The sequence below is a fragment of the Streptomyces sp. NPDC101219 genome, assembly GCF_044767675.1.
GTDB lineage: Bacteria > Actinomycetota > Actinomycetes > Streptomycetales > Streptomycetaceae > Streptomyces.
In genome coordinates this window covers 57,358-112,431 of sequence record NZ_JBIWOK010000007.1, presented here as the reverse complement: position 1 = coordinate 112,431, position 55,074 = coordinate 57,358, and the positions used below count along the sequence as shown (strand labels likewise).

The window sequence follows — 55,074 nt, the reverse complement described above, 5'->3', positions numbered from 1 at the left end:
TCGACATCGTGGACGAGCACGACCGGGTGGTCGGCCGGGCCCCGCGCGGCGAGGTCTACGCCCGCGGCCTGCGCCACCGGTGTGTGTTCGTGCTGGCCAGGGACGCCGAGGACCGGGTGTTCGTGCACCGGCGCACGGCGGACAAGCTGGTCTACCCCTCGCTGCACGACATGTTCGTCGGCGGCGTCGTCGGCGCGGGCGAGAGCTACGACGACGCGGCCCTGCGGGAGGCCGAGGAGGAACTGGGCGTCAGCGGCCTGCCCCGGCCCGCGTTCCGTTTCTCCTTCCTCTACGACGACGGCGGGGCCCGCAGCTGGTGGTCGGCGGTCTACGAGGTGCGCTGCGAGCTGCCGGTCCGCCCGCAGGCCGAGGAGGTGGCCTGGTACGCCTTCCTGCCCGTGCCGGAGCTGCGGCGGCGCCTCGGCGAGTGGGAGTGGGTGCCGGACGGGCTCGCCGCCTGGCAGCGGCTGGAGGTGCACAGGCCCGCGGGGTGACCGGCCGCGACGGCGTCCCGGTAGGGTCACGGAGTGATCGAGTTCGTACGGAACGTCCGGTTGTGGTTCGCGCCGGAGGACGCACGCCAGGAGGGCGAGACCCCGGACTACCGGTTCTCCCTGGCGAACGAACGCACCTTCCTGGCCTGGCTGCGCACCGCGCTCGCCCTCGTCGGCGGCGGCTTCGCCGTCGACCAGTTCCTGCCCGACCTGCCCCGGCCCTGGCGCACGGGCCTCGCGCTCGCCCTGCTGGCGGCGGGCGCCCTGTGCGCGCTGCGGGCCGTGAACCACTGGGTGCGCTGCGAGCGGGCGATGCGCCGGGGCGAGGACCTTCCGGTCTCCCGCTTCCCGGCGCTGCTGAGCCTGCTGATCGCCGCGGTGGCCGTCGTGATGGTCGTCGTCGTGCTCGTCGGGCGGGAGGGATGACCGGGCCGTCGGCCGACGGCGGGCGCGATCCCGGACTGCAGCCCGAGCGCACCCGGCTCTCCTGGCGCCGCACCACGCTCTCCGCCACCGTGGCGGCCCTCCTGGCGGTGCGGGCCGTGGCGCAGGGCGGGGCGTCGACGGCGGCTGTCGTCGCGTGCGCCCTGTGCTGCCTGTGCTGGCTGGGCCTTCTCGGCATCGCGCACCGCCGCATCCGCGCGCTCACGGCCCCGGGCCCGCCCACGGCACCGGCCCCCCGGTACGCGGCGGCGGCGGTGCTGTGCACGGTGGCGATGGCGGTGTGCGGGGCGCTGCTGGTGCTCTAGGCCCTGTCGTTCATTCCCGTCTGCCGTGCGACGCCATGCACGCACTCTCGTCGCACGGCCCGCCCTGCGGGTGGACGACGGGAATGTGACGACAGGCCCTGGGGGATCGGCCGCCCGCGGGGGCCTCGCGGCTGCTGGGCCGCGAGGCCCTCAGCCCCTCAGGTCTCCTCCGGAGCCTCCTGGGCGACCGTGACGACGATCTTCCCCCGGGTCCGGCCCTCCTGGTTCAGCCGGTGCGCGTCGGCCGCGCGTTCCAGCGGGAACGTCTCGGAGACGTGGACCCGCAGCGCCCCCTGCTCGGCCAGCTCGGTCAGCCGGGTCAGGTCCTGCGGGTCGGGGCGGACGAAGTGGTAGCGGCCTCCGTAGGTCACGACCTCGGCGTCGGCGACGGACGCGAGCCGGCCCTCGGGGGCGAGGAGGTTCGCCGAGACCTTGAGGGCGTCACCGCCGACGGTGTCGAACACGGCGTCCACGCCCTCGGGCGCCAGCCCGCGCACCCGCTCGGCCAGGCCCTCGCCGTAGCTCACCGGCTCCCCGCCGAGGGAGCGGACGAAGTCGTGGTTGCGTTCGCTCGCCGTACCGATGACGCGGGCGCCGAGGTGGACGGCGATCTGGACGGCCAGCGAACCGACGCCGCCGGCCGCGGCGTGCACCAGGACGGTCTCGCCGCGCCCGACCCCCAGGATGTGGTGCAGCACCTGGTAGGCGGTGAGTCCGGCCAGGGGGATGCCGGCGGCCTCCTCGAAGGAGAGGTTGCGCGGCTTGCGGGCGAGGGCGCGCACCGGGGCGGCGACGTACTCGGCGAAGGTGCCCCGGGAGAGGAAGTCCTCGCGGACGTAGCCGATCACCTCGTCACCGGGCTCGAACTCCGGCACGGCCCCGCCGGTGCGGACGACCTCACCGGAGACGTCCCAGCCCGGGACCACCGGGAACACCGCCGGGAGCACCGGGTCGAGGTAGCCCTCGCGGCACTTCCAGTCGACCGGATTGACGGCCGCCGCCCGCACCCGGACGAGCACCGAGTCGGGGCCGACCTTCGGGTCGTCGACCTCTCCGAGGGTCAGTACCTCGGGGCCGCCGTACTGTGCGTAGCTGATCGCCTTCATGCCTCGACCCTCGGCTGCGGCCGCGCGCGACGCAAGCGGAACGGCGGGATCGGCGCCTATCGTGGGCCCGATCACGTTTGGTTCGCCCTCTGGACGACATACCGACCGGTCGGCATCATTGTGCGGGTACTGTTCGCCTGCCCACAGGAGCGACGATGAGCCCCGACCACCCGCCCGGACTCGATCTCGACCGGCTGCGCGGCCTGCTCGAACGGGAACGGCCCGGCCTGGTGAACGGCCCGCTCTCCGGCCGGCTGATCGAGGGCGGACGGTCGAACCTCACGTACCGGGTCTCCGACGGCACCTCGCGCTGGGTCGTCCGCCGCCCGCCGCTCGGCCACGTCCTCGCGACCGCGCACGACATGAAGCGCGAGCACCGGGTGATCGAGGCCCTGCACCCGACCTCCGTGCCGGTCCCCCGGCCCCTGCTGCTGTGCGAGGACGAGGAGGTGCTGGGCGCCCCGTTCTACGTCATGGAGTTCGTCGACGGCACCCCGTACCGCACCGCCGACCAGCTCGCCCCGCTCGGCCCGGAACGCACCCGGGGTGCCGTGCTGGACCTGGTGGACACCCTCGTCGAGCTGCACGCGGTGGACCCCGCCACGGTGGGCCTGGCCGACTTCGGCCGGCCCGAGGGGTTCCTGGACCGGCAGCTGCGGCGCTGGGGCAAGCAGCTGGACGCCTCCCGCAACCGCGAGCTGGCCGGGATCGACGAGCTGCAGGCCGCGCTCGGCCGGGACCTGCCTCGCTCGCCCGCCCCGACGGTGGTGCACGGCGACTACCGGCTGGACAACGTCCTGATCGGCGAGGACGACTCGATCCGGGCGATCCTCGACTGGGAGATGTCCACGCTCGGCGACCCGCTGACCGACCTCGGTCTGCTCGTCATGTACAGCACTCCGCTGGGCCTTCCCGGCTCGCCGGTCTCCACCACCGCCGAGGCACCCGGGCACCCGTCCCCCGCCGAACTGACCGAGCGGTACGCCGCGCGCTCGGGGCGCGACGTGGCGGGCGTCGCCTGGTACACGGCCTTCGCCTGGTTCAAGCTGGCCGTGATCCTCGAAGGCATCCACTACCGCTACACGCTGGGCCGGACGGTCGGCCCCGGGTTCGACCTCATCGGCGACCTGGTCCCCGTCTTCATCGAGCACGGCCTCACCACTCTGCAGGGCCTTCAGGAGGGCTGATCGTCATGGACTTCGCGTTCGACGCGCGTACCGAGGAACTGCGCACCCGGCTGCTCGCCTTCATGGACGAGCACGTCCACCCCGCCGAGCGGGTCGCGCACGAACAGCGCGCCGGGCTGGCCTCCCCCTGGGACACCGTCCCCGTCGTGGAGGAACTCAAGGCGGAGGCCCGCAGGCAGGGCCTGTGGAACCTCTTCCTGCCGGACTCCCCCTACGGTGCCGGGCTCAGCAACCTGCAGTACGCCCCGCTGGCGGAGATCATGGGGCGCTCCCCCCAGCTGGCGCCCACGGCCACCAACTGCGCCGCGCCCGACACCGGCAACATGGAGGTGCTGGCCCAGTTCGGCGACGAGCAGCAGAAGAAGCAGTGGCTGGAACCGCTGCTGGCGGGCGAGATCCGCTCGGCGTTCGCGATGACCGAGCCGGAGGTGGCCTCCTCGGACGCCACCAACATCACCACGCACATCCGGCGGGACGGCGACGAGTACGTCATCAGCGGCCGCAAGTGGTACATCTCCGGGGCGATGCACCCCGACTGCAAGATCTTCATCGTGATGGGCAAGACCGACCCGGACGGTGCGGACATCCGCCGCCAGCAGTCCATGGTGCTCGTCCCGCGCGACACCCCGGGCGTCACGATCCGGCGCGCGATGCAGGTCTTCGGCTACGAGGACGAGTACCACGGCGGTCACGCCGAGGTGGTGTTCGACGAGGCGCGCGTGCCGGTGGCGAACCTGATCGGCCAGGAGGGCGGCGGCTTCGCCATCGCCCAGGCCCGGCTCGGCCCGGGCCGCATCCACCACTGCATGCGGCTGATCGGCATGGCCGAGCGGGCGATCGAGCTGATGTGCCGCCGCGCCGTGTCCCGCGAGGCCTTCGGTAAGGCGTTGGCCCAGCAGGGCGTGGTGCAGAACTGGATCGCGGACGCCCGGGTCGCCGTCGAGCAGCTGCGGCTGCTGGTGCTGAAGACGGCCTGGATGATGGACACCGTCGGCAACCGGGGCGCCCACACCGAGATCCAGGCCATCAAGATCGCCACGCCGCGCACGGTCGTCGGCATCCTCGACCGGGCCATCCAGCTGTACGGCGCCGGCGGGGTCAGCCAGGACTTCCCGCTGGCGGAGCTCTACGCCGGGGCGCGCACGCTGATGATCGCCGACGGTCCGGACGAGGTGCACCAGCGGTCGCTGGCCCGTCGGGAGCTGAAGAAGTACCGCTAGGGGGCAGGCAGGGCCGTGGCCCCTCCCGGGAGGGGCCACGGCGCTGTGGGCTCTCCCGCCGTGCCGGGCGTCGCCGCCGCCGTCTATCGCGGCCTGCGCGGCCTCCGCGACCGGCGCGGTGGGCCGGGGACGCCGGGCCCCTGGCTGCCGGTGCCGCCGGACCGGGCACCGTCCGGCGCGCGGGTGCGCAGGCGGGCGTGCACGCGGGCGTGCAGGTCCAGGAGCCGGCGCGCCGGCAGGCGCAGCGCGGTGGGGGTGTCGGGCGAGTAGGCGGCGGTCCACACCGCGGCGGACAGCGCGGCCCGCAGGGTGGGGACGAGGCGCACGGGAACAGCATCGGGCGGGCCCCGGCGGCCGGTCCAACAGATGGTTTCGCTGGAACCCATCGCTACCGTGGATGGATGGAGATCCGGCAGCTGCGCCATTTCATGGCCGTCGTCACCGAGGGCGGCTTCACCGCCGCCGCGCGCGCCGAGCTGATCGCGCAGTCGGCACTGAGCACCTCGGTCCGCAAGCTGGAACGGGAGCTGGGGGCCGACCTGTTCGACCGCACGGGCCGCCGGGTCGTGCTGACGGAGGCGGGCCGCGCGCTGCTGCCGCAGGCCCGGGCGCTGCTGGCGGGGGCGGAGGCGGCGCGGCACGCGGTGGCCGAGGTCGCGGGACTGGCCCGGGGGCGGGTGGCCATCGGCACCATCCAGACGCTCACGTGTGTGGACCTTCCGGTGGAACTGGCCGCGTTCCACCGGGAGTTCCCCGGCGTACAGGTGTCCGTGCGGGACTCCGGGGTGGACGAACTGACCGAGGCGCTGCGCGCGGGCGAGCTGGACCTGGCGTATCTGGCGCCGGACGCGCGGGAGTTGCCCGAAGGACTGGCGGTGCACGCGACCTGGCACGAGGAGCTGGTGCTCATCACCGCGCCGGGCCATCCGCTGGGGGCGGCGGGAAAGGTGGAGGTGGGTGATCTCGCCGCGGAGCCGTTCGTGGACTTCCGCGCGGGCACCGGTCTGGAGACGGCCGTACGGCGGCTGGCCGCGGGGTGGGGGCTGCGGCGGCACATCACCTGTGACGTCACGCAGGCCGGGCTGCTGGTGGATCTGGTGCGGGCCGGGATCGGGGTGGCGTTCGTGCCGCGGCCGATCGGTGAGCGGGCCGGGCTGCCCTGTCTGGCGGTGCGGCAGCCGGACCCGGGGCGCACGGTCGTCCTGGCAGGGCGCGGGACACGCCCACGCAACCCGGCGGCGGCCGCGCTGCTCGACCACCTGACGGGCGCGGACCGACGGGACACGGCGGACGCCGGGCGGCGCCGCCCGGCTGACGGCGACGGGCACCGGGCGGACGACCCGGCCGACAAGCAGCCCCCTGCCGGCAGCGGCGCGAGCTGACAGGACACGCACAGCAGGTGCCGGGCGACGGCGCCCGGTTAAAGGCGACGGGCACCGCGTGGACGACCCGGCCGACAAGGAGCGCCCTGCCGGAGGCAGCGCGGACCGGCCGCACACGACAGCCGCCAGGCGGCGTCACCCGGCCGACGGCGACGGGCACCGGGCGGACGACCAGGCCGACAGGCAGCCCCCCGCCAGAAGCGGCGCGGGCTGACGGGACACGGCACGGGGGCGCCGGGTGATGGCGCCCGGTTGACGGCGACGGGCACCAGGCAGAGGACCCGGCCGACGGGGAGCGCCCTGCCGGAGGCGGCGGAAGATGACGGGGCCGGCCGGGCGACAGCCGATGGCGCCTGGCCGACGGCGACGGCGGGCGCCGAACTGATGCCCCGACGGCGAGGAGCGCCCTGCCGGAGGCAGCGCGGACCGGCCGCACACGACAGCCGCCAGGCGGCGCCACCCGACCGACGGCGACGGGCACCGGGCGGACGACCCGGCCGACAGGCAGCGCTCTGCCGGAGGCGGCGGCGCGGGCCGACGGGGCGGGCGGGAGCCCGGCCTGGACGCGCCGGGCAGGCCGGGCTCCCGGCCGGGCACGGACGCGCCAGGGCCCGTCATCGGGCAGTCGGCGCCGGGCCGGTCACGGATCCGCCGGGGCGGGCCGCCGGGCCCGTCAGGGACGCAGGGCCCGCAGGAGCAGGTCCGCGAGGTGGTCGGCGACCTCCTGCGGGCTGAGCGGGCCGTCGGGGCGGTACCAGGTCGACAGGTGGTGCACGGAGCCGAAGTGGTAGTCGACCACGAGGTCGGCCGGTGTCGCGCGGGAAAAGACGCCGGCCTCCTGGCCCTCCTCGATCAGCGCGCGGAAGCGTTCGTGGTAGCGGCGGCGGGCAGCGCGCACCTGCTTGTTCTTCTCCGGGCTCAGGTGGTGCATGGAGCGGAAGAAGATCGACGCGTCGTCGAGGTTCTCGATCGTCGTGACGACCACGTCGGCCGCCGCGCCACGCAGCCGCTTCTCGATCGGCTCGTCGGCGTCCGCGTAGGCGTCCAGGCGTTCCTGCTGGACGCGCAGCACGCGCGCGTAGACCTCGTGGAGGAGATCGTCCTTGGAGCCGAAGTAGTGGTAGAGCGCGCCCTTGGTGACGCCGGCCGCCTCGACGATCTCCTGCACCGAGGTGCGGTCGTAGCCCTGCTCGGCGAAGAGCCGCGTGGCGGCGGCCAGCAGCCGCTGTGGCACGGGGGTCCCGTCACCGTCCGTCGTCCTGGGCACTGCCGCCACCTGCTTTCCGTGTCGCTCTCATGGTCGTGCGCCGGGGAACGCCGCTCCCCGACGGAGGATCTTCCCACCGGCCGTGCCGGCCACGCGGGACGGGCCCGCCCGCGCGTGGGGGCAGGCGCACAGTCTCCCCCCGCGCCGCCCTGCGGTCACAGCCGGGTCCGGTCCGGCGCCCCGGCGGGGCGCGCGGAGGCCGGGGCGGGGCGGGCGGTCAGCGGGCGGCCTCCCACTGCTGCTGGAGGCGGTTCATGCCGCCCAGCCAGCGCTCGGGGTCCTCGGCGCGGGCCCGGTAGTACGCGGCGACCTCCGGGTGCGGCAGGATCAGGAAGCGGTCCTCCTCGATGCCCCGGAAGAGGGCGTCGGCCACGTCGTCCGGCTCGATCGCGGTCGGCTCCAGCACCAGCCGGCCCGCGCTGCCGCTGGCGGTGAGCATGTCGGTGCGCACGCCCTGCGGACAGATCGCGTGGACCTTCACCCCGCGGTGCCGGTACGTGAGCGAGAGCCACTCGGCGAAGGCGTAGGCGCCGTGCTTGGTGACGCTGTACGGCGCCGTGCCGAGCATGGTGAGCAGCCCGGCGGCCGACACGGTGGAGACGAAGCGGCCGGCGCCGCGCTCCAGCCAGTCGGGGAGCAGGGCGTGGGCCGCGCGCACGTGGGCCATCACGTTGACGTCCCAGGAGAGCGCCCAGCCCTGCTCGTCGAGGGGTTCGCCGGGCTCCCCGCCGTCGCGCCCGACGCCCGCGTTGGCGCAGTAGACGTCGACCCGGCCGCCGAGCGCGTCGCGCGCCTCGTCGACGGCGGAGGAGGCGTCGCCGGGGACGGCGATGCCGCCGATCTCCTCGGCGACGGCCTTCACCCGGTCGGCGTCGAGGTCGTTGACGACGACCTGTGCCCCCTGGGCGGCGAAGCGGCGGGCGAGTGCCGCCCCGATGCCGCCCGCGGCCCCCGTGACGACCACTTTCGCACCCTGTACGGCTTCCACCATGGTCTCCTTGACGCGGCTTGTCGATGGGTCGTGCGGCTCCCCCCGCCGCGCCCCGCGCGGGCGTCCGGCGGGGCGTGGAGCGGTCGCGGCGGGAACCGGCCGCGCCAGACTAACCGGTCGGTATGTCCGACGGAAGGGTCCGGGCGCACGCATGCGGTGCGGTGCGTTCCCCGCGGCGCCGCCGACAGCTAGCGTGCGTGTTCATGACACCCGTAGCGATCACGGAGGCCGCCCCATGAGGCTGTCCAGACGGACCCTGCTCGCCACCACCACCGCCGCCGCGATGGCGGCTTCCGCCGCCCCGGCGCAGGCGGCCGCCGCCCCGCCGGCGGCGGCGCCGGGCCGCGGCCGACGGCCCGCCACCGGCTTCGAACGCCTCGCGGCCGACGGGTACTCCCTGCTCGACAGGCAGCGGGTCGGCGTCGTCACCAACCCCACCGGCATCACCCGCGACGCGCGCCACATCGTCGACGTCATGCACGCCGACGACCGGGTGCGGCTGACCGCCGTCTTCGGCCCGGAGCACGGCTTCCGGGGCACCGCCCAGGCGGGCGGCTCCGAGGGCCGCCACGACGACCCCGCCACCGGCCTGCCGGTGTACGACACCTACCTCAAGAGCGGTCAGCCGCTCGCCGACATCTTCACCGCGTCGGGCGTGGACACGGTCGTCTTCGACATCCAGGACGTCGGGGCCCGCTTCTACACCTACATCTGGACCCTCTACGACTGCATGGAGGCCGCGCGGCTGGCCGGCAAGCGGTTCGTGGTCCTCGACCGGCCGAACCCGGTGACCGGCAGGGCGGCGCTGGGGCCGGTGCTGCACAAGGAGTTCGCGACGTTCGTGGGCCGGGAGCCGATCTCGCAGGCGCACGGCATGACGGTGGCGGAACTGGCGCTGCTGTTCAACGCCGAGTTCCTGACCGCACCGGTGCCGCTGGAGACGGTCCGGATGAAGGGCTGGAAACGGTCGGACTTCTACGACACCACCGGGCTGCCGTGGGTGCCGCCGAGCCCGAACATGCCGACCCCGGAGACGGCCCTCGTGTACTCCGGGACGTGCCTGTTCGAGGGCACCAACCTCTCCGAGGGCCGCGGCACCACCAGGCCGTTCGAGCTGCTGGGCGCCGAGGGCGTGGACGGCGGCTGGGCCGCGGCGGCCGACGGGCTGGGGCTGGCGGGGGTGCACTTCCGGGAGGCGTACTTCGCCCCGACGTTCTCCAAGTTCCAGGGGAAGACCGTCGGCGGTGTGCAACTGCACGTGCACGACCGTCAGGCGTTCGACCCGGTGCGCACCGGCATCGGGCTGCTGATCACCGCCAAACGGGTGTGGAGCGGGTTCGCCTGGCGGCCGGACCACTGGATCGACCGGCTCACCGGGTCCACCCGCGTGCGCACGATGATCGACGCGGGCGCGGACACCGACGAGGTGGTGGCCGGCTGGCAGCGGGAGCTCGCCGCGTTCCGGCGGACACGGCGGGAGTACCTGCTCTACCGCTGAGCGGTTTTCCGCCGAATGGGGCGGCGTCCGGGACGGTGCCGGACGCCGCCTCTTTGCGTCTGCCACCAGCACGGACGGGGCTGGGCGGGCCCCGTCGGTCCCGGACAGCGGCGCGCCCGGATCGCGATCGCCACGCATATCGGTCCGGTCTTCAGGAACCCGTGGCTCCTGCGGGGAGTTCTCAGTCCGGCGGGGAGCCGCCTCCCGGAGCGGCCGGGCCGAGCACGGACCGCCGTGGACGACCACAACTGAAGCGCGGGTCAGGGGAGTTGACCCACACGTCGACGCGGGGGACCCAGGGGTCACCGAAAAAGGATGGATCCGATTCGCGTGTCGACACGTCTACTCGACGACGTCCGTTCGACGACGCCGAAGTGACCGGATTACAGGTGCAGGTGTGACGGAGGTGCAGGAGGATGGCCGGTTTCCGAAGTCTGGCGAGACAGGTGCGTGATCCGCGGTGCGACCTGGCGCTGCGGCGCTACTCGCTGCGCAAGTGCCTGGAGCGGTTCGCTCCCTACGGGCACAGGGCGACATGGGACCACTTGTGCTCACGGGCCGGGTTCGACCCCGAGGACCGCTCCGTCGACCCAGCGCGGCTCGTGGCCGCACTGGACGAGCTGGAGGAGGCCCGCGCGGTCTGGCTGGCCTACGAGGTCGAGTTCGCCGCGCGGCGCAGGAAGGAGAAGCAGGACGGTCTGCGCAGGCCGGGCAGCGTGGACGACTGGCACCGGCTGACCTGGGGAGGATTCGGTGTGGCCTGGTGCGACGACCCCCGGGTGCACCCCACGGAGCCGCTGGCGGAGGTGCTGCGCCGCCTGATCGCGGCGCTCGAACGGGAACCGGGCACGGCCTGCCCGGTCTGCCGGGGGGAACGACTGATGTGGCGCCACGACCTGGACCACGAGCCGTCGTCCGGCCCGGTCTGCACGGACTGCGGGATCCTGGTGCCGCGCCCGGTGCTCACGCCGGGCGCACTCGCGGACGCCCGCCGGGCCAGGATGCTCGTCTCGGCCTGAGTCGCGACGGCCACCGCGCGGGACACCGCCGCACGCGCGGGAGACGGGACGGCGGCGGACCGGCCGACGGGGCGTGACCGGCGGCCGGCGATGACGGATGGCGGCCGACGATCACGGGGGCAACGGGGGGCGTGGGGGTGCGCCGGGGATGCCGCACCTCCACAGCGTTGCCTCTCCGGGACAGCGGGCTGCCGGGCGCGCCGGAGACCGCCGCGTGGTCGCGGCAGGAGGGCGCCCCGCATCCCGGCGCGGCGTGACGGTACCGCCGCTCCCGTCCCTCACCCCCTACCCCCGACGACGCCCCGGGCGACCTCGCCGCGGTGGGCGCGGCCCTCGCCGTCCCGTTCGCCGGATTCACGATCGCGGGCGGGCCGGGCCGCGGGCCGGGCGGGGACTTTCGGCCATCAGGCGCGAGCCCGTGAGGCGCTCGCCGAAGACGTCGTCCGGGTTGGACAGCACGCAGCTGTCCAGGGACAGGCAGCCGCAGCCGATGCAGTCGGTGAGGTGGTCGCGCAGCCGGTTGAGCTGCCGGATGCGCTCGTCCAGTTCGGAGCGCCACGCCTCGGAGAGCCGGGCCCAGTCCTCCCGGGTGGGCGTGCGCTCCTCGGGCAGCCGGGCGAGCGCCTCGCGGATCGTGGCGAGCGGGATGCCGACGCGCTGGGCGGCCCGTATGAAGGCCACCCGGCGCAGGGTGTCGCGGCTGAACCGGCGCTGGTTGCCCGAGGTCCGGCGGCTGGTGATCAGACCTTTGGACTCGTAGAAGTGCAGGGCGGAGACGGCCGCGCCGCTGCGGGCGGCGAGCTGGCCGACCGTGAGCTCGTGGATCTTCTCTGGAATCTGAGGCACTCCCCGAACCCTACCCACCGGCCGGCGGCCCGGGTCCGTTGACAGGGGCCGCCGGGGCGACCATGCTAAGCAGTCGCTTAGAGTTGCGCCGCGGCATGCGCGGCGACCTCCCTGACGCGAGAGGCCGGGAACATGGCAGAGCCGAGGATCTTCACGTCCGTCGACGAGCTGAAGGCGGCGGTGGGCGAGCAGCTGGGGTACACCGACTGGCTGGAGATCGACCAGAAGCGGATCGATCTGTTCGCCGAGGCCACCGGCGACCACCAGTGGATCCACGTCGACCCGGAGAAGGCGGCCGCGGGCCCGTTCGGCACGACCATCGCGCACGGCTATCTGACGCTGTCCCTGCTGCCGCTCTTCGGCCCGCAGCTGCTCACCGTCGAGGGCGTCAAGATGGGCGTCAACTACGGCACCAACAAGGTGCGCTTCCCCGCGCCCGTCCCGGTCGGCTCGCGGCTGCGCGCGACGGCGGCGATCGCCGCCGTGGACGAGGTGCCGGGCGGCGTGCAGGTGGCCACGGCGTTCACCGTGGAGCGCGAGGGCGGCGACAAGCCGGTGTGCGTGGCCGAGTCGGTGGCCCGCTACTACCTCTGAGCCGGGCGGGCCTCCTTGGCCCCGACCATGCGCAGGACGAGGTCGGCGTAGAGCGCGCCGACCTCCTCCGGGGTGCTCGGGCCGTCGACCTTGAACCAGCGGGCCACGTCGACACAGAGGGAGAGCACCGCGAGGGTCGTGCCGTGCACGTCGATGACGTCGAACTCGCCGGAGCGGGCCCCCTCCTCGATGATCGTGCGCACCTCGGCGTCGACCTGCCGGCGCAGTTCGCGGATCTCGGCGCGGGCGTCGGGGCCGAGCGAGTCCAGCTCGTACTGGACGACCCGGGCCGTGGTGCGGCCGCCCGCGTGCCAGCGGACGAAGGAGCTGACCGCGCCCGCGAGCCGCTCCGTCGCGCTGCCCTCCGCGCGGGACGCCGACCGCAGCACCTCGAGGACCTTCTCGTGGCCGATCCTGCTGATGCGGTGGAGCAGCTCTTCCTTGGTCTTGTAGTGGATGTAGAGCGCGGCCGGGCTCATGCCGGCGCGGCCCGCGATGTCCCGCGTCGTCGTGGCGTGGTAGCCGCGCTCCGCGAACGCCTCGACCGCGGCGAGCAGCAGCCGTCGGGCCGCGTCGGGTGTGACCTCACCCCACGGCTGCGCCTCGCCGCCGGCCGTCTCCTCCGCCGTACTCATCGCTCACCTCTTCCGCTGGCAGGGACAACACCATACCGGCACGGGTGAGCGGGCGCTTAGCGGGAGGGTGCGGTCCCGGCCGAACGCGTCACAGCTTCTCGAAGGGGTCGTGCTCCGCGAGCAGCTTCTCCAAACGTGCCTGGTCCACCCGGGAGACGATCTGCCCGGCCTCCTGGCGGTCGCGGATCACCTTGGCGAGCGTGAAGGCGGAGGTGACGAGGTACAGGACGGCGATGCCGAGGAAGGCCCGCACCCACGCGTCGGCCTCCAGGCGGAAGATGCCGTACGCGGTGGCCACCATGGCGATGGCGAAGGAAGCGACGGCCTGGGCGTGGAAGGCGGCCGTGCTCTGCTGCTTGACCGGTGTGTCGCTCATGGGGAAAGGATCGGCGGATGTGGCCCGGACCACATCCGCCGGAGTACTCAGATCACGTACTCAGAAGGCGGACACCCCGGTCAGGTCACGGCCGATGAGCAGCTTCTGGATCTGGCTGGTGCCCTCGTAGAGCGTCATCACCCGGGCGTCGCGCAGCAGTTTGCCCGCCGGGTACTCGTCGATGTAGCCGTACCCGCCGAACACCTGGAGGGCGTTGTTGGCGGCGCGCACGGCCGCCTCGGAGGCGAACAGCTTGGCCTTGGACGACTCGACTGCGAACGGCTGCCCCCGGTCGACGAGGTCGGCGACCCGCCAGGTCAGCAGCCGGGCCGCGTCCACGTCGACGGCGATGTCGCTGATCAGTTCCTGCACCAGCTGGTGGTGGGCGATGGTCCTGCCGAACTGCTCGCGCTCCCCCGCGTGGGCCACGGCGGCGTCGAGGGCCGCCTGGGCGATGCCGACACAGCCGGCGGCGACCGACATCCGCCCCTTCGCCAGGGCGGACATGGCGACGGAGAACCCCTTGCCCTCCGGGCCCAGCATCGCGGACGCCGGCACCCGCACGTCCTGGAACACCAGCTCGGCGGTGGCCTGTCCGCGCAGGCCCAGCTTGCCGTGGATGGGACGGCGGAGCAGGCCGGGCGTGTCGGCGGGCACCAGGAAGGCGCTCACGCCCCGGTGGCCGGGGGCGTCGGTGGAGCGGGCGAAGAGCAGGACGACGTCGGCCCAGGTGCCGTTGGTGATGAAGGTCTTGCTGCCGTTGACGACGTAGTCGCCGCCCTCGCGCACCGCGCGGGTGGTGAGGCTGCCGGCGTCGGAGCCGGTGCCCGGCTCGGTCAGCGCGAAGCAGCCGACGTGCTCCCCTGAGGTGAGTCCCGGCAGCCAGGCGCGCTTCTGCTCCTCGCTGCCCCAGGCGGCGACGGTCTTGGCGACCAGCCCCAGGGAGACGGAGACGATGCCGCGCACCGAGGAGTCGCCGCGGCCCAGTTCCTCGGTCACCAGGCAGTAGGCGAGGTGGTCGCCGCCGGAGCCGCCGTACTCCTCGTCGACGGTCAGGCCCAGGAACCCCAGGTCGCCCAGCTTCTTGACGATGCCGCGGTCGACCTCCTCGGCGCGGTCCCAGGCGGTGGCGTGCGGGACGACCTCGCGCTCCACGAAGTCCCGGGCCAGCCGGCGGACGGCGCTCTGCTCCTCGCTGAGCTCCAGGTTCATGCGGGGTCACCACCAACACTTTTAATTACCACTGCTAGTTTTATGTCGCAGCCCTACTATGTGCGCCATGGCCCGACCGCGCAAGCCCCTTCTGAGTACCGACCGGATCGTCGCGACCGCCCGTGCGCTGGTGGACGCCGAGGGCCTCGCGGCCGTCTCCACCCGCCGCCTCGCCGCGGAACTGGGGGTCAGCGGGCCCTCGCTCTACAACCACTTCCGCACCAAGGACGACATCCTCGAAGCGGTGGCCGACTCGGTGAGCGCGCAGGTCGACCTGTCGATGTTCGAGGACGGCCGGGACTGGCGCACCGCCCTGCACGACTGGGCCGTCTCCTACCGGACCGCCCTGCGCGACCACCCCAACATCGTGCCGGTGCTGGCCCACGGTCCGGGCCGGCGTCCCGCGGCGCTGCGGCTGGCGGACGCCGTCTACGGGGCGATGGTCGCGGCCGGCTGGCAGCCCGCGCAGGCCACCTCCATCGGCGCCCTGATGCGGTACTTCGTCATGGGCTCCGTCCTCGGCTCCTTCGCCGGCGGCTTCGTCGACGACGCCAGCGCCTACGACCCGGCCGACTATCCCCACCTCGGGCAGGCGCACCTGCTCGCCGAGAAGCAGGAGAAGATCGACGAGCGGGCCTTCGAGACGGGGCTGACGGCGCTGCTGGACGGGCTCGCCGTGCAGTACGAGCAGCTGCGCGGCGACGGCTGACGCACGCCCCCGGGAGTGCCGCCCGGACACTTCGGCGGGGACCGAACGGTCCGTGGCGCATGCTGGACCACATGACCCACAGGGACCCCGCCGCGCCGGGACTCGCCCGGCTCACGGCGCTGATCGCCGACGAGACACGGGCCGCGTGTCTGCTCGCCCTGCTGGACGGGCGGGCCTGGACCGCGGGCGAGCTGGCCCGGGCGTGCTCGGTCGCAGCGTCCACCCTGAGCGAGCACCTCGGCAAGCTCGTCGCGGGCGGCCTGCTGACCGAGGAGCGGCAGGGCCGTCACCGCTACGTCCGGCTGGCCGACGAGCGCGTCGCCCACCTGGTGGAGGACCTGGCCGCCCAGGTCGCCCCGGACGCGGTGGAACGCCCGAGGACCCTGCGGCAGTCCGGCGCCGGCGCCGCGACGGCCCGGGCCCGCACCTGCTACGACCACTTCGCCGGGCGGCTCGGCATCACCCTCACCGATGCCCTGACCGACCGCGGACTGCTGCGCCAGGACACCGGGTTCGCGCTCACGGACGCGGGCCTGCGCTGGTTCGACCGGGCCGGCATCGCCCTGGACCGCCGCGGCAGACGGCCGCTGGTCCGCGCCTGCCTCGACCGGACCGAGCGGCGTCCCCACCTCGCCGGGGCGGCCGGCGCGGCCCTGTGCGGGCACGCCCTGGCGGCGGGGTGGTGCGTCCGGATCGGCTCCGGGCGCGCGGTGAAGGTGACGGACGCGGGCGAGCGGGCCCTGTCCGCACTGCTCGGCATCGCACCGGCCGCCCTGCGCCGACCGGGACGGCCCCTGGACGGACCCGCCCTGTCCGGCCGTCACGTCCGAAATCCGCGAGCGCATCCGCGCCGCGCCGACTTAGGGTCTTTCGTTTGGATCAGGACGGATGAGGGAGCGGGGTCCGGTGCCGTGCGTCGCAAGGCGGAGGAGGGCGGCAGGGCGGAGCCCTGACAACCGACGACAACGCGGCGAGGCGCGGTGCCGGGGCCCGCGAGCCCGTCCTGATCCAAACGAGAGGCCTAGCGTCTAGAGCATGATGTACGACGTCCCCGTGTCCCGGCCCGCGCGCCGCGGCGAGCTGCTCGCCGCGGGTGCCGCCGCCGTCACCGTGGTCCTGTGGGCCTCCGCCTTCGTGTCGATCCGCAGCGCGGGCTCCGCGTACTCGCCGGGCGCCCTCGCGCTGGGGCGGCTGCTGGCCGGGGCGCTGACGCTGGCCGTGATCTGCCTCTGGCGGCGGGAGGGGCCGCCGCCCCGGACGGCGTGGCGCGGCATCGCGATATCGGGGCTGCTCTGGTTCGGCTTCTACATGGTGGCCCTCAACTGGGGCGAGCAGCAGGTCGACGCGGGCACGGCCGCCCTGGTGGTGAACATCGGGCCGATCCTCATCGCCCTGCTCGGCGCCCGTCTGCTGGGGGACGCGATGCCCCCGCGGCTGCTCGCGGGCATGGCCGTGTCGTTCGCCGGCGCGGTGACCGTCGGCCTGTCGATGTCCGGTGAGGGCGGGTCGTCGCTGCTGGGCGTGGTGCTGTGCCTGCTGGCTGCGGTGGCCTACGCGGGCGGGGTCGTCGCGCAGAAGCCCGCCCTCGGGACGGCGAGCCCGCTGCAGGTGACGACGTACGGGTGCCTGGTCGGGGCGGTGGCGTGTCTGCCGTTCGCCGGGCAGCTGGTGAGCGAGGCCGCCCGGGCGCCCGCGTCCGCCACGCTCAACATGATCTATCTGGGGGTCTTCCCGACCGCGCTGGCGTTCACCACGTGGGCCTACGCGCTGGCCCGGACGACGGCCGGGCGGATGGGGGCGACCACGTACGCGGTGCCCGCGCTGGTCGTGCTCATGTCATGGCTGGCGCTCGGCGAGGTGCCCGGCGCGCTCACGCTGGCGGGCGGCGCCCTGTGTCTGGCGGGCGTGGCGGTGTCCCGTTCCCGGCCCCGTCGGCCTTCGGCAACCTCGGTGGACGGTCCGCCCGTCCCCGGGCCCGGGGACGGACAGCCGGGGCCCGTCCCGGCCGGCCCCGGGACCGCGGCGGACGGCGGCGGGCGGGGGCCCCGGGGCGCCTGAGCCGGGGGCCGGTCCGGGGCCGTGGGCCCGGGCGGTCCAGGCGCCCCGGGGTCGCGGTGCGAGGCGGCCCGGGCCCGCACCTCCGGGTCAGAACACGACCAGGGCGCGGGCTCCCTTGCCGGCGAGCATGGCGTCGAAGGCGGCCGGGATGCCGTCCAGGGTGATCCGTTCGCTCACCAGGCTCGCCAGGTCCAGGCGGCCCGCGCGGATGTGCTCGGCGAGCACGGGCAGGTCCCGGGCGGGGTCGGAGTTGCCGTAGACGCAGCCGGCCAGGGTCCTGCCCCAGTGGAAGATCTCCAGGGCGTTGAAGGTGACCTGCTGGTCCTTGCCGCCGATGCCGACGACCGTGGTGCGGCCGCCGCGCCGGGTGGACTCCCACGCGGTGCGGATGGTGACGGCGCGGCCGACGCACTCGACGGCGACGTCCACCCCCTGCTTGCCGGTGAGGGCCCGGATCTGGCGGGGCGTGGTGTCCGAGGCGACGAGGTAGTCGGTCGCGCCGGCGGCCCGGGCGAGCCCCTCCTTGTCCGGGGAGACGTCGACCGCGACGATCGTCGACGCACCGGCGATCCGCGCCGACTGCAGGGCGGCGAGGCCCACTCCCCCGACGCCGAACACGGCGACCGTCTCGCCGGGGCGGACCCGCGCCGCGTGGTGCACGGCGCCGTAACCGGTGAGGACCGCGCAGCCGAGCAGGGCGGCGTCGGTGAGCGGGACACCGGCCGGGGCGGGCAGCACGCAGGACCGGGGCACCACCGTCTCCTCGGCGAAGGCGGCGACGTTCAGGCCGGGGTGGAGGTCCGTGCCGTCGTCGCAGCGGCGGGCGTGCACCCGGGCGGCGCCGTCGAGGGCGCTGCCGCACAGCCACACCTCTCCGCGTGCGCAGGCGGGGCAGGAACCGCAGGAGGGCGCCCAGTTGAGGACCACCTCGTCGCCCGGCGCGACATCGGTGACGCCCTCCCCGACGGAGACGACGGTGCCGGCACCCTCGTGGCCGAGCACGGCCGGCACCGGCAGGCGCATGGTGCCGTTGGTCAGGGACAGGTCGGAGTGGCAGACCCCGGCGGCGGCGAGTCGGACCCGCACCTCGCCGGGGCCGGGGCCGGGCAGTTCGATCCCGGTGATCTCCAACGGGGCGGAGACGGCGGGCAGTACAGCGGCACGTACGGCCATGTCGGTGACGACTCCCTTAGAACTGGAGGGACTTGGTCTGGAGGTACTCGGTCAGGCCGTGCACGCCGAGTTCGCGGCCCACGCCCGACTGCTTGTAACCGCCGAAGGGCGCCAGGGGGTTGAACCGGCCGCCGTTGATGTCCACCTGGCCGGTCTCGAGCCGGCGGGCGAAGGCGACCGCCTGCGCCTCGTCGCCGGCCCAGACGGCGCCGGCCAGGCCGTAGACGGTGCCGTTGGCGATGCGCAGGGCGTCCTCCTCGTCCTCGTAGCGCAGGACGCACAGCACGGGCCCGAAGATCTCCTCCTGGGCGACGGTCATGTCGGGGGTGACGTCGGCGAGGACGGTGGGGCTGACGTGGTATCCCTTCTCGTGGGGGGTGTCGAGGCCGCCGGCGACCAGGCGGGCGCCCTCGGCGACGCCCTTCTCGATATATCCGCGCACCCGGTCGCGCTGCCCGGCGTTGACGAGCGGGCCGATGCGGTCGCCGTACTTCGCGGCGGCGGCCGCGGCGAGGCCGACGGCCTCGTCGTACTGGTCCCGGTGGACCAGCATGCGGGTCCAGGCGCTGCACGTCTGGCCGGAGTTGGACATGACGTTGGCGACGCCGACGTTGACCGCGCGGGCCAGGTCGGCGCCGGGCAGGATCACGTTGGCGGACTTCCCGCCCAGTTCCAGGGCGACCTTCTTGACCGCGCCCGCGGCGATCGCGCCGATCCGGCGGCCGACGGCGGTGGAGCCGGTGAAGGAGACCAGGTCGACACCCGGGTGTTCGGCGAGGGCCTGCCCGGCCACCGGTCCGAGGCCGGTGACGAGGTTGAACACGCCCGCCGGGATCCCGGCCTTGTGCACCGCCTCCGCGAAGAGCCGGGCCACCAGGGGCGTGTCCTCGGCGGGCTTGACGACGACGGTGCAGCCCGCGGCGAGGGCGGGCGCGGCCTTGGCGACGATCTGGTGCAGCGGGTAGTTCCACGGCGTTATGGCCCCGACCACGCCCACCGGCTCGCTCAGCACGGTCGAGTTGCCGATCCGCTCCTCGAAGGCGTACGTGGCGGCCAGTTCGGCGTAGGAACCGGCGACGGCGACCGGGACGCCGGCGTGCACGGTCTGCGACAGCTTCAGGGGCGAGCCCAGTTCGGCGGTGACCGTCTCGGCGATCTCCTCCCGGCGGGCCTGAAGGACGTCCCGCAGGGCGGCGAGCCGGGCGGCGCGCTCGGCGGGCGGGGTGGCGCGCCACGCGGGGAGGGCGGCGCGGGCCGCCCGGACGGCGGCGTCGACGTCCTCCACGGTTCCCGCCGGGACGGTGGCGATCACCTGTTCGTCGGCCGGGTTCACGACCTCGATCACGTCCGGACCGGCGGCGGGGCGCCAGGCGCCGTCGATGTACATGCCGTCGTATGCCTTCATCGCGCTTCCTCCGGGACGGGGGCCTCGTGTGCGTCGTCTGCCGCCACATAAACTAGCGGTGGTAATTTACGGGCGCCAGGGGAACCCGCCGGACGGCCGGTGAGAGGGGCGTCACCCGTCGAGGTCGGGCAGGCGCGCCGGATCGGGGCAGATCCGCTCCCCGTGCTGGTCGAAGACGAACAAGTGGGCGAGGTCGACCAGCAGCGGCACCTGCATGCCCTGCCGGAGCCGCACGTCCGGGGCGGTACGGACGATGAGGTCGCCCGGCAGCCGCGGGTCGGCGCCCGCCGGCGCGGAGGACGGCTCGGCGGCCGGCTCCAGCGTGGCGACGGCGCCGGGGCGCAGCGCCCCGGCCCGCTGCCGCAGGCGGTCCAGGACCGTGCCGTCGCGGCGGCGCCGCCGCTCGGTGCGCCCCGGGTGCGGACGCGGCGCCTCCAGGTCGGGGACGACGGCGGGCCGCGAACCGGTGTCGAAGTGCACCAGGACCTCGTGCCCCTGGAACTCGACGTGCTCGACCAGCCCGGTGAGCACCACCTCGCCGGGACGGGCGGAGCGGGCCTCGGCGATACGGACGGCCTCGGAGCGCAGCCCGACGATGACCTCCCGGCCCTGCTGCACCCGCAGCAACTGGTGGTCCAGGGACAGGGGTTCGGGCAGCCGCAGGAACTGCTTGCCGAGGCTGATGGTCATGGCGCCGTCCAGCGGCGCGCGGACCAGTCCGCGCAGCAGGTTGATGCGGGGGATGCCGATGAACGCGGCGACGAAGACGTTGGCGGGCAGCGCGTACACCGTGCGCGGGCTGCCGACCTGCTGGAGCACGCCGCCGCGCAGCACGGCGACCCGGTCGCCCAGCGACATGGCCTCCCCCTGGTCGTGGGTCACGTAGACCGTGGTGACGCCGAGTTCGCGGGTGAGCCGGGACATCTCGGCGCGCAGGTGGTTGCGCAGCTTGGCGTCGAGGTTGGACAGCGGCTCGTCCATCAGGAAGGCGGAGGGGTGGCGGGCGATGGCCCGGCCCATGGCGACGCGCTGCCGCTCCCCGCCGGACAGCTGCGCGGGGAAACGGTCGAGGAGGTCCTCGATGCCCAGCATGCGGGCGGTGGCGTCGACCCGCGGGGACGGGTCCGTCCCGGGCGCCTCGATCCGCAGCGGGAAACCGATGTTGTCGCGGCTGGTCATGCTCGGGTAGAGGGCGAAGTTCTGGAACACCATCGCCATGTCCCGCTCGGCGGGCGGCAGGTCGTTGGCGTACTCGCCGTCGAGGAACAGGTTTCCGGCGTCGATCTCCTCCAGACCAGCGATCATCCGCAGCACGGTGGACTTGCCGCAGCCGGAGGGGCCGAGCAGGACGAGGAACTCGCCGGGCGCGATGTCCAGGGACAGCCGGTCCACGACACGGTGGCCCCGGGTGTAGGCCTTGCTCACGTCGTGCAGGGAGATGGCGCGTGTCATGAGGGTGCCCCCTGGGGTTCGGCAGGGCGCGGATGCTCCGCGGTGGGAAACGCCTCGTGCGAGCCGTACGGGGCGTGTGAGTCACGGAAGCTAACGGAATGTGCACGGCCGGGGGAAGGGAGCGGACGGATCGCGCTGCGACCGTCCAGTCCGTGAGAAACGGGACCGCTGGGCTCCGGTTCGGCGGCCCGGGTACGGGCCCGGCTCCTCCTCAGGGGCGGGCGGCGCCGTCGCGTCCCCGGCCGCGGTGGCGCGGTCCGTGCGGCTGGGGCGCCGTTCCGTCGGGGCGTTCCGGGTCCGCGGGCGGGCGGGGAGCGGCGGGGCCGTCCGGGGAGCGCAGGGCGATGCCGGAGGACAGCAGGAGCAGCGCGCCCAGCATCACGAAGGGTGCCGCCACTCCCGCCACCCCGGCGACCAGGCCCGCCGCGGCCGGGGCGGTGACCTGGCCCAGGCGGTTGCCGGTCAGACGCAGGGCGAGGGCCGTCGAGCGGGCCCCCGCGGGCGCGGCCCGGACGACCGTCGTCATGGACAAGGGCTGCCCGACGCCCAGGCAGAAGCCGAGCACCGCGAGCAGCAGCGCGAGGGCCCACACCGGCATGGGCAACGCGATGCCGGTGCACAGCAGGGCCGCGAGGAGGCAGGTCACCGTCAGCAGCGCCGTCCGGCCGAGCAGCCGCAGCAGCGGGGTGAGGACCAGCCGGCAGGCGATGGTGGCCGCCGCCCGCAGGCTGAGCAGCAGGCCGATGACGGCGGGGGCGATGCCCCGGTGCTCGCCGACCACCGGCAGGTAGGCGGTGAGGATGTCGGTCGCGGAGAGCACGGCGAGGCTGATGAGGATGCCGGCTGGAACGCCCCGGGCCCGCAGGATGCTTCCCACGGGGACGCGGCCGTCCGCCACCGCACGCGCCCGTGCCGCGCCGGGCCGCTCGATGCGCCACAGCGAGGTGAACGCGACCGCCGCCCCGGCGCCCGCCACGAGGAGCGCCAGCGCGCTGGTGCCGGCCATGTCGGCGCCGCCGATCAGCGAGCCCGCGGCGATCGGCCCGACGAGCTGGCCGAGGGAGGCGCCGATGGTGAAGTGGCCGAAGTTGCGGTCCTGTTCGTGCGGTGCCGACTGGCGGGCGACCAGGGACTGCGCGCCGATGACGAAGCACAGGTGGCCGAGGCCCATCACCCCGCTCCACAGCGCCATGGCCGCCAAGGACCCGGCGAGGCCGCTCAGTGCGCAGCCCCCGGAGATCAGCACCACTCCGGCGGGCAGCAGGGGCGCGCAGCGGCCGTGGTCGGTGCGCCGGCCGAGCGGTACCGCGGCGAACAGCGGCAGCAGCGCGTACACCCCGGCGATCACCCCGACCGCCCGCTCGTCCGCACCGAGTGCGAGCGCCCGGTAGGAGACGGCGGGCCGGGCCATCGACACGGCGCCCTGCGCGAAGCTGAACGCGATGACGAGGCGGAGCAGCCAGCCGCGGTTTCCGCCGGGCGTCATGGTCGGGTCCTCCTGGGACGGTCGGATGCAGCTTCGGGCGGTCGGGTCCGGTGAGCGGCCGGCCCGGGCGGGAGCGCCGAACCGGGGTTCTAGGTGCGGGTCCCCGGTGCGAGTCCCCGGTGCGAGTCCCCGGTGCGGGTTCCCCGGGCGGTCAGACGATGCCGAAGAGGAGCCCCGCGCCGAGGATCAGCAGGGAGGTCAGCGCCGCCCACTTCACCACGAACCGCGTGTGGTCGCCGAACTCGACCCTGGCCATGCCGACCAGGACGTAGACCGCGGGGACGAGCGGGCTGGACATGTGCAGGGGCTGGCCGACCAGTGAGGCGCGGGCCATCTCCAGCGGCGACACGCCGTGCGCGGCGCCCGCCTCGGCGAGGACGGGCAGGACACCGAAGTAGAAGCCGTCGTTGGACATGAAGTAGGTGAGCGGGAGGCTGAGCACCCCCGTGACCAGGGCCATGTGCGGGCCCATCGACTCCGGGACGACGCCGACCAGCCACTCGGCCATGTGGTCGACCATGCCGGTGCCCTGGAGGACCCCGGTGAAGACGGCGGCGGCGAACACCATGCCGGAGACGTTGAGGACGTTGTCCGCATGGGCGGCGATGCGGGCCTTCTGATCGGGCAGGTGCGGGAAGTTGACGGAGAGCGCGAGCGCGGCGCCGAGCAGGAACAGCACCGGGATCGGCAGCCACTCCATGATCATGGCGGTCAGCAGGGTGACCGTGAGCAGGGCGTTGAACCAGTACAGCCTGGGGCGCAGGGTGGGACGGGCGGGGTCGAGCCCCTGGAAGTCCTCCTCGTCGTGCGGCTCCCCGGCGTCCGTGCCCGGACCGGAGCCGGACCCACCGGCGGCCGGCGCGCTCCCGCCCGGCCGGGAGCCGGCACCCGGCCCGCCACCGGCACCGGCACCGGCACCGGCCAGGACCGTCTCCGTCTCGGTCTCCTTCTCCCCGGTCTTCCCTCCCACGAGGGACTCGTCGAGGGTGAGCACGCCCAGCCGGCGCCGCTCACGCAGTCCGAGGACGTACGCCAGGACGACCACGCCCAGCAGGCCGACCAGCAGCGCCGGGATCATCGGCACGAAGATGTCGCTCGCGTCCAGCTTCAGGGCGGTGGCGGCGCGGGCCGTCGGGCCGCCCCAGGGAAGCGTGTTCATCACTCCGTTGGCCATGGCGGCGACGCCGGTCATCACGACCAGACTCATCCCCAGCCGCTTGTACAGCGGGTACATCGCCGACACGGTGATCATGAAGGTGGTGGACCCGTCGCCGTCGAGGGACACGATCGCGGCGAGCAGGGCGGTGCCGACGACGATCCGCATCGGGTCCGCCCGGCAGAAGCGGAGGATGCCGCGGACGATCGGGTCGAAGAGACCGACGTCGATCATCACACCGAAGTAGACGATCGCGAACATGAGCATCGCCGCCGTCGGCGCCAGTGCGACGACGCCGTCGATGACGTAGTCACCGAGGTGGGCGCCCTTGCCGACGAACACGCAGAACAGCGCGGGAATCAGCACGAGCGCCGCGATCGGCGACATCTTCTTCATCATGATCAGGACCAGGAAGGTCGCGATCATGGCGAAGCCGAGGATGGTCAGCATGAGTGGACACCTAACGTTCGCCCTTGAACTCCCACCAGGGCCGGCGGTGCGACGAGACGTTAGGCAGTGCGAAAGGGCGTCAGCAAGACGTCGGGGCGCGAGCAATAAGCGCAAAAGTCCAGGTCAGGGCTTTGCTCAGGTCACGGGCACGCTCGCGTGACCGGCGCGTGCGGGCGCGGTGACGCTCACGTGCTTGTGGGCTCACATGCCCGTGGGCATGCGTGCCCGTGGGCTCACATGCCCATGGGCTCAGGCCGTCGCTCCCTGCGGCGCTCCGGCCTCCGCGCGGGCGGGGGCCGTGACCTCCACGGGAACGCCGTTGAGGACGGCGTTGCCCGACAGCGGGTCGAGGAGGCTGCCGTCGAGGAGCTGGTTGACGTTGACCCCGGGGTCCGTGGCGGCGTGGCGCAGCCGGGTGCCGGGCCGGTCGTGTCCCCAGCCGTGCGGCAGGCTCACCACGCCCCGGCGGACCTCCGGGGTGACCTCGGCGGGCGTGGTCACCTCTCCCCCGGCGCCCTTGACCCGCACCGGCTCGCCGTCGCGCACGCCGAGGCGTTCGGCGTCCTCCGGGTGGATGTGCAGGGTGCAGCGGTTGGTGCCGCCGGTGAGGGCGGGCACGTTGTGCATCCAGCTGTTGTTGGACCGCAGATGGCGGCGGCCGATGAGGACGAGTCCGGCGGGGCGTTCGGTGAGGGCGGCGTGCAGCCGGGGCAGGTCGTCGGCGATCGGCCGCGGCAGCAGTTCGACCTTGCCGCTCGCCGTCTTCAAAGGCTGCGGCAGCCGGGGGCGCAGCGGCCCCAGGTCGATGCCGTGGGGGTGGTCGAGCAGGCGCTCCAGGGTGAGGCCGTCCGGCCGGGCGCCGAAGCCGTCGCCGTACGGGCCGAGACGCAGCATCAGGTCGAGCCGCCGTTCGGGGCCGTTGTCGCCGCCGAGCTGTGCGGCGAGCTCCTTCGGATCGCGGCCGTGCACCGGGGAGTGCGGCTCGCGCACCGCCTTGCCGAGGGTCTGATCGACGACCATGGCGTCCACCGCGGCCGGGTCGGTGCCGTGCATCCCGGTGGCGGCGAGGATCAGCCGGGCCATGATCTCGGTCTCAGCCATGCGGCCCGGTTCGAGCGGGACGGCGGGGCGGGTGTAGCGGACCTGGTTGCGCACGGCGAGGGTGTTGAAGGCGAAGTCGTGGTGCGGGCTCTGCGCGGGCGGCGGCGGGGGCAGGACGACATCCGCGTGGCGTGAGGTCTCGTTGAGGTACGGGTCGACGCTGACCATGAAGTCCAGGGAATCCAGGGCCTTGTCGAGCCGGTCGCCGTCGGGTGCGGACAGCACGGGGTTGGCGGCCACGGCGATGAGGGCGCGGACGGGCGTGCCCTCGTCGGTCGGGGTGTCGATCTCCTCGGCGAGGGCGGACAGGGGCAGTTCGCCCTTGGCCTCGGGGTGGCGGCTCACCCGGGAGTGCCACCGGCCGAGGGCGAAGCCGCGGCCGGGCCCGGCGGGGCGCGGGGTCCGGTCGGTGGCGGCCTGCGGGAACAGGGCACCGCCGGGCCGGTCGAGGTTGCCGGTGAGGGTGTTGAGCACGTCGACGAGCCAGCTGGCCAGGGTGCCGTGCGGGACGGTGCAGCTGCCGATGCGGGCGTAGACGGCGGCTGTGGGGGCGGCGGCGAGTTCCCGGGCGAGGGCGCGGATCGTGTCCGCGTCGACGTCGCAGGCCGGGGCGACCGCCTCGGGCGTGAAGTCCCGCAGGGCCCGGGCGACGTCGTCCACCCCCTGGACGTGCGGGGCGAGACCGCCGAGATCGGTCAGGTCCTCCTCGAAGAGGACGGTCACCATCGCGGCGAGCAGCAGCGCGTCCGTGCCGGGCCGGACGGCGAGGTGCCGGTCGGCGAGACGGGCGGTGCGGGTCCGTCGCGGGTCGACGACCGTGAGGGTGCCACCACGGGCCCGGAGCGCCTTGAGACGGCCGGGGAAGTCGGGCGCGGTGCACAGACTGCCGTTGGACTCCAGGGGGTTGGCGCCGATCAGCAGCAGGTGGTCGGTGCGGTCGAGGTCGGGCACGGGGATCGTGTTGGCGTCACCGAAGAGCAGGCCGCTGGAGACGTGCTTGGGCATCTGGTCGAGCGTGGAGGCGGTGAACAGGCTCCGGGTGCCGAGCCCGGCGAGGAGGACGGGCGGGTAGAGGGCGCCGGCCATGGTGTGCACGTTGGGGTTGCCGAGGACCAGCCCGACGGCGTGCGGTCCGTACCGGTCCACGACGGGCCGGAGGCCGGCGGCGACGGTGTCGAACGCCTCCTCCCAGGTCGCCTCGCGCAGGACGCCGTCGACCCGGACGAGCGGGGCGCGCAGCCGGTCGGGGTCGGAGTCGAGGGCCGGGAAGGCGGCACCCTTGGGGCAGATGAACCCCTTGCTGAACACGTCGTCGCGGTCACCGCGGGCCCGGGTGACCCGGCCGCCGTCGTCGACGGTGAGGGTCAGGCCGCAGGTGGCCTCGCACAGGGGGCAGATACGCAGGGCGGTGCGGGACACGGGACCTCCCGGATAGGGCGACGGCGGCGCACGGGAGGGAACCGGGCACCGCACGGACGCACCTGAGCATACCGACCGGTATGCACGGCGGGGAGGGGATGGGGAAAGCGAGCCGGGACGGCGGAGGTCGCTCCCCGCTCCGCGGACCGCCTGGGCCTGCGGGGCGCGCGCGGGGCTGCTCCAGGCACACGAACACGCCCCGGGACCGATGGGGCGAGCGGCGCCCGGAAGGTCACGGACCAGCCGCCCCTACCGCCCGCCGTCCGGCGGCGCGGGCCGGTCCAGGACGCGGGCCAGGTAGGCGCGCAGCATCTCCCGCAGCTCCTCGATGACCTTCGCGTCGCCGTCGGGCGCGACCCGGAAGGCGAGGTGGATCAGGGAGTCGGCGGTCTCGACGGCGACCAGGAAGGTGCGCCGCAGGTCCTCGTCGGGCGTGCGTCCGAGGTAGCCGGAGAGCAGGTCCGTCAGGCGGTCGGCGACCCGCAGGTTGGGCTCGGTGCGGTGGCCGCCGACCGGTATCTGGTTACCGAAGTCGACGAGGGAGAAGCCGGGCGCGCTGCGCTTCATCTGCAGGTACTCGCCGATCACGGCGTCCATGGCGTAGCGCCAGCCCCGGTCGCCGGTGCCCCGCAGGCGTTCGGCGATCCGGTCCGTGAAGCGTTCGAGGTTGCGGTGCGCCAGGGCGTCGGCCATCTGGCGCTTGTTGCCGAAGAAGCGGTACACGGAGCCGATCGGCACCCCGGCGCGCTCCGCGACGGCCCGGGTGCTCAGGTCGTCGTAGCCGACCTCGTCGAGGAGTTCGGCGCAGGCGTCGAGGATGCGGGTCAGCCGTTCGGCGCTGCGCCGCTGCACGGGCGCACGCCGGAGCGTTGTCGGATGGGGCACGGCCCTCATGATGCCTCGTCCGCGCGTTCGGGTGAACCGTGCCCTCCGCCGCACCCCCGGCCCGCCGCTCCTCGCCTCCGCTGCCGCCCGCGCCGGCCGCGCGCGGCACGGCCGCGTCAGCGGCCCCGGCCGGCCCCCGCGTCACCGGCCCCGGCCGGCCCCCGCGCCAACAGGTGTGGCGGTCGCCGTCGTGGAGGCCGACGCCTCCGGTTCCGACACCGTGACGTCGGCGGTGCTCTCCACCGGCTCGCCGTTCACGGCCCACACCGAGCCGTCGTCGGCGTACAGCCGGGCGGTGACCCGGTGGGTGCCGCGGGGCACGGTGTTCGCGGCCAGGCGGTGGCCGGGGGTGCGCAGCCGGGCGACGAGCCGGTCGTCGACGTACAGCTGGGCGAGGCCGCGGCCGGGCACGGCCCGTCCGGCGGTGCCGTCCGGGGAGAAGCGGAAGCCGCGCACGGTCAGCCGGACGGCCCAGCCGCCGCCGGAGTCGGGCGTCACCTCGACCCCCACGCGCGGGGCCGCGCTCTGTCCGACCTCGCGGTAGGGCCGCCCCTCCGGGTCCCGTGCCTCCAGGAGCCGGCCGGCCGACGCGGGCGCGCCGTCCTGCCCCCGGGCGTCCGGGGAGGCGCAGCCCACGGGTCCGGTGGCGAGGACGAGTCCGAGGGCGAGCGCGGCGGTGAGGGTCCGCGTCCATGACATGTCCGGAGCGTAGAACAGGGGTGCGATCCCGGGGATCCCCCTGAAGTCTGGTCCGTTTCCTCCACCGGGAGGAGGACACGCGGGATTCACCCGGCCCTCTTGCGCACGGGAAAACGCAATCCTACGGTGTTGCATAGGAATCGGACGCAAGGGAGCACCGGACATGAGCGATGGGGTCACCGCCCGCAGGGGCGCGGGCGATCGCGAGGCAGCGCGCAAGGCCGCCGAAGGCCTGGCACACCTCAGCGGCTTCGGCAACGAGCACTGTTCCGAGGCGGTCCCGGGCGCCCTTCCCGAGGGCCGGAACTCACCGCAGCGCGCGCCCCTCGGGCTGTACGCGGAGCAGCTGAGCGGTTCGGCCTTCACCGAGCCGCGGGCCGTCAACCGCCGTTCCTGGCTGTACCGGATCCGCCCGTCGGCGGCCCACCCGGCGTTCGTCCGCACCAGCAACGGCGCGCTCCGCACGGCGCCCTTCAACCAGACGGTGCCGGACCCCAACCGGCTGCGCTGGGACCCGCTGCCCGAGCCCCCCGAGGGCACGGACTTCCTGGCCGGCCTGTGGACGCTGGGCGGCAACGGGGACGTCACGCAGCGCGCGGGCATGGCCGTGCACCTGTACCACGCCACCGCCTCGATGGACCGGGTGTTCAGCGACTCCGACGGCGAACTGCTGATCGTCCCGGAGCTCGGCGGGCTGTTGCTGCGCACCGAGTTCGGGCTGCTGCACGCGGAGCCGGGCCACATCGCGCTGATCCCGCGCGGGGTGCGCTTCCGGGTGGAACTCCTGGACGAGACCGCGCGCGGCTACGTGTGCGAGAACTACGGTGCGCCCTTCGTGCTCCCCGAGCTCGGCCCGATCGGCGCCAACGGCCTCGCCAACGCGCGGGACTTCCGGGCTCCGGTCGCCGCGTACGAGGACGTGGAGGGGCCGGTGGAGGTGGTGAACAAGTTCTGCGGCAACCTGTGGTCGGCCACCTACGGCCACTCGCCCCTCGACGTGGTCGCCTGGCACGGCACCCATGTGCCGTACGCCTACGACCTGCGCCGTTTCAATGTGATGGGCACCATCTCCTACGACCACCCGGACCCGTCCGTCTTCACGGTGCTGACCTCGCCCAGCGACACCCCGGGGCTGGCCGGAGTGGACTTCGTGGTCTTCGCGCCGCGCTGGCTGGTGGGCGAGGACACCTTCCGCCCGCCGTACTTCCACCGGAACGTGATGAGCGAGTACATGGGCCTCATCGAGGGTGCCTACGACGCGAAGGCGGAGGGCTTCGTGCCGGGCGGCGGCTCGCTGCACAACATGATGTCGGCGCACGGACCGGACCACGAGACCTTCGAGCGGGCGAGCGCGGCCGAGCTGAAGCCGCAGAAGATCGACGACGGGCTGGCCTTCATGTTCGAGACCCGCTGGCCGCTGTCGCTCACCCCGCAGGCGGCGCGCGCGGAGCACCTCCAGGAGGACTACGACGACGTGTGGAACTCCTTCGAACGGCACTTCCGCGTCCAGTGAACCGGGCAGCCGCGTGCGGCGGAGCACCCGGCTCCGCCGCACGCGGATTGCACTGAGCGTTCCCGACCGATACGGATGACCCGTGACTTCCTTCGCCCCTGATTCGATCGTCCTGAATCGCAAGTTGCCGCTCTGGTACCAGGTGTCGCAGTCGCTGCGCGCCTCGATCCTCGGCCGCTCGCCGCAGGACCCGTTGCGGCTGCCCACCGAGGAACAGCTGGCCGGGCACTACGGGGTGAGCGTGCTGACCATGCGGCAGGCACTGAAGGAGCTGGAGGACGAGGGCCTGATCAGCCGGCACCGCCGGCGCGGCACGTTCATCGAGCCGGACGTCGCCCGGGGCACGCCGGTGCGGCTGCTGGGCTCGGTGGACGCGATCGTGGCGCAGCAGTCCGGGATGACCACCGAACTGCTGGAGCACGGGCCTGCCCCCGTGCCGGCGGACATCGCCGAGCACTTCCCGGACCTGACGGAGGTCGCCGGCTACCACCGGCTGCGCAGCGACGAGAAGACCGGCGAGCCGACCAACCACGCCCGCAACTGGGTGCGCCCCGAACTCGCCGCCCGCATCGACCCGGAGGACCTGGAGCGCTGGCCCATGACCAAGGTGCTGCGGGACGTCGTGGGGGCGGACATCGGCCGGATCACGGACACGGTGGAGGCGCGCCTCGCCGACCCCGAGACGGCCCGGCTGCTCCAGGTGCCGCTGCTCAGCCCGATCCTGCACTACACGGGCGTCACCCGCGGCACCGACGGGCGGCCCCTGGACGTGGCCGTCATCAACTACCGGGGGGACCGTTTCTCCTTCACGGTGACCCTCGACGCCCACTGATCCGGGTCCCCGCCCAGGTCGTACGATGCCCTGCGTGACGCACGACGACGCTCCGCCGCTGGCGGACCTCATGCCGTGGTCCGTCGCACCGCCGCGGCTCGGCCGGGGGTGGCCGGCGGGCCCCGACGCGGCATCCCTGAAGGCCCGTTGGAACGCCCTGGTGGCGGCGGAGGGGCCCGAGCGCGAGACGCTGTTCCGGCCGACGCGCGCCCGTACGCCGCACACCCCGGTCGCGCAGCTGCCGGGAGGCGGCGGTGGCACCGAGCGGCTCGCCCGCGCCTCGGGGCCGTGCCCGGAGCCGGTGCGGGTGCTGCGCGCCCCCTTCGACGAGCAGTGGCTGATCCCCGACCACCGTCTGATCGACGCGGCCCGGCCCGAGCTGTGGCGGGTGGCGGACGAACGGCAGACCTTCGTCGTGGAGAGCCCCGCCCCCACCGGTGCGCCGGGCCTGCCGCTGCTCGCGACCCCGCACGTCCCGCTGCTGCGTCCCGGCCGGATCCGGCCGCTGTACCGCAGGCCCCGGGGCGCCGAACCGAATCTGGCCCCCGGCCTGACCGCCCACCTCGCGGCCCGCCTCGGCGGGGAGGTCGACGCGGCGGGCGTGCTGGCCTGGATCCTCGCCGTGGCGCGGCCGGGCCCGAAGGGACCGGTGGTTCCGCTCACCGCCGACGCCGACGCGTGGGCGTCCGGGGTGGCGACGGGCCGCCGAATGCTGTGGCTGATGCGCCGCGACGGCGGCGAGCGGCCCAAGCTGCCGGGCGGGCGCCGCCCCTACGTCCGGGCCCCGCTGCCGGCCCGGCCGGTGACCCTGGACTACGACCGTGACGAGGAGGCCCTGCTCCTCGACGAGGGCCGGATCGCGCCGGTGCCACCCGAGGCGTGGGACTTCGAGACGGGCGGGGAGCGGGTGCTGGAGCAGTGGTTCGCCGCGCGCACGGATGCCGGTGAGCCCGGCACCCTGGAGGCCGTCCGCCCGATGGCCTGGCCGCAGCAGTGGACCTCGGAACTGCTGGAGCTGATCACGGTGCTGACCCTGCTCGCCGAACTGGGCCCCGCACGGGCCGCGTTGAACGACGCCCCCCTGCCCGCTCCGGTCGGCCGGTCCGCACTGCGCGCGGCGGGCGTCCTGCCCGTGCCGTCCGCCGCCCGCCGCCCCGCCTCGGTGCTGGACACCCACGAGGAGGGCCCGGAGGGCCAGCTGGCGCTGCTCTGACCCCGCGTCACGGTTCGGGATCACGATCCCGCGCTTCACGACCCCCCGTCGAACCCGTCGAGCACCCGGCCCGGCATCCGTCGCGCTGCTCCTGCTGTTCCGTTTCTCGCTGCGGCTGGACCGGCATGTACCTCGGGCTGCTCACCCGCGACGAGGAGGCCGCCGGTCAGCTGGGCGGCGCGACCTTCCTGCTGCCGCTGCTCTCCAGCGCGTACATCCCCACCGAGGGGCTGCCGGGCGGGCTGCGCACGGTGGCGGAGTGGAATCCGGTCAGTGCGGTGGCGACGGCGCTGCGGGACCTGTTCGGCAACGCCCCGGTGCCCGCGGACGCCGCGTGGCCGGTGGCGCACCCCGTGGCCGGGGCACTGCTGTGGTGTGCGGTGCTGCTCGCCGTGTTCGCACCGCAGGCCGTGCGGCAATACGGGCGCGGTGAGGGCTGAACTCCGGGTCGAACTCCGGGCGGGGCGGTCGGCGGGCCCCCGGCCGGCTGCCGGGCGGGGTCGGGGGCTCCGGGAGGGGACGTGCCCGCGCGTGACGCACCGGGCCGGTGCGCCGCGCGCGTGGGGTGGCTTGCTCCGGGACGCGGCCGCGCCGGGGCGGCGGGCCGCCCGAGCACGCGCGGGGCCTAACGGCCGCCGAAGAGCGTGCGGCGCAGCCTGCGCAGCGGCGCGAAGAGCGAGACGCGGCTGGTGCGGGCCCGGACACCGCGGGCACCGCGGTCGTGCGCGGGGTCACGCGCGGTGAGCTCACGCATCAGTGACGTCGCCTCGGCCGTCTCCCGCTGCGGGACCGCCGGTCCTGACAGCACCGCGAGATGGCGGTCGAGGCGCGAACTGGTCGCGCTGCTCCCGCAGGTGATCGCAGGGACCCTGGCCCTGCTGCGCACTGTTATCTGTTCCATGTCACTCCCCACCCGTACGAGTCCACCCGGCCCGGGCAGGGTAACCCTATCGCCCCGTACCGGCACACGTGTATCGCGCCCACGGGATTCACCTTCCCCGCAAGGGGGTTGACGAACACTCGACGATTACTCTCCGAATCCGACCGTTTTCAGGGCGAGTTGGACGATGGGCTGCGCAGTGGGTTGCGGAGAGCCTCCGTCCGGTTCGACGGTTACGGCGAGTGACGTCGCGGAGGTCTCCAGATCGGACGCGACCAGGGGCGTGTCGCCCTCGAAGAGGCCCAGCGAGCGCGGTGGTGCGCCGGGGCGCATGAGCCAGAGCTGACGCACACGTCCGTTCGGCGGGTCGTCGTAGCCGCCGAGGGTGACGACCGCGCTCGCCGTCGATGCGGAGGCGATCACTCCGATGGTGCGGCCGTCCGCGTCGCGTCCGCTGCCCACGCGCGCGTCCGGTGCCGACAGAACGTGGGCGATCTCACGTGACCGGTCGCGTTCCGCGGCCAGTTCGTCCTGGGTGCGGTTCGCCTGGACGGCGAACAGCGAGGCGACGACCAGCGCCGCCGCGGCGGTCGCCGTGGCGAACGGCACGAACAGCGGCACCCGGCCGCGTCCGCGGTCGCGCGGCGGCGGTCCGGCGCCCCACACGTGCGGCGGCAGTTGCGGCGCACGCGCGCGGGCCGCGTCCTGGGGCGGCGGGTCCTGCGGGGTGGTCCGTACGGCGGCCAGCACCCTCTCGCGCAGGGCGGCCGGCGGCGGGGCGGCGGTGGACCAGGCGAGGCGGACGGCGTCCTCGGCGAGGTCGCGCACCTCGGCCCGGCAGCGCCCGCAGGTGCGCAGGTGCCGTTCGAAGCGGACCCGTTCCGCGGGCTCCAGGGCGTCGAGCGCGTAGGGAGCGGCCAGCGAGTGCACCTCGCCGCGGCGCCCCAGCCGGTCGAACAGGCTCATACGGCGCCTCCCAGGCAGTCGCGCAGCCGGGTCAGACCGTCGCGCATACGGGTCTTGACCGTGCCCAGTGGCAGCGAGAGCCGCTCCGCCACCTCACGGTAGGTGTAGCCGTCGTAGTAGGCGAGGGTGACCGACTGCCGCTGGAGGGCGGTGAGCCGGTCCAGGCAGCGCCGCACCCACTCGCGTTCGAGGCCGGCCTCCACCTCCTCGGCGACCTGGTCGAAGGCGGGGCCGTTTCCGCGCCGGGCCTCCCGCTCCTCGCGCTCCCCCGCGGCGCGGGCGCTGCGCACCCGGTCGACGGCGCGGCGGTGGGCCAGGGTGAGGACCCAGGACAGCGCGCTGCCCCGGGCGGGGTCGAACCGCGCGGCGGACCGCCACAGTTCGAGCAGCACCTCCTGGGCCACCTCCTCGGACTGGGCGGGGTCACGCACCACGCGCCGCACCAGTCCGAACACCGGCCCGGACACCAGCCCGTACAGGTCCTCGAATGCCTTCTGGTCGCCTCCTGCCACGCGCACCAGAAGCTCGTCCGCCTCCAACAGCCACCCCCCTCTCCCGGGCCCCGCCGGGCCACCCTGCCGCACGAGGCATTCGCAGCGAGCGCGCCTCCGGATGGGAACTACGGATCACCGGGCCGAAAACGCGGGTCGGGCGGCGAGAAATCCTACGGCCGGTCCGGTCCGGCGGCAGCGACCCGGACAGGTCTCGTGGAAACCCGACCAATCCGCTCCCGTCGCGGCTCCGAATTCCGTTGCGTCAGAGGCAAGTCGGCACGGAGGACGGACGGCATGACACCTATCTCGAGCACCGCCGCGGGACACAGGGGCCTCGCGACCCTGATCTGTGGCGCACTGGCCGCCGGCGGGCTCGCCGCCGCCGGGGCGACCGCCCTGGAACCGCGGCCGGCCGGCGCCTCCAGTCACCGCGAGGCCCCGCTGATCTCGGGCACCCCGCAGTACGACAACACGGACCTGTACGCCTTCGTCAGCCCCGACAAGCCGGACACCACCACGATCATCGCCAACTGGATCCCGTTCGAGGAGCCCGCCGGCGGGCCGAACTTCTTCACGTTCGCCGAGGACGCCCAGTACGACATCCACATCGACAACAACGGGGACGCGCAGGGCGAACTGCTGTTCCGCTACACGTTCACGACCCACACGAAGAACGACAAGACGTTCCTCTACAACACCGGTCCGGTCACCAGCCTCGACGACCAGGATCTCAACATCACGCAGACCTACGACATCGAGCTGCTGAAGCTGAAGAATCAGCACGCCGTGTCCCGCACGAAGATCGCCGACGACGTCCCGGTCGCGCCGTCGAACGTCGGCAAGGCGTCCATGCCGGACTACGACACCCTGCGCAAGGAGGCCGTGCACGAACTGGCCGGCGGGGCGACGACGTTCGCCGGTCAGGCCGACGACCCGTTCTTCCTCGACCTGCGCGTCTTCGACCTGCTGTACGGCGGGAACCTCTCCGAGGTCGGCAACGACACCCTCAAGGGCTACAACGTCAACTCCCTGGCACTCCAGATCCCCACCCACATGATCACCGAGTCGGCGGACCAGCCCGTCGTCGGCGTCTGGTCGACCACCCAGCGCAAGAACGCCGCCGGGGACTTCGTCCAGGTGTCCCGGCTGGGCAGCCCGCTGGTCAACGAGGTCGTCAACCCCCTGAAGGACAAGGACACCTTCAACGCGTCGGGACCGTGGGACGACGCGCAGTTCCTGAAGAACGTCACCGAACCCGAACTGCCGAAGCTGATCGAGGGGATCTACAAGATCGAAGCCCCCGCCGAGCCGCGCGACGACCTCGTCGACGTGTTCCTCAAGGGCGTGGAGGGGCTCAACCAGCCGCCGCACGTGACGCCGTCGGAGATGCTGCGCCTCAACACGTCGATCGAGCCCGCCGCGAAGCCCAAGCGGCTGGGCGTGCTGGACGGCGACAACGCCGGCTTCCCCAACGGGCGGCGACTGACGGACGACGTGATCGACGCCTCGCTCCAGGTCGTCGAGGGCGAACTCGTCGGCGCGAAGAACGACCTGGGGGACGCGGTCGACGCCAACGACAAGGAGTTCGGCGACACCTTCCCCTACCTGGCGAACCCGACGGAGGGCTCGCGCGGCCCGCTCGCGAAGGGCGTGGACAGCGGCAACGACGTCCGCAACCAACTCGGTGACGCCCTGCGCCCGGCGGGCGCCGCGGGTTCCGACGACACCACGCTGATCGCCGCCTCCGCGGGTGCGGGCGCCGGCGGCATCCTGCTGATCGGCGTGGCCCTGATGTGGTGGCGCCGGATGCGCGGCCGGGCGTACTGACCCGCCCCGGGCGGCCGGGACCACTCCCCCCGCCCCACCGACAGGCGCGGCCCGTCCCCTCCCATCCCCTGCGGCACGGGCCGCGCCGCCGACTCCGGCACCCGAGCGGGTGACGCACGACCGAGGAGAGGCATGCCTCCGGCAACGAACGACAACACCCCGCACGACGCCGCAGGCCGGCCCGGCGGGAAGGGCGAGTACAGCAGGGACGCCGGGAACGGCACGGACCGCGACTCCGACAGCGACCGGGGGGCGGGCTCCGGCACCGGTGCGGGTACGGCGCCCGGGACGGACGGCGGGACCGACTCCGGTACGGGCCCGGAAACCGGCACGGCCCGGGCCACGGGCTCCGGCACCGGTGCGGGTACGGCGCCCGGGACGGGCTCCGGTACAGGTACGGACCCCGGCACGGACCAGGGCACCACCCCCGGCAGGAGCACGGAAACCGGCACGGCCCGGACCACAGGCTCCGCCACCGGCTCGGCTCCCGGCACGGACAAGAGCACCACCCCCGGCACGGACCAGGGCACGACCCCCGGCACAGGCACGGTCCCCGGCGCGAAGTCCCCTACCGGTGCGGGCGATGGCCCGGACGCGGTGCCCGGCGACCGGGGCGCAGCGGCCGGCGCCCCGCCCGCCGACGCACCTGAGCCCGCAGGCCCGGCCGTGGTCGCCGACGGCACCGCACCCGGCAGGAACGGGAGCACGCCGGAGGCCGGCCCCGATCCGGAGCCCGCCCCCGACGGCGTACCCGGTGCCGACGGCGTACCCGGTGCCGACAGCACGGCCCGTGCCCGGAACGCCGCCCCCGCCGCCCGCCGGATCGCGGCCCTGCGGCGCTTCGCCGCCGCCGGGCGGCGGGCGCGGGCGATGCGCGTGGCGTCCTGTGCCGTGCTGCTGGCGGTCGCCCTGACCGCCGGGGCCGTCGCCGTCGGGGGCCGGCCGGACGGGACGCGGGCCGGGGCGGACGCCGCGCCCGCGGCCGGGGCGCTCGCCCCCGGACTGCTCACCGGGGGCGACCTCGACGCGGGGATCCGCTCCCTCCGGGCTCATCTGCGGGCCCAGCCGCGGGACCACCGCTCGTGGGCCACCCTCGGCCTCGCCCAGGTCGAGCAGGCGCGGACCACGGGCGACCCCTCGCACTACCCGCAGGCCGAACGGGCCCTCACCCGCTCGCTCGCCCTCGCCCCCGGCAACGAACCGGCCCTGGCCGGACGCGCCGCGCTCGCCGCCGCCCGGCACGACTTCACGGGTGCCCTGCGGTACGCGGACCGGGCCCTGGAGCAGAACCCGTACAGCGAGCGGGCCCTGTGCTCCCGGATCGACGCCCTGGTCGAGCTCGGCCGGTACGACGAGGCCGCCGAGGCCGCCACCACCGCGGACGCCCGGCGTCCGGGGGTGCCGGTCTTCACGCGGTACGCGTACGTCCACGAGCTGCGCGGCGACACCGCGACCGCCCGCAGGGTGCTGGAGCGGGCCCTGGCCGGCGCGGCGTCGCGCGCGGACGTCGCGTACGTGGCGACCGCGCTCGGCCAACTGGCCTGGAACCAGGGCGAGTACGACCGGGCCCTGCGTCACTTCGCTCGCGCCCTGGCCGCCGACGACACCCACCTGCCCGCGCTGGAGGGCCGGGCCAGGGCACTGGCGGCGAGCGGCGACCGGGCAGGCGCCATCCGCACCCTGGAGGCGGTCGTCGCGCGCTCCCCGCTGCCCGGACCGCTGGTCGCCCTCGGTGAGCTGTACGAGGTCCGCGGCGCCGACGGCGACCGGGCACGGGCCCGGGAGCAGTACGCCCTGGTGGACGCCTGGACCGCGCTCGCGCGCGCGGGCGGCGTCCACGCCGACCTGGACACCGCGTTGGCCGCCGCCGACCACGGCGACGCCGGTGAGGCGCTGCGCTCGGCCCGCGCGGAGTGGGCGCGGCGGCACAGCGTGCACACCGCCGACGCCCTGGCGTGGGCGCTGCACCGGTCGGGCCGGGACGAGGAGGCACTCCGGTACGCCCGCCGGGCCACCGCCACCGGCTACCGCAGCGCCGCGTTCCTCCACCACCGGGGCATGATCGAGCGGGCCCTCGGCGACGACCGGGCGGCCCGCGCCTCCCTCACCGCGGCACTGCGGCTGAACCCCGGGTTCTCGCCGCTCGGCGCGCGGGCCGCGAAGGCGGCGCTGAAGGAACTGGAGGCCGGGCGGTGACCCCGGGCCGTTCCCTCGCCGCGGGCGTCGCCGTCCTGACCGCCGTCGGCGCGTTCGTCCTCGTCCCCGCCCCGGCGGCGAGCGCGCACCCGCTGGGCAACTTCACCGTCAACCGCTACGACGGACTGGTCGCCGCACCGGGTGAACTGCGGGTGCGTCACGTCGAGGACCTCGCCGAGATCCCGGCCACGCAGGCCGCTGGGGACATCGAGCGGCGGGGCGGGCCGGACGCCTGGGCCCGGGACCGCTGCGCGGAGGCCGCCCGGGACAGCGAGGTCCGTGTCGACGGACGCGCGGTGCCGCTCACCGTGGACGGCAGCCGGGCCCAGGTGCGGCCCGGGCAGGCGGGGCTGGACACCCTGCGCGTGGAGTGCCGGCTGACCGCCTCGCTGCCCGACGAGGGCCCCGTGCGCGTCGGGTTCCGCGCGGCGGGCGCCTCCGCGGGGCCCGGCTGGCGGGAGATCACCGCGCGCGGGGACCGTATGACGCTGGCCGCCTCGGACGTGCCGCGCGCCTCCTCGTCGCGCGAGCTGACCCGCTACCCGGAGGACCGGCTGGACGCCCCGCCCGACGCCCGCGCCGCCGAGCTGCGGATCCGTCCGGGCGGTCCGGCGCTCGCCGAGCGGGAGGCGGACGCCCCGGCCGGCTCCGTCCTGCCGCGCGGCGCCGACCGGTGGACCCGGGCCCTGGACGACCTGGTCGCCCGGAACGACCTCACCGCCGGTTTCGCCGCCCTGGCCCTGCTGATCGCCGTCGTCCTGGGCGCCCTGCACGCGCTCGCACCGGGCCACGGCAAGACGCTGATGGCGGCGACGGCGGCGGCCCGCGGCGGCCGGGCCCGGCTGCGGGACGTGCTGCCGATGGCCGCCTCGGTGACGGTCACTCACACGCTGGGGGTGGTGGCGCTGGGGCTGCTGGTCGCGGGCGGGTCGGCGGCCGCGCCCTCGGTGGTCGCCTGGCTGGGCGTGGCCAGCGGAGTCCTGGTCACGGTGGCGGGCGCGACCCTGCTGCGTCGCGCGCTGCGCCACCGCGACGGCCAGCACCCGCACGGGCACCCGCACGCGCACGGTCACTCTCATGAGCACCACCACTCCCATGAGCACTCCCCCGACCACGAGCACTCTCCCGGTCACGACCCCCACCCCCACGATCACGACCACGACGACCACCACCACCGGCACCACGGTCACGCCCACGCCCACGCCCACGGCCACCCTCACCATCACGACCACGACAAGGCACCCGCCCACCCCGCCGACCCCCACGGCACCCCCGGCCCCTCGCACCCGCACGCCGTCGTGCACACCCACGGCGGGCGGACGCACGCCCACCCGACGGCGCCCACCCTCCGCGGCACGATCCTGCTCGGTTTCGCGGGCGGGCTGGTGCCCAGCCCGTCCGCCGTGGTGGTGCTGGTCGGGGCCGCCGCGCTCGGCCAGGCGTGGTTCGGGCTGCTGCTGGTCGTCGCCTACGGCGTCGGGCTGGCCCTCACGCTCACCGCGGCCGGGTACGCCGTGGTCAGGGCGGGCAGCGGCATGGCCCGGCTGCTGGACCGCCGGCCCCGCTGGACGGCCGGCCCGGTGGTGGGCCTGGTCCGCCGGAGCGCGCCGCTCGGATCGGCCTTCGTCGTGGTCGTCGTGGGGGCCGGATTGGTGTTCAGGGGGGCGGCATCCGCTCTCGGCTGAGCTACTTTCATCAGGAACGGGAGCATTCGCCCGATGCGAAGGGGGCGCCGTGTCCGACGGACAGGGCAGTGAGCGCGTGATCGCGGGCCGCTACCGGCTGCTGGCGCCGCTGGGCGAGGGCGGTATGGGGACCGTGTGGCGGGCCCGCGACGAGGTGCTGCACCGGGAGGTCGCCGTCAAGGAGGTGCGCGCCCCCGCCGGGTTGCCCGCCCCGGACGTCGAGCGGATGTACGCCCGGCTGGAGCGGGAGGCGTGGGCCGCGGCCAGGATCGCCGACCGCAACGTGGTGACGGTGTACGACGTCGCGACCGAGGACGGGCGGCCGTGGATCGTGATGGAGCTGGTGCGCGGTCTGTCGCTGGCGGAGGTGCTGGAGGCCGAGGGGCCGATGTCCCCGGCGCGTGCCGCGGGGATCGGGGCGGAGGTGCTGGCCGCGCTGCGCTCCGCGCACGCTGCCGGTGTGCTGCACCGGGACGTGAAGCCCGCCAACGTCCTGATCGCCAACGACGGCCGCGTGGTGCTCACCGACTTCGGCATCGCGATGGTGGAGGGCAGTTCGGCGCTGACGATGACCGGCGAGGTGGTCGGGTCGCCCGAGTTCCTCGCCCCGGAGCGGGCCCTGGGCCGGACGCCGGGGCCCGAGTCGGACCTGTGGTCGCTCGGCGTGCTGCTGTACGCGGCGGTCGAGGGTTCCTCGCCGTTCCGGCAGGACACCCCGCTGAGCACGCTGCGGGCGATCGTCGACGAGGAGCTGCCGCCGCCGCGCCGGGCGGGGCCGTTGGGGCCGGTCGTCGAGGGCCTGTTGCGCAAGGATCCCGCCGAGCGGTTGCCGGCCGGGCGGGCGGAGGAGGACCTGCGGGCGGTCGCGGCCGGGCGGACCCCGCGGCGCGGGGACGGCGGCGGCCCGCCCGCGTACCCGCCGACGGTGTCCACCCCGCACCCCCACCCGCACCCGCCGGCGCCCGGGCCGCCGGGTGCCGGGCCGGTGCCGCCCGCGACGGCCGGGCTGCCCGCGGGGCCTCCGGCCGGGACGACGACGGTGACCCGGCGGCCCCGGCGCGACCGGCGCGCCGCCGTGGTGCTGGTGGCGGGGCTGGCCGTGCTCGCGCTGACACTGGCCGGGCTGCTCTACGGACTGCTGGACGCAGGCGGCGGCGGGGGCGCTGACGGCGGTCCGTCGGCGGACGGCCGGAGGACCGGGGCCGTCTCGTCCGCCCCGGCCGGTGACGACGAGGACGAGCGGGACCAGGGCGAGGCGGGGGACACCGGCGGTGCCACGACGTCCACGGGGGAGAGCGGTGGGGAGCGGAGCACCGCCCCGGCGCAGTCGGTGCACGTGACGGTGACGGGGGCGCGCACGGAGTACTCCGGGGCCTGTCCCCCGCCGCGGGAGGAGGCGCCCGCGTTCACGGCGACGTTCACGGTGGGGCGGTTGCCGGCGCAGGTGTCCTACCGGTGGGTGGCCGAGGACGGTTCGGTGACCGACCCGGGCTGGCGAACGCTGTCGTTCCCGGAGGGCGGCGGAGCGACGAAGCGGGACACGGTGGTCGTGACGACGTACGCGGAGGCGGGGACGTTCGCGAGCCGGATCGGTGTGGAGGTGCGGGAGCCGGTGCGCGTGACGTCCCGTTCGGTGCCGTTCTCGGTGACGTGCGGGACGGAGACCCCGCCGGGCGGGGCCTCCCCTTCTCCTTCCGGTTCGGTGGCCGTTCCCTAGCGCGCGGACGGCGCGGAGGGCCTGCCGGGGTCAGACGGCGTTGTTGAGGACCGGCAGGTAGCCGCCGGACTGTCCGGCCGCCTTCGGGTGGTACGAGTTGCCGATGTTGAGCCAGTCGACGCTGTGCAGCCAGGAGTTGCCGGAGCAGATCTCGTGGCCGGTGAAGGTGGTGCGCACGTCGCCGAAGGTGAAGCCGTGGGCGGCGGCGCGCTGGGCGAGGGCGGTGGCGAGGTGGTCGGCGGCGCCGTTGATCGCCTTCCGCTTGGTCTCGGACAGGCCGATGCAGGTGGTGCCGAGCCGGTAGAAGCGGGGGTAGCCGAGCACCACGACGTGCGCGTTCGGGGCCCGGGTGCGGATGGCGGTGTAGACGCTGTCCAGCTTGCCGGGCAGCGTCGAGTCGACGTACGCCTTCGCGGTGGCGATCCGCGAGAGGCAGGTGCTGTCGGACTGGAGCACACAGGTCGTCATGACGTCGGCGAAGCCGGCGTCGTTGCCGCCGATGCTGATGGAGACCAGTGAGGTGGTGGCGCCGAGGGGGCCGAGCTGCCCGGAGAGAACATCACCCGTACGGGCGCCCGAGCAGGCCATGAAGTCGAAGGACGAGGGTGAGTTGGCGGCGTTCCAGAGGTACGGGTACGCCTTCGTGCTGCGCTTGCAGTCGCCGCTGCCGGAGATGTAGCTGCCGGCTCCGACACCGGAGGAGTAGGAGTCGCCGAGGGCCACATAGCCCCCGTCGGGGGCCTGTTGGGACGCCTGGGCCGCGCCGGCCCCGGTGAGGGCGGTGGCGAGGGCGAGGAGGAACGCGCTCAGAATGAGCACAAGTCGGGAACGTCTCATGGAACCTCCCTTTAGCAGGATCTCTGCCGCAACCGTCGTACCAACTACGCGTGTTGACAGGAAGTGTCCATGTCAAGATTGGGGCGCTCTTTCCCGGACCTCCCGAACCTTTCCGGTTTCTTCACGCCCTCGGGGCGAGAGCGAACGCCCGTTCAATCTGCAACGAAATTCGGCCGGGGGGACTTTCGGCCCTTGACGCCCCCAACGGGGTGCGCCACATTGAAGCCCGGCATCCGACACCTAGGGGGGCAAAGTCGGCCATGCAGACATCCGCATCAGGGCGAGATGTGCGCACAGGGGCCAAACCGGCAACAAGGTGAGGCCACGTTCCAGGTCTTGCCATACGGGTTCAATCGTCAATACCGTCATACATCTCAATCTCACCCGCATCGGTCCGTCAGTACGCGGCTTCAGGGGAGGGCTCGGAACCGCGACGAACCGGCGCGGGGCGCGGTAGGGGGGTGCCGTGCTCGGGAGCGCCAGCGTGACCGGGCCGTGCCGCGCGGTCGGCGGCCGTATGTCCGCAGCCGGCCAGATTTGCCAGCTCACCCGGCGTGCACGGAGCTTCGTTCCGTCATGCCGTGTGTGAAAACCCCCCTTTCGAACCGGAAGAAGAGCCGGGCCGCCCGAGGGGCGGGCGGTCCACCGGACGAGAGGGACCAGACTCATGAGTTCCGTTCTGCCGCCGGCGACCGCGGACCAGAATCCGCCGCCCGCCGGCAAGTACCGGCCCGTCTCCTCGCACCTGGCGATCGCACCGCCGGTGAGCGTGGTGATCCCCGCCATGAACGAGGCGGAGAACCTGCCGTACGTCTTCAAGACGCTGCCCGACTGGATCCACGAAGTGGTCCTGGTCGACGGCAACTCCACCGACGGCACCGTCGAGGTGGCCCGCGGACTGTGGCCCGGCGTGAAGGTCGTCGAACAGCGCGGGAAGGGCAAGGGCGACGCGCTGAACACCGGGTTCCAGGCGTGCACCGGCGACATCATCGTGATGGTCGACGCCGACGGCTCGGCCGACGGCAACGAGATCGTGTCGTACGTGTCCGCCCTCGTCTCGGGCGCGGACTTCGCCAAGGGGTCGCGCTTCGCCAACGGCGGCGGCACCGACGACATGACCTTCATCCGCAAGCTGGGCAACCGCGTGCTGTGCGCCGTCGTCAACCGCAAGTTCGGCGCCCGGTACACCGACCTCTGCTACGGCTACAACGCGTTCTGGCGGCACTGCCTGGACAAGATCGACCTCGACTGCACCGGGTTCGAGGTCGAGACCCTGATGAACATCCGGGTCGTCAAGGCGGGCCTGAAGGTGCAGGAGATACCCAGCTACGAGTACCTCCGCATCCACGGCACCAGCAATCTGAGAGCCGTGCGGGACGGCTTCCGCGTCCTCGGGGTCATCCTCGGCGAGCGCTCCAACCGGCGGGCCCTGCGCCGTCGCGCGCACCACTCGCCGCTGGTCGACGCGGTCCGGGGGAAGGTGTCTTGAGCGGACCCGGCACCCCGGACGTCTCGGTCGTGATCTGCGCCTACACCGAGGACCGCTGGACGGACGTCCTCGCGGCCGTCGCCTCGGTGCGCGCGCAGTCACGGCCGGCCCGGGAGATCCTGCTGGTCGTGGACCACAACCAGGCTCTCCTGGACCGTCTGGACAAGGAGTACAAGGAGACCGAGGAGGTGCGGGTGCTCGCCAATGCGGGCCCCCGCGGCCTGTCCGCCGGCCGCAACACCGGCATCGCCGCGGCACGCGGCGGGATCGTCGCCTTCCTCGACGACGACGCCGTGGCCGAACGCGACTGGCTCCGGCACTTCGCGGAGGCGTACGCCGACCCGCGCGTGATGGCGGTCGGCGGACGCACCGAACCGCTGTGGGCGTCCGGGCGGCGCCCGGCCTGGTTCCCGGAGGAGTTCGACTGGGTGGTGGGCTGCACCTACCGGGGCCTGCCGCCCGGGCGGGTCCGGGTGCGCAACGTGCTGGGCGGCAACGCCTCCTTCCGGCGCGACGCCTTCGACGCGGCGGGCGGCTTCGCCACCGGCATCGGACGGGACGGCGACCGGCTCCCCCTCGGCGGGGAGGAGACGGAACTGTGCATCCGGCTGAGCCGGGCCCGGCCCGACGCGGTCCTGCTCATCGACGACCGGGCGGTGATCCACCACCGGGTGCCCGGAGTACGGGAGCACTTCCGCTACTTCCGCACCCGCACCTACGCCGAGGGACTGTCGAAGGCGCTGGTCGCGCGCAGCGTCGGCGCCGGCAAGGGGCTGGAGTCGGAACGCCGGTACACCACCCGCGTGCTGCCGGCCGGGGTCGTGCGGGGACTGCGGGACGCCCTGCTGGGCCGGCCCGGCGGCGCCGGACGCGCGGGCGCCATCGTCACCGGCGTCCTCACCGCGGCGGGCGGCTACCTGGTGGGCAGCCTGCGGGCCCGGCGCGACGGGGTCACCTTCTCGGTGGTCCCGGTGGCCGGGCCGCCGCCGGAACCGGGGGCGGACGGAGGGACCGCCCATGACTGACCTGCGCGTGCCCGTCCTGATGTACCACGCGGTCGCCACCGACCCCGACGAGGCCACCCGCGCCCTGTCGGTCACCCCGGAGGCGTTCGCCGAGCAGATGGCGCTGATCGCCGAGCGGGGGCTCACCCCGGTCGACACCGCCGCCCTCGCCGCGCACTGGCGTTCCGGACGCCCGCTGCCGGACCGGCCCGTCCTCATCACCTTCGACGACGGCTACGAGGGGGTGCACCGGCACGCCCTGCCCGAACTGACGCGGCACGGCTTCCCCGCCACCCTGTTCGTCACCACCGGCTGGCTGCGCGGCCCGTACGCCACCGGCGCGGCTCCGGACCGGATGCTGGACTGGGACCAGGTGCGGGCGCTGGCCGACGCGGGTGTGGAGATCGGCGGGCACACCCACAGCCACCCGCAGCTCGACCAACTCGACGACCACCGGCTGCGCACCGAGCTGATCCACAGCAAGGAGATCCTCTCCGACCAACTCGGGCGGACCCCCGTCTCGTTCGCCTACCCCTTCGGCTACTCCAGCCGCCGCGTGCGGCAGGCGGTGCGGGAGACCGGCTACGCCCAGGCCCTCGCCGTCGGCAACGGCCTCGCCCGGCGCGCCCAGGGCCCGTACGCCCTGCGCCGCCTCACCGTGCGCCGCTCGACGGACACGGCCGAGTTCGAGCGCCTGCTCGACGGCCGCGCCCTCACCCGCACCTTCGCCCGCGACCGGGCCCTGACCAAGGGCTACGCCGTCGTCCGCCGCGCCCGCCGCGCCGGACGCCTGCCGGCGCCCGGCGGGACGACGGAGGGGGGCGGCTAGGGCCCTACGGGACCGGGGTCGTGCGCCCGCCCGCCGGAAAGGCCGGGGGGAGCGGCGCACACCCACCACGGCCGGACGGGGAATTCGGGTGCGCCGACGGCGTCCCGTGACCGATCATGGCGGCATGCCTGTGCACCCGCACACCACACCGCCGATCCGGCTCGCCGTCGACAGCGACTGTCCGTCCGACGTCGTCAACGCACTGTTCCTGGACCGTTTCTCCACCGGCGAGCAGCCTCACGCGCACGGCGTCACCATCGACCGTGTGCGCTCCGCCGCGACCCTGCTCCCCGCCGGCGCCCGACTGCTGCGCGCCGTCCGGGAGGAGAACCGGTCCGCCACCCTGGCCGAGGGCGACGGCTGGACGCTGCTGGTCTCCCGCTGGAAGCGCGGCGCCGACGTCACCGTCACCGCGGCCACCCCCGAACTCGCCGCGAAGGTCCTGAGCGAGGCGACCGACGGCGCGTCGGACGAGCCGGAGGCACAGGCGGACAACGTCCCCATGGGTTTCTGGTACGCCTCCCCCGTCCGCGGCCCGCACCGCACCACCCGGCAGATCTCCGCGGCCGGCTGGGACGAGATCCGGCCCAACTACACCCGGCCCGTGGCGGACGCCATGGACCGCCTGATGAAGACGACGCCCGAGGACGTCTCCGGCCGGCTCCTGCTGCTGCACGGCCCGCCGGGCACCGGCAAGACCTCCGCTCTGCGCACCCTGGCGCGTTCCTGGCGGGACTGGTGCCAGGTGGACTGCGTGCTGGACCCCGAGCGGCTCTTCGCCGACGTCGGCTACCTCATGGACATCGCCATCGGCGAGGAGGACGAGGAGGGCAACGACCGCTGGCGGCTGCTGCTGCTGGAGGACTGCGACGAACTGATCCGAGGCGAGGCCAAGCACGCCACGGGCCAGGCCCTGTCCCGGCTGCTGAACCTCACCGACGGCCTGCTCGGCCAGGGCCGCAACGTCCTGGTCGCCGTGACCACCAACGAGGACCTGGAACGCCTGCACCCGGCCGTCGTGCGCCCCGGCCGGTGCCTGGCCCGGATCGAGGTGGGGCAGCTGACCCGGGCCGAGTCCGTGGAGTGGCTGGGCCGCGAGGAGGGCATCGGCCGCGAGGGCTCCACCCTGGCCGAGCTGTACGCGCTGCGCCGGGGCACCTCCCCCTCCGCGCTGCCCGAACCGCGCGGGAACGCGGACGCGGGGCTGTACCTTTGACATCCTCCCGGGCCTAAAGGCCCGGGATTCCAATCTGCTCCCGCTGCGGCAACGCGGTGGGTAGCTCCTGGTGGGTTCCTGCTTCGCTGCGCGGTGCCGGGACGAGTCCCGGTCTTATCTGCGCTCCACAGGCTGTCACCGCCAGTCCGGCGGCCTTGGCGACGTTGACCGCCGCGTTGATGTCCCGGTCGAGGACCGCTCCGCACGCCCCGCACGTCCACACACGCACGTGCAACGGCTTGGGGCCGTCCTTGACGCCGCACCGGGAGCACACCTGGGAGGTCGGCTCGAACCGGCCGATCTTCACGAAGGTGCGCCCGTACCGGGCGGCCTTGTATTCCAGCATCGTCACGAACGCCGACCATCCGGCGTCGTGGACGGACTTGGCCAGGCGCGTGCGGGCGAGTCCTTTTACCGCCAGGTCCTCCACGGCGACCGCTTGGTTCTCGCGGATCAGCTGTGTGGAGAGCCGGTGGTGGAACTCGCGGCGTGCGTCGGCCACTCGCGCGTGTGCGCGGGCGACCTTGATCCGGGCCTTGTTCCGGTTGCTGGAGCCCTTCTCCTTGCGGGAGAGGGCACGCTGGGCTTTCTTCACGCGCTTCTCGGCGCGGCGCAGGAAGCGCGGGCTGTCGATCTTCCGGCCGTCGGAGAGGACCGCGAAGTGCCCGAGCCCGAGATCGATGCCCACCTCGGGCGTGGTCTCGGGGAGGACTTCCTCCGGGCCGGTCTCCACGACGAAGCTCGCGAAGTACCGGCCCGCGCTGTCCTTGACCACCGTCACGGTGGTCGGGGTCGACGGCAGGGCACGCGACCAGCGCACGGGGACGTCGCCGATCTTCGGCAGACGCAGCTTCCTGCCCGGGGTGATCCGCCACGCCGCGTTGGCGGTGAAGCGGACCGACTGCCGGTTGTCCCGCTTCGACTTGAAGCGCGGTGCGCCCACGCGAGGGCGCTTGCCCTTCAGGCCGTCGAAGAAGTTCCGGTACGCGGTGTCCAGGTCCCGCAGGGACTGCTGGAGGATCACCGCGGACACCTCGCCGAGCCAGGCCCGCTCCGGGGTCTTCTTCGCGGCCGTCAGGCGCCTGGACAGCTCCGCCGAGGTGACGAACGGCAGCCCCGCCGCGCGGGCCTCCTCGCGGACGCGCAACGCATCGTTGAAGACGACCCGCGCGCACCCGAACGCCCTGGCCAGCGCGGCGCGCTGACCGGCACTCGGGTACAGGCGGAAGCTGTACCGAAGCTGCATGACGATCACTCTGCCATTGGCCTATGTCACCACGATGGGAACCGAATCCCGATATCCGCAGGGGTCGAACGGTCGTCTACAGCCTGCATGCGCACTTGGTCTTCGTCACCAAGTACCGGCGCGGTGTCCTCGACGACGAGATGCTGACGCGCTGCGAAGAGGTCATGCGTAAGGTCTGCGAGGACTTCGGAGCGGAGCTGAAGGAGTTCAACGGCGAGGCCGACCACGTCCACCTGCTCGTGCACTACCCGCCGAAGGTCGCGCTCGCCAGCCTGGTCAACAGCCTCAAGGGCGTCTCCTCCCGCCGCCTGCGCGCGGAGTTCACCGGCCGGGTCAACCGGGCGATCATGCACGGCCGGTTCTGGTCGCCCTCGTATTTCGCCGGCTCGTGCGGCGGTGCGCCGCTCCAGGTGGTCAAGGACTACATCGCGCAGCAGAAGCGCCCGGACTGAGCGCGGCCGACCGTGAGCCCGGGTAGACAGTGCGGACCCGTGCCCACGGTTGAGGTCAGAGCAGTTCTGAGATGCGATTCACCCCCGGCCCGAAGGCCGGGGCGCTCTCGCAAGATCAGCGGTAGGAGCCGCCGAGGGGTCCCCGTCGCCGCCCGGTGGTGTGATGGCCCCATGACCGTGTTCGTCGGGACCTCGGGCTGGCAGTACAAGGACTGGCGGGACGTGCTGTACCCGCCGGGGCTGCCGGTGCGGCTCTGGCTGGAGGAGTACGCCGCCCGGTTCGCCACCGTCGAGATCAACAACGCCTTCTACCGGCTGCCGTCCCGGGAGACCTTCGTGTCCTGGCGGGAACGCACCCCGCCCGGCTTCGTCGTCGCGGTGAAGGCCAGCCGCTATCTCACCCACATCAAACGGCTGAAGGACCCCGAGGAGCCGGTCGAGCGGCTGATGAGCCGCGCCGAAGGGCTGGGCGAGCGGCTCGGCCCGGTCCTCCTCCAGCTGCCGCCCACCCTGCGGGCCGACCCCGCCCTCCTGGACGCCTGCCTGCGCCGCTTCCCCGCGTCGGCGCGGATCGCCGTCGAACCGCGGCACGCGTCCTGGTGGACGCCCGAGGTGCGGGGCGTCCTGGAGGCGCGCGGCACCGCCCTGTGCTGGGCCGACGTGCTGGCCCGCCCCGCGACCCCGCTGTGGCGGACGGCCGACTGGGGGTACGTCCGCTTCCACCAGGGCCGGGCCCGGCACTGGCCGCACTACGGGCGCCGGTCGCTGCGGACCTGGGCCGAACGCGTCGCGGCCACCTGGCCCGGCGGCGAGGACGTGTACGCCTACTTCAACAACGACCCGGACGCCGCGGCGGTCGTCGACGCGGCGGTCTTCGCCCGTACGGCACGGGCGGCGGGACTGGAGGTCACCCGCACCCCGCGGCTCCCCGCCCCCGCCTGACGGGGCGGGCCGGTCCCCCGGGCCGCGCCGGAGTCCGTTCCCGGGGCCGTTCCTGAGCCCGGTCCCGGGGCCGGCCGGTCCGCTCAGGTGCCGTAGGCCGCCCGCAGCGCGTCCCGGACCGCGGCGAGGGCGTCCTCCTCGCCGAGGCCGAGGCGGCGCGCCCGCTCGGCGTAGCCCTGCGCGGCCGTCGCCGCCTCCCGCTCGGCCGCCGATCCCGCGGCGGCGACGAGCGTGCCGTTGCGGCCCCGGGTCTCGATCACCCCGTCCGCCTCCAGGGCCCGGTAGGCCTTGGCCACCGTGTTCGCGGCGAGGCCGAGGGTCTGAGCCAGCCCGCGCACGGTCGGCAGGCGGTACCCCACGGGCAGCGCCCCGGACCGGGCCTGCTCGGAGATCTGCGCCCGCACCTGCTCGTAGGGGGGCGCACTGTCGTCGATACGGATCTTCAGGCTCACGAACCGATTGTCCCGCACCCGGTGCGCCCGGTCGAAAAGAAGAGGCGTCCGGTGCCCCGCCCGGCATAGCGTGCGCCTCCATGACCGTCATCGTGCGCGACCTGCGACCGGAGGTGCGAGCCGACGCCGAGGGGTTCTCCCGCGTCCGCCGCCTCGCCGTCCCCTTCATGCTGTCCACCCCCGACACCGTGCTGCACCACCTGCGGCACTCCCACCCCGACGCCCACTCCGGGCAGTTCGTCGCCGAGGCGGACGGCGAGATCATCGGCACAACGCAGCTGAGCGTGGCCCACGACAGCCCCGAGCCCGGCCAGGGCTCCGCCAACGTCTACGTGCATCCGGACCGGACCGGGCGCGGCGCCGGGTCGCTGCTGCTGCGCACCGCCGAGGAACGGCTGGCCTCCCTCGGGGTCCGGAAGGTCTTCAGCTGGGTGCCCGACGAGCCGGGCAACCGCGCCTTCGCCGAACGGCACGGCTACCGCCCCAGCCGGTCCGCCCACTTCCTGCGCCTGGAGCTGGCGAACGGCACCCTGCCCCCGCTCGCCGCCCCGCCGCCCGGGGTGGAGCTGCGCACCGGCGCCGACTTCGCGGACGACCCGCGCCCGCTGTTCGCCCTGGACGCCGAGGTGTCCGTGGACGAACCGAGCGACATCGCCTCGGAGTTCTCCGACTACCCGGCCTGGCTGGAGGAGACCTGGCGGCACCCGCTGCTCGACCTGGGCCTGACGACGGTCGCGGTGGCCGACGGCCGTCCCGTGGCCTTCACCGCCGCGCACACCGACGGGGAGGGCCGCTACGGCACCGCCATGACCGGCACCGCCCGGACCCACCGGGGCCGGGGCCTGGCCAGGCTGGTCAAGAACACGTCCCTACACCGGGCCCGTGCCGCCGGGTGCACGGAGGCGTTCACCGGCAACGACGCGGGCAACGAGCCGATGATCGCCGTCAACAAGTGGTTCGGTTACGACATCTGCGCGACGGAGGTGCGGTATGTCCGCGAACTCGGCTGACCCCGGCCCGGCCGGCCGGCTGGAGGTCGTCCTCGTCAAGGCGGGCCGTACGAAGATCCGCTATCCGGCGGAGCTGCTCCACGACGACGGCACCCGGATCAGCGTGCGGGCGCCCTGGGCGGGCGACGGCGTGCGCGACTTCGGCTTCGTGCGCTTCGAACCCGGTGACGTCTTCACCGAGCACTTCTGGCGCGACCGCTGGTACGCGGTGAAGGAGGTGCGCACCTCGGGGGGCGTGCTGAAGGGCCACTACTGCGACGTCACCCGGCCCGCCGTGCGGTCCGGTGCCGAACTGGTCGTGGAGGACCTCGACCTGGACCTGTGGCGCTCCGCGGACGGCGGGGACGTGCTGCGGCTGGACGAGGACGAGTTCGCGCGGAGCGGCCTCGCGGCGGCGGACCTGGAGGCGGCCGCCGCGGCCCTGCGGGCGCTGGACGAGCTGGAGTCGCTGGCCCGCCGCGCCGACGGCTTCGCCGGCCTGCTCGCATGACCTCCTGCCACCGTCGGACCGGCCCCGGCGGGCGGTGCCGGTCCGGCGTCCGGGGCGCCCGGGGCCGTCAGTCCACCCGCGCGATCACCGCGTAGCGCTCGTCGTCCACCTCCCTGCCCCACAGGGCCGGGTCGTCCGACAGCCGCTCCAGGCGGACCCGGCCGGTGAGCGGGGCGAGGAGCGCGGTGAGCCGGCCGGCCGGTATGCCGGCCGGGGCGGCCGTGCCCCACACCCCCTCGACGAGGACCAGCCGGCCGCCGGGGCGCAGCAGTCCCCGCCAGTGCCGCAGGACCCTGCCCGGTTCCGGCAGCGTCCACAGCACGTGGCGGACCAGGACCACGTCGAAGCGCTGCTCCCCGACCGGCGGCGCCGCCGCGTCGCCCTGGAGGAACACCGCGTCGCGCCCGGCCAGCTTCTCCCTGGCCAGGCCCACCATGGCCGGCGACCGGTCGACCCCGGTCACCCGGTGTCCCTGCTCGGCGGCCAGGAGCGACAGGCTCCCCGTACCGCAGCCGAGGTCCAGGACGTCGCCCGGCCGGGCGGGGAGCCAGGCGTGCAGCCGGGCCGCCCAGGCGGCGCGGACCGCGGGATCGCGCAGCCCGTGGTCGGGCTCGTCGTCGAAGGCGGGGGCCAGCTCGTCCCAGTCGGTACCCGTCGGGTCCGTCACGTCACCGTCGTCCGTCATGCGGTCCAGAGTGACACCCGCCACTGACAGTGCGAGGGTGACCGCCGCCACAGACAGACCGGGACCGATGAGGAACTCTCGCCCGAAAGGTCTGCCCCCGTGAGACCGCGGAACCCGGCGGACCGGAGGAGGCAGCCATGCGCCGCACCACCGTGCAGAAGCCCCTGAGGAAGACCGGCACCCGCCGCACCGGCGAGGAGACCGACGAGCGCCCCGCCGGGCGTCCGGAGATCCGCAAGGACATCGCCCGGACCTGGTGGCCCGAGGACTGACCGGACGGATGTTCCCGGACCGTGTACCTGAGCGCAGCCTGAGCACTCCCTTAACGGGGCCATAAGGATCACCCCGGACCGCTTTCACCGGACGATTTCCCGCTTCCGTGGGGCTAGCTTCTGAGCCATCCCCCACGGGATCCCCTTCCCCAAGTCCTGTGATCGTTCCGAGGAGTTGCTGCCCCATGCCCGCACGCCGCAAGGCCGCCGTCGCCGTCGTCGGTATCGTCCCGCTCGCCCTGGCCGGGCTGTCCGCCGCCCCCGCGTCCGCGCACGGCTCGATGGGCGACCCGGTCAGCCGGGTCGCGCAGTGCTACGCCGAGGGCCCGGAGAGCCCGAAGTCGGACGCCTGCAAGGCCGCGGTCGCGGCGGGCGGCACGCAGGCGCTCTACGACTGGAACGGCATCCGCATCGGCGACGCGGGCGGGCGCCATCAGGAGCTCATCCCGGACGGCAAGCTGTGCAGCGCCGGCGACCCGGCGTTCAAGGGGCTCGACCTGGCCCGCGCCGACTGGCCGGCCACCAGCGTGAGCAGCGGCTCGTACACCTTCAAGTACCGGGTGACGGCCCCGCACAAGGGCACCTTCAAGGTGTACATCACCAAGCCCGGCTACGACCCGTCCAAGCCGCTGGCCTGGGGCGACCTCGACCTGGCGAACCCGGTGGCGACCTCCACCGACCCGGCGGCGTCCGGCGGCTTCTACACCTTCTCCGGCACGCTCCCGGAGCGCTCCGGCAAGCAACTGCTGTACGCGGTGTGGCAGCGCTCGGACAGCCCGGAGGCGTTCTACTCCTGCTCGGACGTCACGTTCGGCGGCAGCGGCGGTGCCGGCGAGGCGGACGGCGGCGGGACCGGCGGGGAGTCCGCCGCGGACACGCCGAAGCAGGAGGCCGCCCCGGCTCCGGTCGCGTCCGCGCCCTCCGAGGAGCAGATCAAGGCCGCCGCCGAGAAGTCCACCGTCGAGAACCACGGCCACGGGGACGACGACCCGCACACCACGACGGACCCGACGCCCGCGGCGAAGGCGGAGGGGACCGGCGCCGACGAGAGCACCGGCAACCGGCCCAAGGCGGCCGGCGCCCCGGTGAACCTGGCGGAGACCGGCGGGGACAGCACGACCCCGTACCTGATGGTCGGCGGTGCGGCGGCGCTGGCGCTCGGTTCGGCGGCGCTGTTCGCGTCCACCCGCCGGCGTGCGGCGGGCGCGCGGCACGGCCGCTGACCCGACGACCGGGGGCCTGTCCGGCGGCTCAGGCCGGACAGGCCCCGGTGTGCTCGGCGCACCTACACGTGTCAGCTGAACACGGAGGCACAGGTGGTCGGTCTGGCCCGGTCCGGGTCGAGGGCGCCGGCGACCGCGTGGAAGGCGATGCGGTCGACCAGGGCGATCGCCACATGTTCGGACAGGTCGAGCGGACACAGGTCCTGGAGCAGGATGTTGCGCACGTTCGGGCCGCTCAGGAACTGGTTGCGGTACGGGGTGAGCACCTGGTCGTACCGGGTGGCGATGACGGTGTAGCGGACCCCGGGCACGGTGTCGCCGCCCGCGTTGAGCTTGGTGAGGAAGTCGGAGCCGACGACCTGGTCGGCGAGGGCGGGGGTGGCCGACTTCAACAAGTCCGCCGCGCCGGGGAAGTACGGCAACAGGTTGGCGATGCCGCTGAGGGTGGTGCCGTGGTTGTTGGGGGCGATCCCGACGAGGGCGTTCACCTCGGCGGCCCCGCCGAGGAACTTCAGGTAGTAGCGGGGCATCATGCCGCCCTGCGAGTGGCCCACGATGTCGACCTCTGCGGCGCCGGTGGCGGCGAGCACCTTGTCGACGAAGACGTCGAGCTGCTCCGCGGACTTCTCGACCGGGCCCAGCCCGTGGAAGAAGGGAACGCCGGGGAGCTGACCGTAGTCGAGGGAGAAGACGCAGTAGCCGCGGTGCTTCAGGTAGGGCGCGAGGCCCAGCCAGTTGTCGATGGAGTTGCCGAGCGTGCCGTGCACGAGGACGACCGGGCGGGGGTGGGCGGTGGAGGGCCGGCAGGAGTAGTCGTTCCAGCCGCGGTCGGGTGCGGCGGCGGTCCGGGCGGCGGGGGCGGCGTGGGCGCTGGTGGCGGTGGGGACGGTGACGGCCGCAGTGGCCAGCAGGAACGCGGCCAGCGGTCTGAGCACTCGCTTCCAGGGCAGCATCGGGTGATCTCCTTGCGCTCAAGGGGAGGATGCGACGGCGTACGCCTGGTGATCCGGATCACGAGGATGCTGTTCACCCATC

At 74.1% G+C, this 55,074-nt stretch carries 52 protein-coding genes and 2 pseudogenes (1 of these 54 only partly in view); 30 read left to right on the top strand and 24 right to left on the bottom strand.

Features of this window, described 5'->3' with window-relative positions; genetic code table 11:
- The 3 genes in view from ACIRPP_RS15700 to ACIRPP_RS15690 are tightly spaced (at most 33 nt apart) and all read left to right on the top strand, a layout consistent with a single transcriptional unit that may run on beyond the window.
- A protein-coding gene (locus tag ACIRPP_RS15700; RefSeq protein WP_403642428.1) for an NUDIX hydrolase crosses the window boundary here: on the top strand, positions 1-494 show its 3' portion. Its footprint begins 22 nt before the window's first position; 494 of the gene's 516 nt are visible here — the last part of the coding sequence; its start codon lies beyond the left edge, outside the window; its stop codon occupies positions 492-494.
- A gap of 33 nt (positions 495-527) precedes the next feature.
- Positions 528-920, top strand: a complete 393-nt coding sequence (locus ACIRPP_RS15695; protein ID WP_403642426.1) for a YidH family protein — start codon at positions 528-530, stop codon at positions 918-920.
- Entirely contained in the window at positions 917-1,243 is a 327-nt protein-coding gene (locus ACIRPP_RS15690; protein WP_403642423.1) for a DUF202 domain-containing protein, read from the top strand. Before ACIRPP_RS15695 ends, ACIRPP_RS15690 begins: the two co-directional genes overlap by 4 nt.
- A gap of 158 nt (positions 1,244-1,401) precedes the next feature.
- On the opposite strand, the gene ACIRPP_RS15685 is transcribed toward ACIRPP_RS15690, so the two are convergent.
- Positions 1,402-2,349: an NADP-dependent oxidoreductase gene (locus ACIRPP_RS15685; protein ID WP_403642421.1), complete on the bottom strand. Its 948-nt coding sequence runs from the start codon at positions 2,347-2,349 to the stop codon at positions 1,402-1,404.
- Between the two features lie 155 nt (positions 2,350-2,504).
- Between ACIRPP_RS15685 and ACIRPP_RS15680 the strand changes: the two genes are divergently transcribed.
- Both ACIRPP_RS15680 and ACIRPP_RS15675 read left to right on the top strand, forming a co-directional pair.
- Entirely contained in the window at positions 2,505-3,536 is a 1,032-nt protein-coding gene (locus ACIRPP_RS15680) for a phosphotransferase family protein (protein ID WP_403642418.1), read from the top strand.
- 5 nt (positions 3,537-3,541) lie between these two features.
- A complete protein-coding gene (locus tag ACIRPP_RS15675; protein WP_403642415.1) occupies positions 3,542-4,756 on the top strand; it encodes an acyl-CoA dehydrogenase family protein in 1,215 nt (404 codons plus the stop codon).
- Positions 4,757-4,839: 83 nt separating this feature from the next.
- Here ACIRPP_RS15675 and ACIRPP_RS15670 read toward each other — a convergent pair whose 3' ends face one another.
- Positions 4,840-5,082 carry a hypothetical protein gene (locus ACIRPP_RS15670; protein ID WP_403642412.1) on the bottom strand — a complete coding sequence of 81 codons (243 nt, stop codon included), beginning with the start codon at positions 5,080-5,082 and terminating at the stop codon, positions 4,840-4,842.
- Between the two features lie 75 nt (positions 5,083-5,157).
- Here ACIRPP_RS15670 and ACIRPP_RS15665 point away from each other — a divergent pair, with 75 nt between their 5' ends.
- The gene (locus ACIRPP_RS15665) at positions 5,158-6,138 is read left to right on the top strand and encodes a LysR family transcriptional regulator (protein ID WP_403642409.1); all 981 of its coding nucleotides are present in this window, start codon (positions 5,158-5,160) and stop codon (positions 6,136-6,138) included.
- Between the two features lie 673 nt (positions 6,139-6,811).
- Here the strand turns inward: ACIRPP_RS15665 and ACIRPP_RS15660 are convergent.
- Positions 6,812-7,405: a TetR/AcrR family transcriptional regulator gene (locus ACIRPP_RS15660; protein ID WP_164335321.1), complete on the bottom strand. Its 594-nt coding sequence runs from the start codon at positions 7,403-7,405 to the stop codon at positions 6,812-6,814.
- 217 nt (positions 7,406-7,622) lie between these two features.
- Positions 7,623-8,396 (bottom strand): SDR family oxidoreductase, encoded by a 774-nt coding sequence (locus tag ACIRPP_RS15655; RefSeq protein ID WP_403642406.1) that lies wholly within the window; start codon positions 8,394-8,396, stop codon positions 7,623-7,625.
- A 235-nt stretch (positions 8,397-8,631) separates the two neighbouring features.
- Between ACIRPP_RS15655 and ACIRPP_RS15650 the strand changes: the two genes are divergently transcribed.
- Positions 8,632-9,894 (top strand): exo-beta-N-acetylmuramidase NamZ domain-containing protein, encoded by a 1,263-nt coding sequence (locus ACIRPP_RS15650; RefSeq protein ID WP_403642403.1) that lies wholly within the window; start codon positions 8,632-8,634, stop codon positions 9,892-9,894.
- A 416-nt stretch (positions 9,895-10,310) separates the two neighbouring features.
- Positions 10,311-10,913 (top strand): hypothetical protein, encoded by a 603-nt coding sequence (locus ACIRPP_RS15645; protein ID WP_164334549.1) that lies wholly within the window; start codon positions 10,311-10,313, stop codon positions 10,911-10,913.
- A 354-nt stretch (positions 10,914-11,267) separates the two neighbouring features.
- On the opposite strand, the gene soxR is transcribed toward ACIRPP_RS15645, so the two are convergent.
- Positions 11,268-11,759, bottom strand: a complete 492-nt coding sequence (gene soxR, locus ACIRPP_RS15640) for a redox-sensitive transcriptional activator SoxR (RefSeq protein WP_403642399.1) — start codon at positions 11,757-11,759, stop codon at positions 11,268-11,270.
- Between the two features lie 132 nt (positions 11,760-11,891).
- On the opposite strand from soxR, the gene ACIRPP_RS15635 reads away from it, so the two are divergent.
- Positions 11,892-12,353 (top strand): MaoC family dehydratase, encoded by a 462-nt coding sequence (locus tag ACIRPP_RS15635; RefSeq protein WP_403642396.1) that lies wholly within the window; start codon positions 11,892-11,894, stop codon positions 12,351-12,353.
- Here ACIRPP_RS15635 and ACIRPP_RS15630 read toward each other — a convergent pair.
- The 3 genes from ACIRPP_RS15630 to ACIRPP_RS15620 form a co-directional block, all read right to left on the bottom strand.
- A complete protein-coding gene (locus ACIRPP_RS15630) occupies positions 12,344-12,988 on the bottom strand; it encodes a TetR/AcrR family transcriptional regulator (protein WP_164349706.1) in 645 nt (214 codons plus the stop codon). The two genes, ACIRPP_RS15635 and ACIRPP_RS15630, sit on opposite strands and share 10 nt — an antisense overlap.
- 88 nt (positions 12,989-13,076) lie before the next feature.
- Positions 13,077-13,364 (bottom strand): YiaA/YiaB family inner membrane protein, encoded by a 288-nt coding sequence (locus ACIRPP_RS15625; RefSeq protein ID WP_164336190.1) that lies wholly within the window; start codon positions 13,362-13,364, stop codon positions 13,077-13,079.
- A gap of 60 nt (positions 13,365-13,424) precedes the next feature.
- A complete protein-coding gene (locus ACIRPP_RS15620) occupies positions 13,425-14,576 on the bottom strand; it encodes an acyl-CoA dehydrogenase family protein (RefSeq protein WP_403642393.1) in 1,152 nt (383 codons plus the stop codon).
- A gap of 58 nt (positions 14,577-14,634) precedes the next feature.
- On the opposite strand from ACIRPP_RS15620, the gene ACIRPP_RS15615 reads away from it, so the two are divergent.
- The 3 genes and pseudogenes from ACIRPP_RS15615 to ACIRPP_RS15605 all read left to right on the top strand — a co-directional run bounded on the left by ACIRPP_RS15615 (position 14,635) and on the right by ACIRPP_RS15605 (position 17,343).
- On the top strand, positions 14,635-15,285 hold the full coding sequence (locus ACIRPP_RS15615) for a TetR/AcrR family transcriptional regulator (RefSeq protein WP_403642390.1): 651 nt from the start codon (positions 14,635-14,637) through the stop codon (positions 15,283-15,285).
- Between the two features lie 59 nt (positions 15,286-15,344).
- Positions 15,345-16,064 (top strand): annotated as a pseudogene (locus ACIRPP_RS15610) (ArsR/SmtB family transcription factor); the annotation flags it as partial.
- A 256-nt stretch (positions 16,065-16,320) separates the two neighbouring features.
- A complete protein-coding gene (locus ACIRPP_RS15605; protein ID WP_403642387.1) occupies positions 16,321-17,343 on the top strand; it encodes a DMT family transporter in 1,023 nt (340 codons plus the stop codon).
- An 87-nt stretch (positions 17,344-17,430) separates the two neighbouring features.
- On the opposite strand, the gene ACIRPP_RS15600 is transcribed toward ACIRPP_RS15605, so the two are convergent.
- From ACIRPP_RS15600 to ACIRPP_RS15565, 8 genes are all read right to left on the bottom strand, one after another.
- On the bottom strand, positions 17,431-18,516 hold the full coding sequence (locus ACIRPP_RS15600; protein WP_403642384.1) for a Zn-dependent alcohol dehydrogenase: 1,086 nt from the start codon (positions 18,514-18,516) through the stop codon (positions 17,431-17,433).
- A gap of 16 nt (positions 18,517-18,532) precedes the next feature.
- Positions 18,533-19,921: an aldehyde dehydrogenase family protein gene (locus ACIRPP_RS15595; RefSeq protein ID WP_403642381.1), complete on the bottom strand. Its 1,389-nt coding sequence runs from the start codon at positions 19,919-19,921 to the stop codon at positions 18,533-18,535.
- 111 nt (positions 19,922-20,032) lie between these two features.
- On the bottom strand, positions 20,033-21,373 hold the full coding sequence (locus ACIRPP_RS15590; protein ID WP_403642378.1) for an ABC transporter ATP-binding protein: 1,341 nt from the start codon (positions 21,371-21,373) through the stop codon (positions 20,033-20,035).
- A 211-nt stretch (positions 21,374-21,584) separates the two neighbouring features.
- Positions 21,585-22,859, bottom strand: a complete 1,275-nt coding sequence (locus ACIRPP_RS15585; protein WP_403642375.1) for an MFS transporter — start codon at positions 22,857-22,859, stop codon at positions 21,585-21,587.
- Positions 22,860-23,010: 151 nt separating this feature from the next.
- Positions 23,011-24,465: a CitMHS family transporter gene (locus ACIRPP_RS15580; RefSeq protein ID WP_403642372.1), complete on the bottom strand. Its 1,455-nt coding sequence runs from the start codon at positions 24,463-24,465 to the stop codon at positions 23,011-23,013.
- A gap of 249 nt (positions 24,466-24,714) precedes the next feature.
- On the bottom strand, positions 24,715-26,985 hold the full coding sequence (locus tag ACIRPP_RS15575) for a molybdopterin oxidoreductase family protein (RefSeq protein WP_403642369.1): 2,271 nt from the start codon (positions 26,983-26,985) through the stop codon (positions 24,715-24,717).
- Between the two features lie 249 nt (positions 26,986-27,234).
- Positions 27,235-27,879 (bottom strand): TetR family transcriptional regulator, encoded by a 645-nt coding sequence (locus tag ACIRPP_RS15570; protein ID WP_403642367.1) that lies wholly within the window; start codon positions 27,877-27,879, stop codon positions 27,235-27,237.
- 132 nt (positions 27,880-28,011) lie between these two features.
- A complete protein-coding gene (locus ACIRPP_RS15565; RefSeq protein ID WP_403642364.1) occupies positions 28,012-28,569 on the bottom strand; it encodes a hypothetical protein in 558 nt (185 codons plus the stop codon).
- Positions 28,570-28,732: 163 nt separating this feature from the next.
- Here ACIRPP_RS15565 and hmgA point away from each other — a divergent pair, with 163 nt between their 5' ends.
- The 4 genes and pseudogenes from hmgA to ACIRPP_RS15545 all read left to right on the top strand — a co-directional run.
- Positions 28,733-30,082, top strand: a complete 1,350-nt coding sequence (gene hmgA / locus ACIRPP_RS15560; protein WP_403642362.1) for a homogentisate 1,2-dioxygenase — start codon at positions 28,733-28,735, stop codon at positions 30,080-30,082.
- Positions 30,083-30,164: 82 nt separating this feature from the next.
- On the top strand, positions 30,165-30,914 hold the full coding sequence (locus tag ACIRPP_RS15555) for a GntR family transcriptional regulator (protein ID WP_403642359.1): 750 nt from the start codon (positions 30,165-30,167) through the stop codon (positions 30,912-30,914).
- Between the two features lie 25 nt (positions 30,915-30,939).
- A complete protein-coding gene (locus ACIRPP_RS15550) occupies positions 30,940-32,127 on the top strand; it encodes a type ISP restriction/modification enzyme (RefSeq protein WP_403642357.1) in 1,188 nt (395 codons plus the stop codon).
- A 76-nt stretch (positions 32,128-32,203) separates the two neighbouring features.
- Positions 32,204-32,567: pseudogene (locus tag ACIRPP_RS15545) on the top strand (ABC transporter permease); the annotation flags it as partial.
- A 185-nt stretch (positions 32,568-32,752) separates the two neighbouring features.
- Here the strand turns inward: ACIRPP_RS15545 and ACIRPP_RS15540 are convergent.
- The 3 genes from ACIRPP_RS15540 to ACIRPP_RS15530 form a co-directional block, all read right to left on the bottom strand.
- Positions 32,753-33,028, bottom strand: a complete 276-nt coding sequence (locus ACIRPP_RS15540) for a hypothetical protein (protein ID WP_164332602.1) — start codon at positions 33,026-33,028, stop codon at positions 32,753-32,755.
- A 126-nt stretch (positions 33,029-33,154) separates the two neighbouring features.
- Positions 33,155-33,973, bottom strand: a complete 819-nt coding sequence (locus ACIRPP_RS15535) for an anti-sigma factor domain-containing protein (protein ID WP_403642354.1) — start codon at positions 33,971-33,973, stop codon at positions 33,155-33,157.
- Positions 33,970-34,512 carry a sigma-70 family RNA polymerase sigma factor gene (locus ACIRPP_RS15530; protein WP_164337729.1) on the bottom strand — a complete coding sequence of 181 codons (543 nt, stop codon included), beginning with the start codon at positions 34,510-34,512 and terminating at the stop codon, positions 33,970-33,972. The genes ACIRPP_RS15535 and ACIRPP_RS15530 overlap by 4 nt, the downstream gene beginning before the upstream one ends.
- Positions 34,513-34,761: 249 nt before the next feature.
- Here ACIRPP_RS15530 and ACIRPP_RS15525 point away from each other — a divergent pair, with 249 nt between their 5' ends.
- The 4 genes from ACIRPP_RS15525 (at position 34,762) to ACIRPP_RS15510 (ending at position 41,892) form a co-directional block, all read left to right on the top strand.
- Positions 34,762-36,294 carry a DUF4331 domain-containing protein gene (locus tag ACIRPP_RS15525; RefSeq protein ID WP_403642351.1) on the top strand — a complete coding sequence of 511 codons (1,533 nt, stop codon included), beginning with the start codon at positions 34,762-34,764 and terminating at the stop codon, positions 36,292-36,294.
- 132 nt (positions 36,295-36,426) lie between these two features.
- Positions 36,427-38,490 carry a tetratricopeptide repeat protein gene (locus ACIRPP_RS15520; RefSeq protein WP_403642348.1) on the top strand — a complete coding sequence of 688 codons (2,064 nt, stop codon included), beginning with the start codon at positions 36,427-36,429 and terminating at the stop codon, positions 38,488-38,490.
- On the top strand, positions 38,487-40,175 hold the full coding sequence (locus tag ACIRPP_RS15515) for a nickel transporter (protein ID WP_403642345.1): 1,689 nt from the start codon (positions 38,487-38,489) through the stop codon (positions 40,173-40,175). Before ACIRPP_RS15520 ends, ACIRPP_RS15515 begins: the two co-directional genes overlap by 4 nt.
- A 49-nt stretch (positions 40,176-40,224) precedes the next feature.
- Positions 40,225-41,892, top strand: coding sequence for a serine/threonine-protein kinase (locus tag ACIRPP_RS15510; RefSeq protein ID WP_403642342.1), 1,668 nt, complete (start codon positions 40,225-40,227; stop codon positions 41,890-41,892).
- Between the two features lie 30 nt (positions 41,893-41,922).
- Here the strand turns inward: ACIRPP_RS15510 and ACIRPP_RS15505 are convergent, their stop codons facing one another.
- Entirely contained in the window at positions 41,923-42,729 is an 807-nt protein-coding gene (locus ACIRPP_RS15505) for an SGNH/GDSL hydrolase family protein (RefSeq protein ID WP_164332696.1), read from the bottom strand.
- 667 nt (positions 42,730-43,396) lie between these two features.
- On the opposite strand from ACIRPP_RS15505, the gene ACIRPP_RS15500 reads away from it, so the two are divergent.
- The 4 genes from ACIRPP_RS15500 (at position 43,397) to ACIRPP_RS15485 (ending at position 47,267) form a co-directional block, all read left to right on the top strand.
- Complete coding sequence (locus ACIRPP_RS15500) at positions 43,397-44,218, top strand: glycosyltransferase family 2 protein (protein ID WP_403642338.1); 822 nt, start codon at positions 43,397-43,399, stop codon at positions 44,216-44,218.
- Positions 44,215-45,243 (top strand): glycosyltransferase family 2 protein, encoded by a 1,029-nt coding sequence (locus tag ACIRPP_RS15495; RefSeq protein ID WP_403642335.1) that lies wholly within the window; start codon positions 44,215-44,217, stop codon positions 45,241-45,243. Before ACIRPP_RS15500 ends, ACIRPP_RS15495 begins: the two co-directional genes overlap by 4 nt.
- Complete coding sequence (locus ACIRPP_RS15490; RefSeq protein ID WP_403642328.1) at positions 45,236-46,051, top strand: polysaccharide deacetylase family protein; 816 nt, start codon at positions 45,236-45,238, stop codon at positions 46,049-46,051. Before ACIRPP_RS15495 ends, ACIRPP_RS15490 begins: the two co-directional genes overlap by 8 nt.
- 124 nt (positions 46,052-46,175) lie before the next feature.
- Positions 46,176-47,267, top strand: coding sequence for a DUF5925 domain-containing protein (locus tag ACIRPP_RS15485; protein WP_403642325.1), 1,092 nt, complete (start codon positions 46,176-46,178; stop codon positions 47,265-47,267).
- Between the two features lie 13 nt (positions 47,268-47,280).
- Here the strand turns inward: ACIRPP_RS15485 and ACIRPP_RS15480 are convergent, their stop codons facing one another.
- Positions 47,281-48,513 carry an RNA-guided endonuclease InsQ/TnpB family protein gene (locus ACIRPP_RS15480; protein WP_403642322.1) on the bottom strand — a complete coding sequence of 411 codons (1,233 nt, stop codon included), beginning with the start codon at positions 48,511-48,513 and terminating at the stop codon, positions 47,281-47,283.
- Between the two features lie 23 nt (positions 48,514-48,536).
- Between ACIRPP_RS15480 and tnpA the strand changes: the two genes are divergently transcribed.
- Positions 48,537-48,965, top strand: coding sequence for an IS200/IS605 family transposase (tnpA, locus tag ACIRPP_RS15475; protein ID WP_403642319.1), 429 nt, complete (start codon positions 48,537-48,539; stop codon positions 48,963-48,965).
- Between the two features lie 171 nt (positions 48,966-49,136).
- Positions 49,137-49,907 carry a DUF72 domain-containing protein gene (locus tag ACIRPP_RS15470; protein ID WP_403642316.1) on the top strand — a complete coding sequence of 257 codons (771 nt, stop codon included), beginning with the start codon at positions 49,137-49,139 and terminating at the stop codon, positions 49,905-49,907.
- A gap of 83 nt (positions 49,908-49,990) precedes the next feature.
- Here ACIRPP_RS15470 and ACIRPP_RS15465 read toward each other — a convergent pair whose 3' ends face one another.
- Positions 49,991-50,359, bottom strand: coding sequence for a GntR family transcriptional regulator (locus tag ACIRPP_RS15465; protein ID WP_403642314.1), 369 nt, complete (start codon positions 50,357-50,359; stop codon positions 49,991-49,993).
- Between the two features lie 80 nt (positions 50,360-50,439).
- Here ACIRPP_RS15465 and ACIRPP_RS15460 point away from each other — a divergent pair, with 80 nt between their 5' ends.
- Both ACIRPP_RS15460 and ACIRPP_RS15455 read left to right on the top strand, forming a co-directional pair.
- Complete coding sequence (locus ACIRPP_RS15460; RefSeq protein WP_403642311.1) at positions 50,440-51,369, top strand: GNAT family N-acetyltransferase; 930 nt, start codon at positions 50,440-50,442, stop codon at positions 51,367-51,369.
- Positions 51,350-51,859: a DUF402 domain-containing protein gene (locus ACIRPP_RS15455; protein WP_403642308.1), complete on the top strand. Its 510-nt coding sequence runs from the start codon at positions 51,350-51,352 to the stop codon at positions 51,857-51,859. Before ACIRPP_RS15460 ends, ACIRPP_RS15455 begins: the two co-directional genes overlap by 20 nt.
- A gap of 67 nt (positions 51,860-51,926) precedes the next feature.
- On the opposite strand, the gene ACIRPP_RS15450 is transcribed toward ACIRPP_RS15455, so the two are convergent.
- On the bottom strand, positions 51,927-52,544 hold the full coding sequence (locus tag ACIRPP_RS15450) for a class I SAM-dependent methyltransferase (protein WP_403642306.1): 618 nt from the start codon (positions 52,542-52,544) through the stop codon (positions 51,927-51,929).
- A gap of 137 nt (positions 52,545-52,681) precedes the next feature.
- Between ACIRPP_RS15450 and ACIRPP_RS15445 the strand changes: the two genes are divergently transcribed.
- The gene (locus tag ACIRPP_RS15445) at positions 52,682-52,816 is read left to right on the top strand and encodes a hypothetical protein (RefSeq protein ID WP_263867784.1); all 135 of its coding nucleotides are present in this window, start codon (positions 52,682-52,684) and stop codon (positions 52,814-52,816) included.
- 185 nt (positions 52,817-53,001) lie between these two features.
- The gene (locus ACIRPP_RS15440) at positions 53,002-54,039 is read left to right on the top strand and encodes a lytic polysaccharide monooxygenase (RefSeq protein ID WP_403642303.1); all 1,038 of its coding nucleotides are present in this window, start codon (positions 53,002-53,004) and stop codon (positions 54,037-54,039) included.
- Positions 54,040-54,110: 71 nt separating this feature from the next.
- On the opposite strand, the gene ACIRPP_RS15435 is transcribed toward ACIRPP_RS15440, so the two are convergent.
- The gene (locus ACIRPP_RS15435; RefSeq protein ID WP_403642300.1) at positions 54,111-54,992 is read right to left on the bottom strand and encodes an esterase/lipase family protein; all 882 of its coding nucleotides are present in this window, start codon (positions 54,990-54,992) and stop codon (positions 54,111-54,113) included.
- Between the last annotated feature and the right edge of the window lie 82 nt (positions 54,993-55,074).

Bases quoted from the DNA above. Each gene is read 5' to 3' on its own strand.
- ACIRPP_RS15690 (WP_403642423.1), top strand. From the start codon at position 917: ATGACCGGGCCGTCGGCCGACGGCGGGCGCGATCCCGGACTGCAGCCC.
- ACIRPP_RS15685 (WP_403642421.1), bottom strand. From the start codon at position 2,349: ATGAAGGCGATCAGCTACGCACAGTACGGCGGCCCCGAGGTACTGACC.
- ACIRPP_RS15680 (WP_403642418.1), top strand. From the start codon at position 2,505: ATGAGCCCCGACCACCCGCCCGGACTCGATCTCGACCGGCTGCGCGGC.
- ACIRPP_RS15675 (WP_403642415.1), top strand. From the start codon at position 3,542: ATGGACTTCGCGTTCGACGCGCGTACCGAGGAACTGCGCACCCGGCTG.
- ACIRPP_RS15665 (WP_403642409.1), top strand. From the start codon at position 5,158: ATGGAGATCCGGCAGCTGCGCCATTTCATGGCCGTCGTCACCGAGGGC.
- ACIRPP_RS15655 (WP_403642406.1), bottom strand. From the start codon at position 8,396: ATGGTGGAAGCCGTACAGGGTGCGAAAGTGGTCGTCACGGGGGCCGCG.
- ACIRPP_RS15650 (WP_403642403.1), top strand. From the start codon at position 8,632: ATGAGGCTGTCCAGACGGACCCTGCTCGCCACCACCACCGCCGCCGCG.
- ACIRPP_RS15645 (WP_164334549.1), top strand. From the start codon at position 10,311: ATGGCCGGTTTCCGAAGTCTGGCGAGACAGGTGCGTGATCCGCGGTGC.
- ACIRPP_RS15635 (WP_403642396.1), top strand. From the start codon at position 11,892: ATGGCAGAGCCGAGGATCTTCACGTCCGTCGACGAGCTGAAGGCGGCG.
- ACIRPP_RS15630 (WP_164349706.1), bottom strand. From the start codon at position 12,988: ATGAGTACGGCGGAGGAGACGGCCGGCGGCGAGGCGCAGCCGTGGGGT.
- ACIRPP_RS15625 (WP_164336190.1), bottom strand. From the start codon at position 13,364: ATGAGCGACACACCGGTCAAGCAGCAGAGCACGGCCGCCTTCCACGCC.
- ACIRPP_RS15620 (WP_403642393.1), bottom strand. From the start codon at position 14,576: ATGAACCTGGAGCTCAGCGAGGAGCAGAGCGCCGTCCGCCGGCTGGCC.
- ACIRPP_RS15615 (WP_403642390.1), top strand. From the start codon at position 14,635: ATGTGCGCCATGGCCCGACCGCGCAAGCCCCTTCTGAGTACCGACCGG.
- ACIRPP_RS15605 (WP_403642387.1), top strand. From the start codon at position 16,321: ATGATGTACGACGTCCCCGTGTCCCGGCCCGCGCGCCGCGGCGAGCTG.
- ACIRPP_RS15600 (WP_403642384.1), bottom strand. From the start codon at position 18,516: ATGGCCGTACGTGCCGCTGTACTGCCCGCCGTCTCCGCCCCGTTGGAG.
- ACIRPP_RS15595 (WP_403642381.1), bottom strand. From the start codon at position 19,921: ATGAAGGCATACGACGGCATGTACATCGACGGCGCCTGGCGCCCCGCC.
- ACIRPP_RS15590 (WP_403642378.1), bottom strand. From the start codon at position 21,373: ATGACACGCGCCATCTCCCTGCACGACGTGAGCAAGGCCTACACCCGG.
- ACIRPP_RS15585 (WP_403642375.1), bottom strand. From the start codon at position 22,859: ATGACGCCCGGCGGAAACCGCGGCTGGCTGCTCCGCCTCGTCATCGCG.
- ACIRPP_RS15580 (WP_403642372.1), bottom strand. From the start codon at position 24,465: ATGCTGACCATCCTCGGCTTCGCCATGATCGCGACCTTCCTGGTCCTG.
- ACIRPP_RS15570 (WP_403642367.1), bottom strand. From the start codon at position 27,879: ATGAGGGCCGTGCCCCATCCGACAACGCTCCGGCGTGCGCCCGTGCAG.
- ACIRPP_RS15565 (WP_403642364.1), bottom strand. From the start codon at position 28,569: ATGTCATGGACGCGGACCCTCACCGCCGCGCTCGCCCTCGGACTCGTC.
- hmgA (WP_403642362.1), top strand. From the start codon at position 28,733: ATGAGCGATGGGGTCACCGCCCGCAGGGGCGCGGGCGATCGCGAGGCA.
- ACIRPP_RS15550 (WP_403642357.1), top strand. From the start codon at position 30,940: ATGCCCTGCGTGACGCACGACGACGCTCCGCCGCTGGCGGACCTCATG.
- ACIRPP_RS15540 (WP_164332602.1), bottom strand. From the start codon at position 33,028: ATGGAACAGATAACAGTGCGCAGCAGGGCCAGGGTCCCTGCGATCACC.
- ACIRPP_RS15535 (WP_403642354.1), bottom strand. From the start codon at position 33,973: ATGAGCCTGTTCGACCGGCTGGGGCGCCGCGGCGAGGTGCACTCGCTG.
- ACIRPP_RS15525 (WP_403642351.1), top strand. From the start codon at position 34,762: ATGACACCTATCTCGAGCACCGCCGCGGGACACAGGGGCCTCGCGACC.
- ACIRPP_RS15520 (WP_403642348.1), top strand. From the start codon at position 36,427: ATGCCTCCGGCAACGAACGACAACACCCCGCACGACGCCGCAGGCCGG.
- ACIRPP_RS15505 (WP_164332696.1), bottom strand. From the start codon at position 42,729: ATGAGACGTTCCCGACTTGTGCTCATTCTGAGCGCGTTCCTCCTCGCC.
- ACIRPP_RS15500 (WP_403642338.1), top strand. From the start codon at position 43,397: ATGAGTTCCGTTCTGCCGCCGGCGACCGCGGACCAGAATCCGCCGCCC.
- ACIRPP_RS15490 (WP_403642328.1), top strand. From the start codon at position 45,236: ATGACTGACCTGCGCGTGCCCGTCCTGATGTACCACGCGGTCGCCACC.
- ACIRPP_RS15485 (WP_403642325.1), top strand. From the start codon at position 46,176: ATGCCTGTGCACCCGCACACCACACCGCCGATCCGGCTCGCCGTCGAC.
- ACIRPP_RS15480 (WP_403642322.1), bottom strand. From the start codon at position 48,513: ATGCAGCTTCGGTACAGCTTCCGCCTGTACCCGAGTGCCGGTCAGCGC.
- tnpA (WP_403642319.1), top strand. From the start codon at position 48,537: ATGTCACCACGATGGGAACCGAATCCCGATATCCGCAGGGGTCGAACG.
- ACIRPP_RS15470 (WP_403642316.1), top strand. From the start codon at position 49,137: ATGACCGTGTTCGTCGGGACCTCGGGCTGGCAGTACAAGGACTGGCGG.
- ACIRPP_RS15460 (WP_403642311.1), top strand. From the start codon at position 50,440: ATGACCGTCATCGTGCGCGACCTGCGACCGGAGGTGCGAGCCGACGCC.
- ACIRPP_RS15455 (WP_403642308.1), top strand. From the start codon at position 51,350: ATGTCCGCGAACTCGGCTGACCCCGGCCCGGCCGGCCGGCTGGAGGTC.
- ACIRPP_RS15450 (WP_403642306.1), bottom strand. From the start codon at position 52,544: ATGACGGACGACGGTGACGTGACGGACCCGACGGGTACCGACTGGGAC.
- ACIRPP_RS15445 (WP_263867784.1), top strand. From the start codon at position 52,682: ATGCGCCGCACCACCGTGCAGAAGCCCCTGAGGAAGACCGGCACCCGC.
- ACIRPP_RS15440 (WP_403642303.1), top strand. From the start codon at position 53,002: ATGCCCGCACGCCGCAAGGCCGCCGTCGCCGTCGTCGGTATCGTCCCG.
- ACIRPP_RS15435 (WP_403642300.1), bottom strand. From the start codon at position 54,992: ATGCTGCCCTGGAAGCGAGTGCTCAGACCGCTGGCCGCGTTCCTGCTG.